Origin of the sequence: Streptomyces sp. NPDC048255 (genome assembly GCF_040652415.1) — a bacterium.
GTDB lineage: Bacteria > Actinomycetota > Actinomycetes > Streptomycetales > Streptomycetaceae > Streptomyces.
Genome location: NZ_JBEZMA010000030.1, coordinates 1 through 54,969, shown reverse-complemented (window position 1 = coordinate 54,969; position 54,969 = coordinate 1). Strand labels below are relative to the sequence as shown.

Here is a 54,969-nt window from a genome sequence, read left to right as displayed (position 1 = left end):
CGGCCGGGCTCCCGGCCCTCGGGCGCGGGGTCCGCGGGGGCCGACGGGCCCTGGGGTGACGGGCCCTGGGCGGGCGCGGTCGGGAACGACGGGGTGGAGGCACCCGGGATGACGGGTGCCCCGGTATGAGCGGGAGGCATACGTCGACGGTAGGCCCGGCTTTTTGATGCGTCCAATGCATGGAATTGCGATAATCGATCCACTCGTGCATCACCACAGCTCAGGGCGGCGTGTGTCAATGAACCGTTACGAAGAAGACATGGCCGTGACATCTCTGCTGGCCCCGCGACTCGCGTACTTCGCCGCGGTCGCCCGGCACGAGCACGTCACTCGCGCCGCGCAGGAATTGGGCGTTCCGCAGTCCACGCTCTCCCGGGCCATGGTCCGCCTCGAACACGACCTCGGCGTCACGCTGTTCGCCCGCAAGGGCCGCACCGTCGCCCTCACCACCGCGGGCCGCACCTTCCTCGCCTCGGCCGAACTGGCCCTGGACGGGATCGCCCGCGCCGCCGAGTCCGTCCAGCAGGACGCCGACCCCGCCTCCGGCAAGGTGGCCTTCGGCTTCCTCCACACCCTGGGCTCCGAGACCGTACCCGGCCTGATCCGCGCCTTCCGCGCCGACCACCCGCGCGTGCGCTTCTCCCTCGTCCAGAACTACGGCGAAGCCATGCTGGAGCGGCTGCGCGCCGGGGAGCTCGACCTCTGCCTCACCTCGCCGCTCCCGGTCGCCCCCGACCTGGTGGCCCGCCGCCTCGACGAACAGCGGCTGCGGCTGGTCGTCCCCGACGACCACCGCCTCGCCGGCCGCAAGCGCATCCGCCTCGCCGAGGCCGCCGAGGAGACCTTCGTGACCCTGGAGCCGGGCTACGGGCTGCGCCGCATCACCGACGACCTGTGCGCGGAGGCCGGTTTCACGCCCCGCGTCGCCTTCGAGGGCGAGGAGGCCGAGACCCTGCGCGGCCTGGTCGCCGCCGGACTCGGCGTGGCCCTGCTCCCGCCCCCGGCCGTGGCCCGCCCGGGCGTGGTCGAGCTGACGGTCACCGCCCCGCGTGCGGTCCGCGAGATCGGCGTGGCCTGGCTCGACGGCCACCCCGACACCCCTCCGGTGGCGGAGTTCAAGCGTTTCCTGCTCTCCAGGCGAGGCCGCCTGATCGATTCCACCCTCGCCGGCGTTTGAGGCGCGGGGTCCGGGGCGGAGCCCCAGGTCCGGGCGCAGCCCGGCTCACGCCTCCGGCGGCGCCGGGCCGGGGGACGGGGCCGAGCCGGGGGACGGGGCCAGCAAGTACCCTGCCTGAAAACGGGACTTCGCCCCCACGGCCCGCATGATCTCGGCGATGTGCCGCTGGCAGGTCCGCTCCGACATGCCCAGCCGCCGAGCGATCACCTTGTCCTCCAGACCCTCCGACAGCAGCCGGACGATCGTCTGCCGCAGCTCGTCGGAGATCGACCGGGCCGCCTCCGGGCTCACCGTCGTCGGAAAGGGCTCCGCCCCCAGCCACGACCGCTCGAAGGCCTCCGTCATGAAGTGCACGATGTTCGGCTCCCGCACCACCAGCGCCGCCCCGCTGCGGTCCGGCACCCCCATCAGCCCGGTGTGCCGGTCGAAGATCAGCATCCGCATCAGCCCGTCGCCCAGCGTCCGCACCCGCGCGCCCAGCGCCGTCACCCGCTCCACGTACGCCGCCGTGGGCCGCGAGTACCGCGCCGTGTGCTGGTAGATCGTCCGCATCCGGACCCCGCGCGCCAGCAGCGTCTCGTCGCGCCCGATCGACTCCTCCAGCGTCTCCAGCGGCCGGCCCCCGCCGGGCTGCGAGGTCAGCAGCTCCTCCCCGCACGACGCGACCAGCTCCGCGATCAGCGCCCGTACCGCCCCCAGGTCGGTGACCAGCTCCAGGCGCCCTGACCCGCTCAGGTCCCGGTGCGCGGTCCCCGCCTCGTACGCGGGCACCAGCGCCTCCAGCCGCCCCCGCAGCCGGTCCATCTCCTCGTGGGTCTCCCGTACGAGCACGGCCAGCGGGGCCAGCGCCCGGGCGGCAGCCGCCCGGGGGGCCACGGCACTCCACTGCTCCGGCCCGCCGCCCGGGGCCCGCTGGAGCAGGTGGGCGGCGGCCAGCTCGGTGACCGCGGCTGCCGCGCGCACGCCCAGGGCCTCCGTGGCCTCCGCGGTGTCGAAGGCGTGCCGCTCGACGGCGTACGCGTAGAGGCGTCGGGCCGCCGGACTCAGTTCCCCGGCTTCATCGGCTGGCATATGCGTATTCGTCCCGGCCTGTGTCTGTTTATAAACCCCTCGTGTTCCCGCAAGGCGGCAAGACGATGCCTGCCCGGACGGTATCCGCATATGCCGAAGAGGCACAGTGGCAGCACGGCGTGGAGGGGGAGCGCGGTATGGGGCAGCGGACAGCCGGACCGGGGCGGGGGCCCGTGGCCGTCCTGCTGAGCCCGCGACCCGCCGTGCTGGCGGCCGCCCGCCGTGCGGGCGCGCGCACCGTGGTGGTCGCGCCGGGTCCACCCGTGCCGTCCGACCGTGAGGGGGCGGAGCGGCGGGTACGGACGGACTGGCGCGACCACCGCCGCCTGGTCGAGGCCCTCGGCCCGCTGGAGGAGGTCCGGGCCGGCCGCGCCGCCGTCTTCGGCTTCACCGCCGCCGCGGCCCTCTCCGCCGCCCGCGCCAACGAGGAACTCGGCCTGCCCGGCACGCCCACCGCCGCCGTCACCGCCCTCATGGACAAGGCGGCCATGCGCGCCCGCTCCAACGCCCTGCACCCCGGCCGGCCCGTCTCCTTCGCCCGCTGCGGACGCGCCGCACTGATCCCCTTCCTCGCCGCCCTCATCGGCTACCCCTGCGTCGTCAAACCCCGCGCGGGCGCCGACGGCGAGGGGGTGTGCCTGGTGCGCGACGCCGCCGAGGCCCGGCGTGCGGCCCGCTGCTACCCCGAGGTCACCGACCTCCTCGTCGAGGAACTGCTCGAAGGGCCCGAACTCACCGTGGAGGCCCTCTCCGAGGCCGGCCGCCACCGCATCCTCGGCTGGGCCCGCCGGCGGACCGGCCCCGGCCTCACCACGACCGGCCACGACCTGCCCGTGGCGCTGGAGACGGGAACCGCCGAGGCCGTACGGGCCCTCGTACGCGGTGTCCTCGACCTCGCCGGACACCGCGACGGCCCCTCCCACACCGAGGTCGTCCTCACGGCGCGCGGCCCCCGCCTCGTGGAGGCCCGCGCCCGTCCCGGCGGCGAGGAGGTCGTGCGGCTGCTCCGGCTCGCCCACGGCACCGACGTGCTCGCCCTCGCCCTGGCCGCCGGGCTCGGCCTGCCCGCTCCGGCGCGCATCCCGCGCGCCGTGCACGCCGGGCTGCGGTACGTGGACTTCCCGCCCGGCCGGCGCCTCGACGGGGTCCGGCCGGGGCTCGCCGCGGCCCGCGCCGTGCCGGGCGTGGTCCGGGTCCAGCTGGAGGTGCCGGCGCACGCCACGGTCCGCCGCGCCCCGACGGGCGGGCTGCATCACGCGTACGTCCTGGCGACGGGCCCGACGGCGGGCTCCCTGGCCCGCACCCTGGACCGGGCCGCCGGCCTGCTCGGGCAGGACCCGGCGGGGCGGCGGAGCCGTCAGCCGGAGACCGGCTTCGCGTAGTTGCCGTAACCGGTCCAGTCCAGTACGACGCACTGTTCGTCGCCCAGCACCCAGGCGTCGTGCCCGGGCTCGATCTGGATGAAGTCGCCGGGGCCGATCTCCAGGCTGTCCCCGTCGTTCATGACGACCTTCAGGCGGCCGCTCACGACGTATCCCGTGTGGGCGGACTCGCAGCTGTCCGTACCGGCCAGCGGCTTGATGTGCTCCGACCACTTCCATCCCGGCTCGAAGACGGCCCGGCCGACGGATCCGCCGTCCGTCTCCACCAGGTCCAGCCTGCCCTTGCCGCCCTCGAACGGACGGGTCTCGTCCGGCTTGTCGAAGTTCTTCGACACCAGGCCAGCCATGCTCATCGCCTCCGTGGGATAAGCCCCGAGTCCTCGCTCTTTCACCATACGCGCGGGCGGCCGGACGCCGCCCGTCACCGCCGCAGCGACTGCCCGAAGCCGGAGGCCAGCGGCATCCGCAGACCCAGCGGCGGCGGCGCCGCGAGCGCGTCGGTCACCGGCCGCGAGTAGTGCCCCGAGAACACCGCCCCGAGGACGAAGTCCACCGCCAGGGCCACCACTTCCGGCTGGTGCTCGCGCAGCCCGTGCCCGTCCGAATGCACCTCGAAGCGGCACGTCGAGCGGTTCGCCTTCTTCGCCCGCGCCGCCAGCCGGAAGGATTCCTCAGGGTCACTCCTGGCGTCGTTCGTGCCGTGCACGATGAGGACCTGCCGCCCCGACAGCTGTTTCACCGGTTCAGGCGACGGGTCGCCGGTCTCCTCGGCTAAGCAAGGGGCCATGGCCACGACCGAGTTGACGGCTTCGTGGCCGGCGGCCCGCAGCGCGGCCAGGCCCCCCGCGCCGTACCCGGCCAGGCACACCGGAACGTCGCCGTACCGCCGGACCGCCTCGGCCACCGCCCAGGCCGCCTGTTCCTCCCGGGGGGCGTCCCCGCCGTGCACGACGGCGTGCGTGACCAGCCCTTGTGCCCCGCCGGCCCGGGCCAGTGCCCGCCCCAGCGGGCGCACCGGACCGGGCGGGAATCTGGACGCCCCGGGGAGCAGGAGGACCACACCACTGACTGTCGAGCCCGAGCCGATCGCGCCGGCCGCCCGCCCCAGGCGGGCCCCGCGCGCCGGCGGCGCATGCTGTGCCATGGCGGAACAGTCTCAGACGCCGAGGTGTACGCCATCCGTCCGCGCGGTCACTGTTACATAACCGGGGTCACCGCAGGCACCCAGCTCTACGCGCGTAGGAGTTAGAGTGCGCAGATGACGAGCGAGACCCCTAACCTGCCGACCCCGGATCAGATCCGCCGCTCCCCGAAGGTGCTGCTGCACGATCACCTCGACGGCGGCCTGCGCCCCGGGACCATCATCGAACTGGCCCGCGAGGCCGGCTACGAGAACCTCCCCGAGACCGACGCCGACAAGCTCGGCATCTGGTTCCGGGAAGCCGCCGACTCCGGCTCCCTCCCGCGCTACCTGGAGACCTTCGCGCACACCTGCGCGGTCATGCAGACGAAGGCGGCCCTGACCCGGGTCGCCGCCGAGTGCGCCGAGGACCTGGCCGAGGACGGCGTCGTGTACGCCGAGATCCGCTACGCCCCCGAGCAGCACCTCGAAGCGGGCCTGACCCTCGAAGAGGTCGTCGAGGCCGTGAACGACGGCTTCCGCGAGGGCGAGCGTCGCGCGAAGGCCAACGGCCACCGCATCCGCGTCGGCGCCCTGCTCACCGCGATGCGCCACGCCGCGCGCGCCCTGGAGATCGCGGAGCTGGCCAACCGCTACCGCGACAACGGCGTCGTCGGCTTCGACATCGCCGGCGCCGAGGCCGGGTTCCCTCCCACCCGCCACCTCGACGCCTTCGAGTACCTCAAGCGCGAGAACAACCACTTCACGATCCACGCGGGCGAGGCCTTCGGCCTGCCGTCGATCTGGCAGGCCCTTCAGTGGTGCGGCGCCGACCGCCTCGGTCACGGCGTGAAGATCATCGACGACATCGAGGTCGCCGCCGACGGTTCCGTGAAGCTGGGCCGCCTGGCCTCGTACGTCCGCGACAAGCGCATCCCCCTGGAGATGTGCCCGACCTCGAACCTGCAGACGGCCGCTGCCGCCTCGTACGCCGAGCACCCGATCGGTCTGCTGCGGAAGCTGCACTTCAGGCTCACCGTCAACACCGACAACCGGCTGATGAGCGGCACCAGCATGAGCCGCGAGTTCGAGCACCTGGTCGACACCTTCGGCTACTCGCTCGACGACATGCAGTGGTTCACCGTCAATGCGATGAAGTCCGCGTTCATTCCTTTCGATGAACGACTGGCCATGATCAACGAGGTGATCAAGCCGGGTTACGCGGAGCTGAAGTCGGAGTGGCTTTTCCAGCAGACGGCTTCCACCAGCGGTTCTGTCTCGGTGTAGGCCAAGGCATGACATACGGAGAGCGCCCGGGAGGAGCAATTCCCGGGCGCTTTCTCGTATTTAAGGATGTTTGCGGGCCGGGGTTTGAAGTGACTAGTTTGCGGAGCCGCCCAATTCCCCGTCGCAAGGACACGTTTTCATGAAGCAGTCAGCTGCCAAGACCCTCGGTGCCGCCGTTCTCGGTGCCGCCTTTGCCGTCGCCGCCGCCGGTACCGCCTCGGCCGCCGTCCCCGCCGTCGGACTGACCGACGCGCTGGGCACCGCCACCGGCGCGGTCCAGGGCCTCACCAGCCAGCAGCAGACGGGCGCCGAGGAGGGCCAGCAGTCGAGCGACCCCACCTCTCAGGTCACCGGCCTGCTGAACCCGATCACCGGTGGTCTGAACGGTCTCGGCGGCTGACGCTGCCGCGACACGAACGCGCGAGCGGCGGGCGCACGTCTCTTCGACGAGGTGTGTGTCCCGCCGCACCGTGTGTCACGATCACCACCAACTGCCCGCCGACGCACTGGGTATGAGGTTTCGGTCATGCGCATGAAGGCACGAGCGACCTGGGTCGCGATGCTCCCCGCCCTGCTGTTCACGGCCGTGGGGTGCGGTGGCACGGACAGCGCCGACAGTGCCCCGCCGGGCAGGTCCCCCGACCCCAAGGGCTCCCTGGCGGCTTCCCCGGGCGCGCCCGGTGCCCCGGCGCCCTCCGCCGGTTCGGCCGGAGCGGCCACGCCGAAGTCCGGCGGCACCAGGCTGGAGCGGTCCGCACTGGAACAGGGCGACCTGGCCGACTACCAGGTCTCCGCCCAGGGCAAGAACCCGAACGCCCCCAGCGGCCAGCCGCAGGCGGACCGCAAGGCCTGCCAGCCCCTGGCCGACATCATGGGCGACAAGCCCGACCCGGCCGCGCGCGAGACCGTCGACCGGGGCATCGGCTCCCGGAAGCAGGTCGGGCTCGCCATCTCCGCCTCCGTCAGCTCCTACGCCGAGAGCGACGCCAAGGCGCTGATCGCCCGGCTCAAGGCGGCCGTCGCGGCCTGCGCCACGGGGTTCTCCGCCACCGTCGAGAAGCAGACCGCCGGCTACCGCGACGTACGCTCCGCCGAGTACACGACGGACGGCGACGAGAGCGTCAGCTGGACCACGACCGCGACCGCGACGGGCGTCTCCGCCCCGGTGCACCTGGTCGTCGTACGCGAGGGCGACACCGTCGTACGGCTGATGGCCGTCAATGTGGCTGCGGCCCAGCAGAAGGCGCAGGTGCCGCAGGAAGTGGCCGACAAGCAGCTGGAAAAGGTCCGGCGGGCCGGCTGAGCGGGCGGCCCGGACCGGTCCGGGCAGCCCGGTCCTACCAGGCGGTGGAGGCGGACTTCTCGTTCGGCAGGAGCAGCCACAGTGCCAGGTAGATCAGGAACTGCGGGCCGGGCAGCAGGCACGACACCACGAAGATGACGCGCATCGTGTTCGCGGACATTCCGAAACGGCGCGCCAGGCCGGCGCAGACTCCGCCGATCCATCGTCCGTCACGGGGGCGGGCAAGGGCGCTCATGGCTTCTCCTTCGTCGGGATCGCTGTTTTGAGGACCAGTACTGCTTGCGATGCCTCAATACTCCCGCTGAACCGCCGACAGGACCTCGGTCCAGGGGCCGAGCCCGACCCTGGAAATTCTCGGGGTGTGCCCCTGATAAACCGGGTGTGAACGCCGTAGCCGGGCCCGCAGGACCGGTACGACGGCCACGTGCGCGAGCACCACCCCCACCGTGTTCAGCAGGACCGAGTCCACATCGACGACCCGGCCCGGGACCGCGCTCTGGAGCATCTCGATGCTCAGCGAGATCAGCACGACCGCGGCGGCGGTCCGCACGAGCGAGGACCAGGCGGTCAGCGGGGACGGCGCCAGCCGGCCACCGACCAGCGGCAGCAGCACCCCCAGCGGGGCGAGCAGCGCCAGCCCCTCCCCGATCCGCCGGGCGGCCCCCAGCGGACCGTAGGCGAGGTCCGCCCTGATGCCCTCCAGCGGGGTCAGATTGGCCGCCGCCGCCCAGGGCACGTCCAGGGGCCGCAGGGTCAGCCACCCCACGACGAGGAGATGGGCGGCCAGCAGGGCCCCGGCCAGGAGCCGGAGCCGCAGGGGGATGGCGTTGGCGGCGCTGCCGCCGGCCTCAAGACGCTGCACACCTGCGAGGACGCGCCTGGCGGTAGCCCTGGTTCCGCCCGGACGGGTGTGTGGCGGGGAGCACGTGGGGGAGCGGGGCAGGTCAGCCCGTCGCGAGGAGCACGGTCAGCAGCAGGACTCCGGCCACGGCGGGCACGATCACCTCGTAGGACCAGCGCACGCTCACGCTGCCCTGGGCGCCGGGCCGCGAGGCGCCGCGCTCGGCCAGTCCCTGGAGCTCGTCCGCGATCCGGTCCGCGGATGCCCGCTGCGGCTCCGCCGGTACGGGGGACTTCGCCTCCGGGGCGGCCTGGTCCCGGCCGCCCGTGCGCCCACCGCCCCTGAGCTGCTGCTTGTTCACCTTCTTGCGCTCCCGAAGGGACACGGGCACCGCCCAGAGCTGGTACTTCGACCCCTCGGCCAGCGCCTCCACGGAGTACCCGGAGCGCACGGCGTCCACGGCCGCCCAGGGCAGCTCGATGATCCGGAAGGGGTTCCGTACGCGCATCCGGTCGTCATTGGCGAAGACGGCCGGGCGGATCGTGAACGCCACGACCAGCGGTACCAGGAACAGGGCCGCCGCCAGCGAGATCCAGGGCGTGTCGCCCGAGCCGCGCAGCACGCCGTCCCCGCACAGCCAGGCGAGCAGCGCGAGCATCAGCACCCCTGAGACCACGCCCATGGAGGAGCGGTAGACGCGGTCGTCGTAGACCGGTTCACCGGTCGGCTGCTGCTGCTGGCTGCTCATGTGGTCGATTCTGCCCCACTGCGCCGCCTGGGCGTATCAGCCGACGAGATCGGCGTACAGGGTGACGTTGTCGGGCCGGTGGCCGTCCGTGATGCGGTCCCCGCAGGTGATGACGCGCAGCTCGGGGCGCGCGGTGTCCCCGTACACCTTGTCGGTGGGGAACGCCTTCTTGTCGACCTGCTCCAGCTCCCGGACCCGGAAGACGGCCGCGCCGCCGTCGGCCCGGGAGACGGTGATCTCGTCGCCGGGGCGGACCTTCGAGACGTCTTTGAGGACGGCCGGGCCCCGCGCGGTGTCGAAGTGGCCGATCAGCACGGCGGGGCCGGTCTCGCCGGGGGTGACGCCCTTGGTGTACCAGCCGATCTTCCCGGCGTCCGCGGTCGCGTCCGGCGCCGCCGGGGTGGTGGCGGAGCCGCAGCCGGGTAACAGGGAGTGGAAGTGTCGATTCCATAGCGGATCCGGGGGAGGGGGTGACAGGTCGCTACGCGCGTAGATATGCTCATCTGGTGACCATGCCCACCACCCTCACCGCATTCGCTGACGTGACGACGTCCGACAGCGCGCTGCGCCGCTTCCTGCACGGGCTGCCCGGCGTAGACGCCGTCGGCCTGGAGGCCCGCGCGGCCGCCCTCGGCACCCGTTCGATCAAGACGACGGCCAAGGCGTACGCCATCGATCTGGCCATCTCCATGATCGACCTGACGACGCTGGAAGGCGCGGACACCCCGGGCAAGGTCCGGGCGCTCTCCGCCAAGGCCGTCAACCCCGATCCGACCGACCGGACCACGCCGATGACGGCCGCCGTCTGCGTGTACCCCGACATGGTGGCCACCGCCAAGGCGGCGCTGAACGGCGCCGACGTCAAGGTGGCCTCCGTCGCCACGGCGTTCCCCGCCGGCCGCGCGGCGCTGCCCGTCAAGCTCGCGGACACGGCCGACGCCGTCGCCGCCGGCGCCGACGAGATCGACATGGTCATCGACCGTGGCGCATTCCTCGCCGGCCGCTACCTGGAGACGTACGAGCTGATCAAGGCCATCAAGGAGGCCTGCGTCCGCCCCGACGGCTCCGCGGCCCGCCTCAAGGTCATCTTCGAGACCGGCGAGCTGTCGACCTACGACAACATCCGCCGCGCCTCCTGGATCGGCATGCTCGCGGGCGCCGACTTCATCAAGACCTCCACCGGCAAGGTGGGCGTCAACGCCACCCCCGCCAACACCCTGCTCATGCTCGAAGCCGTCCGCGACTTCAAGGAGCAGACTGGAATCCAGATCGGCGTGAAGCCGGCCGGCGGCATCCGGACCACCAAGGACGCGATCAAGTTCCTGGTCCTGGTCAACGAGACCGTGGGCGAGGACTGGCTGAGCAACCACTGGTTCCGCTTCGGCGCCTCCAGCCTGCTCAACGACCTGCTGATGCAGCGCCAGAAGCTGAGCACCGGCCGTTACTCCGGTCCCGACTACGTGACGGTGGACTGATCACCATGGCATCTGTATTCGAGTACGCACCGGCTCCCGAGTCCCGCTCGGTCGTCGACATCGCCCCCTCCTACGGGCTCTTCATCGACGGCGAGTTCACCGACGCCGCCGACGGCAGGGTCTTCAAGACCGTCTCGCCGAGCAGCGAAGAGGTCCTGGCCGAGGTCGCCCAGGCGGGCGCCGCCGACGTGGACCGTGCCGTGAAGGCCGCCCGCAAGGCCTTCGAGAAGTGGTCCGCGCTGCCCGGCTCCGAGCGCGCCAAGTACCTCTTCCGCATCGCCCGGATCATCCAGGAGCGCAGCCGCGAGCTCGCCGTCCTGGAGACCCTCGACAACGGCAAGCCGATCAAGGAGACCCGCGACGCGGACCTCCCGCTGGTCGCCGCGCACTTCTTCTACTACGCGGGCTGGGCCGACAAGCTCGACCACGCGGGCTACGGCGCCAACCCCCGCCCGCTGGGTGTGGCGGGCCAGGTCATCCCCTGGAACTTCCCCCTCCTGATGCTGGCGTGGAAGATCGCCCCCGCGCTCGCCACCGGCAACACCGTCGTCCTGAAGCCCGCCGAGACCACGCCCCTGTCGGCGCTGTTCTTCGCGGACATCTGCCGCCAGGCCGGGCTGCCCAAGGGCGTCGTCAACATCCTCACCGGGTACGGGGACGCGGGCGCGGCCCTCGTCGAGCACCCGGACGTGAACAAGGTCGCCTTCACCGGCTCGACGGCCGTGGGCAAGAAGATCGCCCGCCACGTCGCCGGCACCGACAAGAAGGTCACCCTGGAGCTGGGCGGCAAGGGCGCCAACATCGTCTTCGACGACGCCCCGATCGACCAGGCCGTCGAGGGCATCGTCAACGGCATCTTCTTCAACCAGGGCCAGGTCTGCTGCGCGGGCTCGCGCCTGCTGGTCCAGGAGTCGATCCACGACGAGCTGCTGGACAGCCTCAAGCGCCGCCTGTCGACGCTGCGCCTGGGCGACCCGCTCGACAAGAACACCGACATCGGCGCGATCAATTCCGCCGAGCAGCTCGCCCGGATCACCGCGCTCGCGGAGACCGGCGAGGCCGAGGGCGCCGAGCGCTGGTCCCCGGCGTGCGAGCTGCCGTCCGCCGGCTACTGGTTCGCCCCGACGCTCTTCACGAACGTCACCCAGGCGCACACCGTCGCCCGCGACGAGATCTTCGGCCCGGTGCTGTCCGTGCTGACCTTCCGTACGCCCGACGAAGCCGTCGCCAAGGCCAACAACAGCCAGTACGGCCTGTCCGCCGGTATCTGGACGGAGAAGGGATCGCGCATCCTCGCGGTCGCGAACAAGCTCCGTGCGGGTGTCGTCTGGGCCAACACGTTCAACAAGTTCGACCCGACCTCGCCCTTCGGCGGCTACAAGGAGTCGGGCTTCGGGCGCGAAGGCGGCCGTCACGGCCTGGAGGGCTACCTCGATGTCTGAGTCTTCTGCGACGCGTCTGAGCGTCTTCAAGACCTACAAGCTGTACGTCGGGGGCAAGTTCCCCCGCTCCGAGAGCGGCCGGGTGTACGAGGTGAGCGACTCCAAGGGCAAGTGGCTGGCCAACGCCCCGCTGTCCTCCCGCAAGGACGCCCGTGACGCGGTCGTCGCCGCCCGCAAGGCCTTCGGCGGCTGGTCGGGCGCGACCGCGTACAACCGCGGCCAGATCCTCTACCGCATCGCCGAGATGCTGGAGGGCCGCCGGGACCAGTTCGTCCGCGAGGTCGGCGAGGCCGAGGGGCTGTCGAAGTCCAAGGCCGGCGCCGTCGTCGACGCGGCGATCGACCGCTGGGTCTGGTACGCGGGCTGGACCGACAAGATCGGCCAGATCGTGGGCGGGGCCAACCCGGTCGCGGGCCCGTTCTTCAACCTCTCCACCCCCGAGCCGACCGGTGTGGTCACGGTCGTGGCCCCGCAGGACTCGTCCTTCCTCGGCCTGATCTCCGTGGTCGCCCCGGTGATCGCGACCGGCAACACCGTCGTCGTGATCGCCTCGGAGAAGTCCCCGCTGCCGGCCCTGTCCCTGGGCGAGGTGCTCGCCACCTCCGACCTGCCCGGTGGCGTGGTCAACATCCTGTCCGGCAAGGCCGCCGAGATGGGCCCGCACCTGGCGTCCCACCAGGACGTCAACGCGATCGACCTGGCGGGCGCCGGCACGGCGCTGGCCAAGGAGCTGGAGATCGCGGCGGCCGACAACCTCAAGCGCGTCCTGCGTCCACAGCCTGTGGACGACTGGAGCGCCGACCCGGGCACGCACCGCATGACCGCGTTCCTGGAGACCAAGACGGTCTGGCACCCGACGGGTTCGCTGGGCTCGGGCGGGTCCTCGTACTAGTCCTCGTACGGGAAGACCCCCGTGAACCGGCCCCGGCAGCGACCCCCGTGCTGCCGGGGCCTTCCCGTGCCTACTGCTTCGGGAGCACCGGGCCGAGCAGCGAGGACACGGCCGCGGTGGGCAGCTCGCCCACCGAGGAGCCCCGGGTCAGGCTGCCGGTGAGCATGCCCGTCCCGACGGAGGGGAAGTCGGCGACCTGGGTGGCCAACCCGTTGTTCAGCGGGTCCACCCCGGTGTTCGCGAGCGGGTTCACCTTCAGGTTCGCGATCGGGTCCGCCACACCGGCCAGTGCGGCGGGGACGTCGAGTTCACCGGCCTGCGCGCCGCCGGCGGCCATCGCCAGGGCCGCGCCGGCCATCGAGACGCTCAGGCCCGCGGCGCGGAGCCGGTTCGGTCCGGAAGGAGCTGCGTGACGTGCCATGGGGATCCTCGCCTGTGGTCGTAGTCGCGTGCGCACGCAGCGTAGTTGACGTGTGATCCTGGATACCAACCGGCCACCTGGAGGATCCCCTACCCGGGGGAATGGTTCAGACTGGTGTCCCGTGAGCTCCTCCTCTCCTTCACCGACCCGCGTCGTGCTGCTGACCGGTCCGTCGGGCTCCGGCAAGTCCTCCCTGGCCGCCCGCTCAGGGCTGCCCGTGCTGCGCCTCGACGACTTCTACAAGGAGGGCGACGACCCCACCCTCCCGCTGGTCGAGGGCAGTTCCGACATCGACTGGGACTCCCCGCTGTCCTGGGACGCGGACACGGCGGTCGCCGCGATCGCGCGGCTGTGCGCGACGGGGCGGACGGAGGTGCCGGTGTACGACATCGCGACGTCCTCGCGGACCGGCACCGAGACCCTGGACATCGCACGGTCGCCGCGCACCCCGCTGTTCATCGCGGAGGGCATCTTCGCCGCCGACATCGCGGCGCGCTGCCAGGAGCTGGGTCTGCTGGCCGACGCGATCTGCCTGCGGGGGAGGCCCTCGACCACCTTCCGCCGGCGGCTGGCCCGCGACCTGCGCGAAGGGCGCAAGTCCGTTCCGTTCCTGCTGCGCAGGGGCTGGCGGCTGATGCGGGCCGAGCGGGGCATCGTGGCCCGGCACGTCGGGCTGGGCGCGCACGCCTGCGCCCGTGACGAGGCGCTCGGCCGCCTGGCCGCCGCCGCGGCGGGCCGGCGCCGGGCCGGTTCCGCTCGCGCTCGGGCCTAGCCGGGTCGGTCCGGCTGCCGCGCCGCTGCCGGGGCTCTGCCCCGGACCCCGCGCCTCAATCGCCGGCGGGGCTGGGTTTGGCTCCGGCGGGGCCGGCTTTGGCTGGGCTGGATGTGGCTGGGGCGCCGCCCAGCGGGACGCCGGTCGGAGGCTGGCGCAGCGGCGCGAAGCCGGGGAGGCGCCCTGGCGCCGAGCCGTGCGAGCGGCGCGTCAAAAAGGAGAAAAGGCGGGATCACGCGGACCCCCGACCGCTTGATCCCGCCTCTTCACCCCCCGCAGGCCCCCGTCCCACCCCCGTAGGACGGGCCCCCCGGCCCGATGGTCTCGGTGTGTCGCGTTACGCGACGAGCTCCTCGAAGGACTCCGCCTCGTCGTGGCCGAAGCTCAGCGCCTCGTCGTCACGCAGGCGGCGCAGCGAACGCCAGATGCTCGACTTCACCGTGCCGACGCTGATCCCGAGGATCTCGGCGATCTCCGGGTCCGTGCGGCCCTCGTAGTACCGCAGCACCAGCATCGTGCGCTGCGGCTCCGGGATGCGGGCGAGCGCCTGCCACAGCACCGCACGCAGCTCCGTACCGCGCATCGCGTCCGTGTCGGAGGCCTGCTCCGGCAGCTCCTCCGTCGGGTACTCGTTCAGCTTCCGCCGGCGCCACGCGCTGATGTGCAGGTTCGTCATCGTGCGCCGCAGGTAGCCGCCCACGGCCGCCTTGTCGGTGATGCGGTCCCACGCCCGGTACGTGGAGAACAGTGCGCTCTGCAGCAGGTCCTCGGCCTCGTGCCGGTCGCCGGTGAGGTGGAAGGCCGTCGCGTAGAGCGCGGCCCGCCGCTCCTGCACGTACGCCGTGAACTCCGCCTCCGACGTGGAGGACGGGGTGCGCTGTGCGGGAACCGCCTGGTACTGGTTCGCGTCAATGGCTGTGACGTGTGCCGGCCGCGGACGGGCGACCGTCACCGTACGGACACCCGCCCGGCGGTTCACATCGTGCAGCCGCGTGACAACCGCGCTGGTCGTGGTGCTGTGCAGCGTGTTCATCTCGCGCCCCCCGTCGTGGAGTCTGCTTCGGTCCGTTGTGCGTTGGTAGAAGCCTGCCCCCCTGACATAACCGGGGTGTCCGCCGACTGTCACAGGCCTGTCACAGCCACCCGTGACCTGATCTCCGCCGCACGAAGGTCGAAGTCCCAACGGGGGATGGGACAGAATGAGCCCGTGCCTTTCCTGTTGCTGATCGAGGACGACGACGCCATCCGCACGGCCCTCGAACTCTCCCTGTCTCGCCAGGGCCACCGTGTGGCCACTGCGGCGACGGGCGAGGACGGCCTGAAACTGCTGCGCGAGCAGCGGCCGGACCTGATCGTGCTGGACGTCATGCTGCCCGGGATCGACGGCTTCGAGGTGTGCCGGCGGATCCGCCGCACCGACCAGCTGCCGATCATCCTGCTCACCGCGCGCAGCGACGACATCGACGTGGTCGTCGGCCTGGAGTCCGGTGCCGACGACTACGTGGTCAAGCCCGTCCAGGGGCGGGTCCTCGACGCCCGGATCCGGGCCGTGCTGCGCCGCGGCGAGCGCGAGTCCAGCGACTCCGCGAGCTTCGGGTCCCTGGTCATCGACCGCGCCGCGATGACGGTGACGAAGAACGGCGAGGACCTCCAGCTCACCCCGACCGAGCTGCGGCTCCTGCTGGAACTGAGCCGGCGCCCCGGCCAGGCCCTCTCCCGCCAGCAGCTGCTCCGCCTGGTCTGGGAGCACGACTACCTGGGCGACTCCCGGCTCGTCGACGCCTGCGTGCAGCGGCTGCGCGCCAAGGTCGAGGACGTGCCGTCCTCGCCCACCCTGATCCGTACCGTCCGCGGCGTCGGCTACCGCCTGGACTCACCGCAGTGATCCCGGCGCTGCTCGCGGGCCGGCGCTGGACCAGCCTGCGGCTGCGGCTCCTCGTGGTGTTCGCGCTGGTCGCGCTGACGGCCGCGGTCTCGGCTTCCGGGATCGCGTACTGGCTCAACCGGGAGGCGGTCCTCACCCGGGTCCAGGAGGCCGCCCTCGGCGACTTCCGGCAGGAGATGCAGAACCGGGCCGCAGCGCTGCCCGCCGATCCGACGCCGGAGGAGATGCAGCGCACCGCCGAGCTGATGGCGGGCAGCAGCCCCGGCTACAGCGTGCTGCTGGTGCACGAGGACAAGGACGACCGTCAGGTGTTCGGCGCGGCGGGCCCCGACTCCTTCGGGCTGGACGACGTACCCGAGTCCCTCCAGCACGCCGTGAACGACCGGCAGAAGATGACCGCGGCGAACGACTCCGAGTACCACATGTACTGGCAGCGGACGAAGCCGCGGGGCAACCCGTACCTGGTCGGCGGGACGCGGATCGTGGGCGGCGGGCCGACCGGCTACATGTACAAGTCCCTCGCGCAGGAGCGGGACGACCTGAACGCGCTCGGCTGGTCGCTGACCATCGCGACGGGTCTGGCGCTGCTCGGGTCCGCGCTGCTGGCGCAGGCCGCGGCCAGGACCGTACTCAAGCCCGTGCAGCGGCTCGGGGACGCGGCGCGGCGGCTCGGCGAGGGCGAGCTGGACCACCGGCTCGACGTGTCGGGGACCGACGAACTCGCCGACCTGTCGCACACCTTCAACAAGACGGCCGAGGCGCTGGAGAAGAAGGTCGCCGACATGAGCGCGCGGGAGGAGTCCAGCCGGCGCTTCGTCGCGGACATGTCGCACGAACTGCGCACACCGCTGACGGCGTTGACGGCGGTCGCCGAGGTGCTGGAGGAGGAGGTCGACGACCTCGATCCGATGATCGCACCGGCGGTCGCGCTCGTCGTGAGCGAGACGCGCCGGCTCAACGACCTCGTGGAGAACCTGATGGAGGTCACCCGCTTCGACGCGGGCACCGCCCGGCTGGTCCTCGACGACGTGGACGTCGCCGACCAGGTCACGGCCTGCATCGACGCACGGGCCTGGCTGGACGCGGTCGAACTCGACGCCGAGCGGGGCATCGTGGCGCGCCTCGACCCGCGCCGCCTCGACGTCATCCTGGCCAACCTGATCGGCAACGCGCTCAAGCACGGCGGTTCGCCGGTGCGGGTCTCGGTGGTCGTGGAGGGCGAGTGGCTGGTGATCGCGGTCCAGGACAACGGTCCGGGCATCCCGGAGGACGTCCTGCCGCACGTCTTCGACCGGTTCTACAAGGCGAGCGCGTCGCGGCCGAAGTCGGACGGGAGCGGGCTGGGGCTGTCGATCGCCGTCGAGAACGCGCACATCCACGGCGGCGACATCACCGCCGCCAACGGGGCGGGGGGCGGGGCGCTGTTCACGCTGCGGCTGCCGGTGGACGTGGGGAAGGTGATCGCGGGTGACGAGGACGCGTAAGGTCCGGGCGGTGGTGCCGGCCCTGTTCGCGCTGGTCGCCGTGGGCTGCCTGCCGGGCTGCGGGATCAGGGCGACGACGGTCCCCGTGGACGTGGGCGCGGCGCCCTCCCGGGTGTCCTGCGACACCCCGGCGCAGCCGGGCGGCCAGAACACGGTGCAGGGCTTCCGGGCCACGCTGGAGCTGGTCTGCGGATCGCAGCTGGTCGGCGTGGAACGGGTGGTTCCGGTGCCCGAGAAGAGGGTCGCACGGGACCCCGTCGCGCTCGTCGCGCAGGCGCTGCTGGAGGCGCTGGAGCGGACGCCGTCGGCGGAGGAGCGGGACGCGGGGTTCACCACCGGGGTGCCGTCGGGGCTGACGGCGGGCGAGCCGAGGCCGGGCGACCCGGCGGGCACGGTGCGGCTGAGCCGCAAGCCGGAGGACCTGCCGCCGGTCGCGCTCTCGCAGATCGTGTGCACCCTGGCGGGCAGCGAAGCGGTGTCGGCGGGCCCGGGACCGGTGGTCCTGGGCGGGCCGGACGTGGATCCGCCGCGGGCGTGGGAGTGCACCGACGCGGTCCGCTCCCGGCCGGAGTCGGTGCCGACACTGGGCGAGATCGTCAGGCCGACGGCTTCCCCGGGGGTCCCGCCGCCGCGCTGACGGCTCGCCGCCGGGGCGCTGTATCGCGCGGGCGCTGTCTCGCGGGTGGGTGCGCCCGGGCCCGCGATCTCCCCCTCGAGGGGTCGGGGGCCGGTCGGCGGCTGCCCACCCGCCCCATTTGCGGGTCCGGGGGCTGGGGGGCATGTACCAGCGGGGCCTGATCAGGGATGGTTTGGGGGCTTCCCGTCAGTCCCATGGTCTGTCCGTGTCGGGCCGGCCCCTCAAGGGCGCTCCCTGCGGTCGCGTCGCTTCGCGATGGCCTTCCGGCCACCCTTGACCGGCCGTCCCGACACGGAAAGACAGGACTGTCGGGAAGCCCCCAAAAGAACGGTCACCTGGGGACAAGCCCATGAGCGGGCACATCAGCGATGGGCGGCCCGGTGCCCAGGGGGCGGATCCGGCCCGGGCAGGCACCCTCTGTTGGGGTGCTGGGGGGGCGGGGAAGGGCTTACCCGCACTGGGCCGCGGCGGGATGGAGGCCAGGAGCAGGGAGCGCGTCAGATCGCTACGCGCTCCTCGTATTTCAGCGTCCGACGGCCGTCTGGGGCTGCGCAAACGCGTACGGTGTGGCGCTCATGGGTCCCTGTCTCCGTTAGAGGAAGTACGGGGACTCGGCGCGGAGTTCTTGCCTTGTCTTGATGACCCGAAGCCCCTCGGGGTGGCTGGCTTCCCGGGTATTTGCGGTGCCCCCGTACAGGGGGCGCAGGATCGGTGTTCCGCCGCGCCGGTCGGTGTAGATCCACCGGCCGCCGCCGGGGCCGTCCTCGACCAGGTCCCCGATCTGGGCGGCGCTCACCGGGCGTCGCCGGCGCGAGAGATGTTGGAGGCCGCGGTCGTCCACTCGATTCCTCCGCCAGAGGGGCGGATGTGGGCGATCTCCAGCAGACGGGCGCCGTGGCGTTCCTCGGTGACGCAGGTCAGGGTGCCGGTGAGGCCGTTCGCGATGTCATGGACGGTCTCACCGGTCAGCGGATGGTCGATGGTGTGCCACTCGCCGCCGGAGACCTGGCCCGAGACGCGGCCGGTCACCGGGACCACCCCTGGATGAGCGCGGCGGAGATTTCCATGGGGTGTGCCGGTCTCAGGTATTCGGGGGCGGCGACCCACTCGCGGCCGCCTTCGAGCGGACGTACGTATCCGTAGCCGGGGAACGCGTCGGTCGGAGTGCCGTAGCGGGAGAGGACGCCCACGGCCAGGTGTTCGGGGGCTTCCATCGCACGGACGGTGGTGCCGGGCGCCGGCCAGAGGCGGCGGGGCAGCGCGATGGCGCGCGGGAATCGGAGCCGGTGGTCCTGATGCTGCTCCGGAAACGTGTCCATGGGGCCGCTGACCCCGCGGTGTTCCGTGATGTGTTCCATGGGAACGAGCGTCCCCGTCGCCGAACGGCCTCGAAATGACCGGCTGTTGCACTTGCGTTGCACCTCCCGCCCAAGGCCTGCGTTCGGCGTGCTTCGATACGTGGAAGAGGGAGGTAGCCCGTGGTCAGCGTGCAGCAGTGGACCGGCCGAGAAGCGAAGGCGCTGCGCTCGGCGCTTCGGATGAGTTCCCGCGCGTTCGCGGAGCACCTGGGCGTCGCGCTGCGGACGGTGGCCAAGTGGGAGAAGTACGGCGAGGCCACAGAGCCACGCCCGGACACGCAGGCCATCCTCGACACCGCCCTCGTGCGCGCGGACGCCGCTGCCCACAGCCGTTTCGAACAGGTCTTGCACGGCGCGCGGGTGAAGCCGGGCGCCCCGGACCATGAGGCGTGGACCGAGGACATCGACCGCGCCATCGTCTGCCTCAGCCACCAGAGATTCACGTTCGCCTCGGACCTGCTGAACCGCTGGCTCAGCCGCCACGAACCCCGGAGCCTCGACGAGAGGGGTGCCTACCTCTACGGCCGGTCCCTCACCCTGCTCGGCGACCTTCAACGCGACCAAGGCGCTCTCCTCGGCCCGCTCTCAGCCAGCCACTCCTACACCATGGCGCATGGCCTCTTCACCGAGCTGGCCATCCCCCGCCGAGCCGCGCAGGTCGAGCTGTCCCTCACCGTGGTGACCGAGATGGCCGGACAACTCGAAGCATCTGCACGGCAGTACGAACAGCTCGCCGACGACGAACGCCTGAGCCGTCGCGACCGGGCCAGGGCCCGGTTATGGGTGGGTACCGCGCTCAGCAAGAAGGGCGACAACGAGTACGCCACGCTGGTCATGCAGACGGCCATCCGGGACTTCGAGGATCTCGGCGAGCCCGAGGACTGGTCCGTCGCCCATCAGAAGCTGGCTCTCGCGCATCGAGGGGCCGGCGAGCTGACCCAGGCGCTCCACTTCATCGGCATCGCCCGCTCGACCGGGTCGGTCGACTCCCCCATGCAGCACGTCCGACTGGACACCGCGTACTCGCACATCCTTCTGCCGATCCGGCCACCCGCGATGATGGGCTGACCGTCCTCGACGACGCGGCGCGCATGGCCTCGCAGCACGGTCTGAGTCACCAACTGCGCAGCATCGAGGGAATCCGGCGGTCGTACGACGACCGCCGGCCCCCGTGTCGAGGTAAGTGGCCAGAACGATGAACCAGGGAGCCCACGTGCCGGACCGCGCAGAGCGCACGATCACCGATGAGCAGTGGAACGACGCCGTCCTGATCTGGCGCTACCACCAGATGGGCCACGAGGTACGCCCCTGCTCTGCGGCCATCGGCCTCGGCAGCCACGACCTGGGAGTCGCCACCGCCTCGGCGGACCTCTACCGCGCCGGCCTCTTCCCCGTGATCGTGTTCAGCGGCGGCAACAGCCCGACCACCGCAGCCCGCTTCCCGCGCGGCGAAGCAGTCCACTACCGCGAGCACGCACGCGACCTCGGTGTGCCGGACGAGGCGATCCTTCTGGAGACCCGGGCCGGGAACACCGGCCAGAACGTCACCCTCTCCCGCGACGTGCTGCGCGCGGCCGGCGTGGAGGTCGAGTCGCTGCTCCTGATCTCCAAGCCGTACATGGAGCGCCGTTCCTATGCCACGTGCCGTCACCTGTGGCCCGAGGTGGAGGTCGTTTGTGCCTCCGAGCCTCTGGAGTTCGACGATTACACCAAGTCCATTGGCGACGAGAAGCTCGTCGTGGACATGCTGGTCGGCGATCTGCAACGGGTCATCGAGTACCCGAAGCTCGGCTTCGCCATCGAGCAAGACGTACCGGGGGATGTCCATGACGCCTACGAGCGTCTTCTGCGCTCCGGATTCGACAGCCGGCTCATCAACTCCTGACCATCGGCCCCGCTGGGCTCGGTGTCCGGGTACTGCGGGACGCCAACGGCCCCCTGAGCCGGACGGGGCTCAGGGGGCCGGAGGGGTGCCGGAGGATCGCCGGACGGAGTCCGGCGCAGCGGTCCGATGCCGGGGCGGCCCGCCAGGGCCGACCCGTGCGAGGGGCGCGTCGGAAGATCAGATGCCCGCCGCGGCCGCCAGGTCCTTCTTGATCGCGTCCAGGACTTCCTGGCCGCGGGTGCGGGCCGGGGCGAGGTCGCAGGCCTCGGCCACCGGGACCACGACCTCCAGGTAGCACTTCAGCTTCGGCTCCGTGCCGGACGGGCGGACGATCACCCGGGCCTTGTAGTCGCCGTCCAGGTAGTAGCGCAGGCCGTCCGTCGGCGGGAGGGACTCCGTGCCGACCGACAGGTCCTCCGCCGAGGTCACGCGCAGGCCCGCCAGCGAGACCGGCGGCTCCGCGCGCAGCGCCGCCATCGCCGAGGCGATGACCGACAGGTCCGAGACGCGGACCGACAGCTGGTCCGTGGCGTGCAGGCCGTGGGCCATCGCCAGGTCGTCCAGCAGGTCGGTCAGGGTGCGGCCCTGCTCCTTGAGCTCCGAGGCCAGCTCCGCCACCAGCAGGGCGGCGGTGACGCCGTCCTTGTCGCGGACGCCCTCGGGGTCCACGCAGTAGCCGAGCGCCTCCTCGTAGCCGTAGCGCAGGCCCTCCACGCGGGCGATCCACTTGAAGCCCGTCAGGGTCTCCTCGTAGCCCACGCCCGCCGCCTCCGCGATCCGGCCCAGGAGGCTGGAGGAGACGATGGACTCCGCGAAGACGCCCTGGGCGCCCTTGTGGACCAGGTGCGCCGCCAGCAGCGCGCCCACCTCGTCACCGCGCAGCATCCGCCAGCCGTCCAGGGTGGGCACGGCCACCGCGCAGCGGTCCGCGTCCGGGTCGTTGGCGATCACGATGTCCGGGCCGACCTCGGCGGCCTTCGCGAAGGACAGGTCCATCGCGCCCGGCTCCTCCGGGTTGGGGAAGGCCACGGTCGGGAAGGCCGGGTCCGGCTCGGCCTGCTCGGCGACCAGGACCGGCTCCGGGAAGCCGTGCCGGGCGAAGGCCGCCATGACGACCTCCTTGCCGACGCCGTGCATGGCCGTGTAGACGGTCCGCACGCCCCGGGGGGACCCGGGGGTCAGGACGGCGTCCGTACGGGCCAGGTAGGCCTCCAGGACCTCGTCACCGAGGTCCTCCCAGCCGGACTCCGGGCGCGGGACCGAGGCGAGGGACGCCACACGGGCGATCTCCGCCGCGATCTCGGCGTCCGCCGGGGAGACGATCTGCGAGCCGTCGCCGAGGTAGACCTTGTAGCCGTTGTCCCGGGGAGGGTTGTGGCTCGCGGTCACCTCGACGCCGGCGACGGCGCCCAGGTGCCTTATGGCGTACGCGAGGACGGGCGTCGGCAGCGGACGGGGCAGGACGGCCGCACGCAGCCCGGCGCCGGTCATCACGGCCGCGGTGTCGCGGGCGAAGTCGGCCGACTTGTAGCGCGCGTCGTAGCCGACGACGACCAGGCCGCCGGCGTGGCCCTGGGCCTTCAGGTAGGCCGCGAGGCCCGCCGCCGCCCGGATGACCACGGAGCGGTTCATCCGCATCGGACCCGCGCCGATCTCGCCGCGCAGCCCGGCGGTGCCGAACTGGAGCGTGCCCGAGAAGCGGTCCGCCAGCTCGGCTGCGACCTCGGCGTCTGCCGACGCTTCGATGATCCCGGCGAGCTCCGCCGCGGTCTCCGGGTCCGGGTCCTCGGCCAGCCAGGCCTGCGCCCGGGTGATCAGGTCGTCCTGTTCCTGCACTACTTCCGCCTTACCTCTCGTACGGGCCCGGTGCCTCAGATGCGGGCGAGGACCTGGGTCAGCAGCTTGCCCATGCGCGCGGCCGAGTCACGGCCGGCCTGGAGCACCTCTTCGTGGTTCAGCGGCTCGCCGGAGATGCCCGCCGCCAGGTTGGTGACCAGGGAGATGCCGAGCACCTCGGCGCCGGCCTCACGGGCGGCGATGGCCTCCAGCACGGTGGACATGCCGACCAGGTCGGCGCCCATGACGCGGATCATGTTGATCTCGGCCGGGGTCTCGTAGTGCGGGCCGGGGAACTGGACGTAGACGCCCTCTTCGAGGGTCTCGTCGATCTCCTGGCACATCGCGCGCAGGCGCGGCGAGTACAGGTTGGTGAGGTCGACGAAGTTCGCGCCGATGATCGGCGAGGTGGCCGTCATGTTGATGTGGTCGCTGATCAGGACCGGCTGGCCGGGCTGCATGCCCTCGCGCAGACCGCCGCAGCCGTTGGTCAGCACGACGGTCTTGCAGCCGGCGGCGACGGCGGTGCGCACACCGTGGGCGACGGCGGCGACGCCGCGGCCCTCGTAGTAGTGGGTCCGGCCGAGGAAGACCAGGGCGCGCTTGTCGCCGATCTTGTACGAGCGGACCTTGCCGCCGTGTCCGGCGACAGCGGCCGCGGGGAAGCCGGGCAGCTCGGTGATCAGGAATTCGGCGTCGGGGGTGCCGAGCGCCTCGGCGGCGGGGGCCCAGCCGGAGCCCATGACAAGGGCGACGTCGTGGGTCTCGGCGCCGGTGAGCTCACGCAGACGCGCGGCGGCGGCGTCTGCGGCAGCGTGGGGATCGGTAACAGATGCGTTCACGCGGACGAGCGTAACCGCTGGATCCCTACGCGCGTAGATGGCACAGCTCACGGTGTTCGGATCGTTGCCTTGTCGTTTCCGCCGAATCGTCCCCGACGTGCCTTACGGGGCCTGCGCAGCGCCGGGTCAGCAGGGCCGGCCGGGTCAGCAGGGTCGCTTGCGGAGTTCCATCACATAGTCGTGCGGAGCCCCGGCGGATTCCGCGGCATCGGCGATCTCGCCCAGGTAGCGCGCCGAGGGCAGCCCGCCCTCGTAGCCGTTCAGGACGTACACCCAGGCCGCCTCCTCGCCGTCCAGCGTGTGCACGCGCACCCGCATCCGGCGGTAGATGTCGAGCCCGACGCCCTCCCAGCGGTCCATCGAGTCCTCGTCCAGCGGCGCGATGTCGTAGAGGGCCACGAAGACCTGGTGGCGCGGGGCTTCGACGATCGTGGCGAGTGCGCCCTCCCAGCCCATCTGCTCGCCGCCGAAGGTCAGCCGCCAGTCGTTGATCCAGCCCGTGCCGCGCAGCGGCGAATGCGGAGCGCGGCGCGTCATCAGCCGCGGGTCGAGGTTGCCGGCGTACGCGGCGTAGAGCGACATGAGGTCGAGGGTACGGGAGGGGTGGCCGTGGCGGCGTGCCCGGATGGAGGGACCAGGGGGTGTCCGGGGGATCGGGGCCGCCCCGGGCCCGGCCGTGATCCCCCGGAGATCCCCTCGGCGCGAAGCACCTTGAAGCGTGCGGGACAATGGGGCACGGAATGCATCCCCCGGGGAGACCCCCCGGACCCCCGGCCGGGGCGGCAGCCGGCCGGGTAGACGTGAGGCGGACTTTTCGTGACCCGGATCGTGATCATCGGCGGCGGACCCGGCGGGTACGAGGCGGCCCTGGTAGGGGCCCAGCTCGGCGCGGAGGTGACCGTCGTGGACTGCGACGGTCTGGGCGGGGCCTCGGTCCTGACCGACTGCGTACCCTCCAAGACTCTTATCGCGACCGCCGAGGTGATGACCACCTTCGACTCGTCCTACGAAGAGCTCGGCATCGTCGTCGCGGACGACACCCCGCACATCGAGCAGGCCGCGCGCGTCGTCGGCGTGGACCTCGGCAAGGTGAACCGGCGCGTCAAGCGCCTCGCGCTCGCCCAGTCGCACGACATCACCGCCTCCGTCACCCGGGCAGGCGCCCGCGTGGTGCGCGGCCGCGGCAAGCTCGGCGGACCGCAGGGCATCGACGGCACCCGCGACGTGATCGTCACGGCGGCCGACGGCTCCGAGCAGATCCTCACCGCCGACGCGGTGCTGATCGCCACCGGCGGGCACCCCCGCGAGATCCCCGACGCGATGCCCGACGGCGAGCGCATCCTGAACTGGACCCAGGTCTACGACCTGGACGAGCTCCCGGAGGAGCTCATCGTGGTCGGCTCCGGTGTGACCGGCGCCGAGTTCGCCGGCGCCTACCAGGCCCTCGGCTCCCGGGTGACCCTGGTGTCCTCCCGCGACCGGGTGCTGCCGGGCGAGGACCCCGACGCGGCCGCCGTCCTGGAGGACGTCTTCCGCCGCCGCGGCATGAACGTGATCTCGCGGGCCCGCGCCGAGTCCGCGAAGCGGGTCGGCGACCGGGTGGAGGTCACCCTCGCCGACGGCCGGGTCATCTCCGGCACGCACTGCCTGATGGCGGTCGGTGCCATCCCGAACACGGCGAACATGAACCTGGAGGAGTCCGGGGTCCGCCTCAAGGACTCCGGCCACATCTGGACCGACAAGGTCTCCCGCACCTCCTCGCCCGGTGTGTACGCGGCCGGTGACGTCACGGGCGTCTTCGCCCTCGCGTCGGTCGCGGCGATGCAGGGCCGCATCGCGATGTACCACTTCCTCGGCGACGCGGTGGCCCCGCTGAACCTCAAGACGGTGTCCTCGAACGTCTTCACCGACCCCGAGATCGCCACCGTCGGCTACACCCAGGCCGATGTGGACGCCGGCCGGATCGACGCCCGCGTGGTGAAGCTCCCGCTGCTGCGCAACGCGCGCGCCAAGATGCAGGGCATCCGGGACGGCTTCGTGAAGCTGTTCTGCCGCCCCGGCACCGGCATCGTCGTCGGCGGCGTGGTCGTGTCGCCCCGCGCGAGCGAGCTCATTCACCCCATCTCGATCGCGGTCGACAACAATCTGACGGTCGAGCAGATCGCAAACGCGTTCACCGTGTACCCCTCGCTGTCGGGATCGATCGCCGAGGTGGCACGGCAGCTGCACGCGCGGAAGGCCGACGGGGAGGCGTAACCGCCACGAACCCCCGCACACCGTAAGGGCTTTGGGGCGGGGCGCCGTGGTATCGCGAGACGTTCACACAGTGGACCGACCGCGTATACCACTAGTCGCCCCGTCTTATGGACAACTTCGGTATTCCGGCGCAAAGAGCTGAAAGAAGACGGTCGTTGGGGTTACTGTCAGTTTCGTGTTCGCTGCAGAACGTCGCCAATTGATCCTCGAAATGGTGCGGGCCAACGGAGCGGTGTCGCTCCGGGAGCTCGCCCGCGTCGTCCAGACCTCCGAAGTGACCGTACGGCGGGACGTGCGGGCACTGGAGGCAGAAGGACTCCTCGACCGCCGGCACGGCGGTGCGGTCTTGCCGGGCGGTTTCACGCGGGAGTCCGGCTTTCCGCAAAAGTCCCATCTCGCGACGGCGGAGAAGACCGCCATTGCCGATGTCGCGGCCGGCCTCGTCGAAGAGGGCGAAGCCGTCGTCGTCGGCGCGGGCACCACGACCCAGGAGCTGGCCCGCCGGCTCGCCCGGGTGCCCGGACTGACCGTCGTCACCAACTCGCTGCTCGTCGCCCAGGCCCTGGCGCACGCCAACCGGGTGGAGGTGGTGATGACCGGCGGGACCCTGCGCGGCTCCAACTACGCCCTCGTGGGCAGCGGGGCCGAGCAGTCCCTCCAGGGCCTGCGGGTCTCCCGGGCCTTCCTGTCGGGCAGCGGTCTGACCGCCGAGCGCGGGCTGTCCACGTCCAACATGCTCTCCGCGAGCGTGGACCGGGCGCTGGTGCAGGCGGCCGCCGAGGTGGTGGTGCTGGCCGATCACACGAAGCTCGGCACCGACACCATGTTCCAGACCGTGCCGACGGATGTGATGACCCGGCTGGTGACGGACGAACCGCCACCGCACGACGACCGCGCGGCCACCGAGCTGCAGGCGCTGGCGGACCAGGGCGTGCAGATCACCGTGGCCGGTGGGGCGGCCGGTTCTGGTGCCGGGGCCTCCGGCGGCGTGGACGGGATGCAGGGGCGGCGCCCGCGCCGGGATTCGCCGCTGCCGGTGCAGCGGCGTGGCGGGCCCACGGCCCAGCTGCGCAGTGCGCCTGCGGGGCTGCTGGAGCAGCAGGCGGAGCGGGCGCGGGTGGCGGACATGCGGCGTCGTTAGGCCGTGCGGCGCCGTGTCCTGGGGCTCCGCCCCGGACCCCGCGCCTCAAGCGCCGGCGGGGCTGGATGGGTGCGCCTCAAGCGCCGGCGGGGCCGGGTGGGGCGCTTCAGCGACCGCGGGGCTGGGTGCTGTACATCGAAACGCCGGCGGGGCTGGATCTCCAGCCCCGCCGGCGTTTTGAGGTGGTGCAGGACGTCAGTCCTTGATCTCGCAGATGGTGGCGCCGGAGGTGAGCGAGGCGCCGACCTCGGCCGTCAGGCCCACGATGGTGCCGGAGCGGTGCGCGTTGAGCGGCTGCTCCATCTTCATCGCCTCGAGTACGACGACCAGCTCGCCCTCGGTGACCTGCTGGCCCTCCTCGACCGCGACCTTGACGATCGTGCCCTGCATCGGGGACGCGAGGGTGTCGCCGGAGGCGGCCGGACCGGACTTCTTGGCCGCGCGGCGCTTCGGCTTCGCGCCACCGGCCGCAGCCGTGCGGGCGAGCGTCATGCCCAGCGAGGACGGCAGCGAGACCTCCAGGCGCTTGCCGCCGACCTCGACGACCACCGTCTCGCGGCCCGGCTCGTCCTCGGTGTCCTCCGCGGCCGGAGCCGTGAAGGCCGGGATCTCGTTGACGAACTCGGTCTCGATCCAGCGGGTGTGGACCGTGAAGGGTCCCTCCGCCGGGGCGAAGGCCGGGTCGGCGACGACGGCGCGGTGGAAGGGGATGGCCGTGGCCATGCCCTCGATCTCGAACTCGGCGAGCGCGCGGGCGGCCCGCTGGAGGGCCTGCTCGCGGGTGGCGCCGGTGACGATCAGCTTGGCCAGCAGGGAGTCCCAGGCCGGGCCGATGACCGAGCCGGACTCCACGCCCGCGTCGAGGCGGACGCCCGGGCCGGACGGGGCGGCGAACTTGGTGACCGTGCCGGGGGCGGGCAGGAAGCCGCGGCCCGGGTCCTCGCCGTTGATGCGGAACTCGAAGGAGTGGCCGCGCAGCTGCGGGTCCCCGTAACCGAGTTCCTCGCCGTCGGCGATGCGGAACATCTCGCGGACCAGGTCGATGCCGGTGACCTCTTCGGTGACCGGGTGCTCGACCTGCAGACGGGTGTTGACCTCCAGGAAGGAGATCGTGCCGTCGGTGCCGACCAGGAACTCGACCGTGCCGGCGCCGACGTAGCCGGCCTCCTTCAGGATCGCCTTCGAGGCGGCGTACAGCTCGGCGTTCTGGGCCTCGGAGAGGTACGGCGCCGGGGCCTCCTCCACGAGCTTCTGGTGACGGCGCTGGAGCGAGCAGTCACGGGTGGAGACGACGACCACGTTGCCGTGGCTGTCGGCCAGGCACTGGGTCTCGACGTGCCGCGGCTTGTCGAGGTAGCGCTCGACGAAGCACTCGCCGCGGCCGAAGGCGGCCACGGCCTCGCGGACGGCGGAGTCGTACAGCTCCGGCACCTCTTCGAGGGTGCGGGCGACCTTCAGGCCGCGACCGCCACCGCCGAAGGCGGCCTTGATCGCGATCGGCAGGCCGTGTTCCTTGGCGAACGCGACGACCTCGTCGGCCCCGGAGACCGGGTCCGGCGTACCGGCGACGAGCGGCGCCCCGGCCCGCTGGGCGATGTGCCGGGCGGCGACCTTGTCACCGAGATCGCGGATGGCCTGCGGCGGCGGGCCGATCCAGGTCAGGCCCGCGTCGATGACGGCCTGAGCGAACTCCGCGTTCTCGGACAGGAACCCGTATCCGGGGTGGATGGCGTCCGCACCGGAATCGGCTGCGGCTTGCAGGACCTTGGAGATGTCCAGGTAGCTGGCGGCCGGGGTGTCACCGCCCAACGCGAAAGCTTCGTCGGCCGCGCGGACGTGCAGAGCGTCCCGGTCCGGATCGGCGTAGACGGCTACGCTCGCGATTCCGGCATCCCGGCAGGCCCGAGCAACGCGGACAGCGATTTCGCCACGGTTGGCGATGAGCACCTTGCGCACGATGGCTCCCTCCTTGAAACAAGCTGAGTTTAGGGACAGCCCACACGGCCTTACGACCCTTATCCAGTGGTGAGCTTGCCCACACGGAGTGTGATTCGAGTCCGTCTCTAGGCTGGAAAGCCCTTGTGGCGCCCCTCGTAAGGGGGATCCCCGACTGCACAGTAGCCCCGTCGCATCGTCGGGGTCTCTGTGCTCCAGGTCAGCGGGCCCGGGCGATTCTTTGTCGAGTCCCTACGAACGGCCCATGATTTCTTTGCTTGATCGCTGTCGGGGACCCCTGGCGCAACGAAGCCGTCCGCACCCCTTGTCCGTACGTTTACCCGTTAGTAGCCTCCAGGGCGTCGAACAGGCTTGTGACGTGAGGGGGGTGGGGTCGTCGTGCTGCGAAGACTCGTGGCCGCGCTGGCCGCGATCGTGCTCGTCGCGGAAGCGGCGGTGCTCGTGCTCGTCCATGTCGTGCTCGGCAGGACCACGGCAAGCCAGTCGATGTCCATCGCGGGCAGCGATCCGGATGTCATGTCCAAGGCGACTTATGCGCTCGGGGCGGGCATGGGGGCCTTCCTCCTGCTGTGCGCCGCGCTCCTCGCCGTCGCCGCCCTGCGGGACCGGGCCCCCGGCCGGTTCGCCCGGATCGTGCTCGTCACCGCCGCCGTCACCCACGGCCTGCTCGGCGCGGTCGCCGTCGCCGTCGTGGGGTGGCCCGCCTTCGCGGCGGTGATGGTGATCCTCTGCCTCCTGGTCCTGGCCCTGATGCTCTACGCGGCCAAGCCCGCCCCGACCGGGATCCAGGACGCGCCGCCGCCCGCGCTCGGGGAGCTCAGGCCCACAAATCCGTGATGGATACACCCAGTTCGCCCAGCAGGGAGCGCAGCAGCGGCAGCGACAGCCCGATCACGTTCCCGTGGTCCCCGTCGATGCCCTCGATGAACGGGGCCGACAGCCCGTCCAGGGTGAACGCCCCCGCCACGTGCAGCGGCTCGCCGCTCGCCACGTACGCCGCCACCTCGGCGTCCGTCGGCTCCCCGAACCGGACCGTCGTGGACGCCGTCGCGGAGACCTGACGCCCGCTCGCCGTGTCGATCACGCAGTGCCCGGTGCGCAGGACGCCCGCCCGGCCGCGCATCGACTTCCAGCGGGCGGTGGCCTCCTCGGCGTCCGCCGGCTTGCCCAGCGCCTCGCCGTCCAGCTCCAGCACCGAGTCGCAGCCGATCACCAGGGCGCCCGCGGCCTCGTCCAGGGCCGCCACGACGGCCGCCTTCGCCTCGGCCAGCGCGAGCGCCAGCTCGGCCGGCTCGTCGTGGTCCAGCGCGTCCTCGTCGAAGCCGCTGACGATGACGTGCGGGGCGAGCCCGGCCTGGCGCAGCAGGTTCAGCCGGGCGGGGGACGCGGAGGCGAGGACGAGCTTGCGCCCGTTCGCGGGCAGCGGGTTGTCAGCAGTCATGGGGCCATCGTAGGGGCGCGGCGGGCCCCTGACGGGGGCGGTCCCGGCGGTCCGGGTCCTGTCGCCCGGGCAGGGCAGGACACCGCCTAGTGCTGTGGCCGGTGGGCGTACCGGCGCAGTCCGACAGCGCGGCGAAGTGCCGTGCCGGGCGGCGCGACCCGGTGAACCTTTCCGGTCACAGCACTAGAAGCCCATGCCCACGCCCAGGACGTACACCACCACGAGCATGGCGACGGCGAGCACCACCGTCAGCCGCCGGATCATCGCCTGCGCGTCGCGCATGTCCTTGGGCGGCTCGTTCTTAGGGTCGGACCAGAGCATGCCCCGATCCTGGCCTCCGAGGCTGGTGTGGCGCCTGAGTACGGGTACTCAGGGCACCACCGTCCGTTCCGCCATCTTCGGCGGACGGGACCTACGGCTTGGCGCCGGGCGGCTGCTTCCAGAGGGTGAGCTTGCCGGCGTAGCCGGGCGGGTCGTACGGCCGGCCCGTCGGCTTGACCTCGGTGATCTGGAGCATCGCGAGGTTGCCCTTCGAGGTCACCGAGCACAGGACGTCGCCCGCGGCGATGGCGTCGTCCTCGATGAGCGCCGTATTGGAGAGCTCCGCGGGCAGCGGCCCGGTGTCCACCGCCTGGCGGCAGACCTCCGGCGTGGTGCCCGGGGACTTGGCCATGGCCTTGCGGAAGCTCATGTTCTGCAGGATGTAGTAGAACTCCACGTCCTTGTCGCTGTTGTCACCGCTGGGCAGGACCCTGGGCGCGTCCAGGTCGACGGTGATGATCGAACCGGCCGGCGGCTCGATGAGCAGGGGCTTGTCCTGGAAGAGCACCTCGTACGAGCCGCCCTGCGCGGGCTTGGACGCGGAGGGTTGTGCGGACGGCTGCCCGGAGGGCTGCGCGGGCTGCTGAGGCGATTCCGGCTTCGACTGGTCCTGCTTCGGCTGCTCCTGCGGCTGCTCGGCCCGGGTCCTGCCCTTGCCGTCGTCACCGGATCCCAGGCCGCCCGAGACCGCCCACGCGGCGCCCCCGATCGCGGCGACCAGGGCCACGGCCGCCGCGACGAGCACCCGCCCCCGGTTCCCGCGGGCACCGGAGGTGCCGGACGCCGGGGCGGGCGGTGCGGGCGGGAACAGCGGAGGCTGCGCGGGCGCCTGCGTCGGCGCGCTGTGCACCGGGGGCACCCCGGACCCGGGTATGGCCCCCGGTGCCTGCGTGGGGACGTACGTGGCGGCGTACGCGGGGGCATGGGCGGGTGGGGGACCCGCCGCCGCGCTGCCCGCCGCCCCCGCCGCCGGAAGCCGTTCCAGCTCCGCCTCCCGCGCCGCCACGGCGGAGGCCCAGGGCTCCGGCAGCCAGCCGGCGAGATCGGCCGCTCCGCGGCCGGCGGACCGCTCGCACAGGCGCGCCAGTTCGCCCGGCTCCGGCCGCGCGGCCGGGTCCGCGGCGAGCGCGCCCTCCAGCAGCGGCCGCAGCCAGTCGGGGTAGCCGGACAGGTCCGGCGGCCGCTGGGCGGTGTTGGCGATCTGCGTCGCCACGGTCAGCGCGCTGCCCTCGCCGTACGGGTGGCGGCCGGTCGCGGCGACGGCGGCGATCAGCCCGAGCGAGAACACGTCGCTCGCCGCGGTGAGGTCCCCTCCCACGCCCTGCTCGGGCGACATGAACTGGGGGGTGCCGATGAAGCTCCCGCTGCGCGTCAGGCGCGTGTTCTCGGCGGCGCGCGCGATCCCGAAGTCGATCACCCAGGGGCCGTCCGCGGCCAGCATGATGTTCCCCGGCTTGAGGTCCCGGTGGACGATCCCCACCGCGTGCACGGACTCCAGCGCCCGCGCCACGCACGCCACCAGTTGCAGGGCCGCGGGCAGCGGCAGCGGTCCGAAGGCGTCCAGAGCCTGGTCAAGCGGGAGGCCCGGTACGTACGCGGTGGCGAGCCACGGCTGCTCGGCCTGCGTGTCGTAGTCCAGCACGGGTACGAGGTGGTAGCCGCGCACCTGCTGCGCCGCCTTCACCTCCTGCTCGAAACGGAGCCGGAACTCCGGGTCACCGGCGTACTCGCGGCGGATCATCTTCAGTGCCACGGGCCGGCTGCCGCGCGTACGGGAGAGGTAGACGGAGCCCATGCCCCCCTCGCCGATGCGCGCGAGCAGCCCGTATCCGGAGATCTCGCGCGGATCACCCGCCGCCAGCGGGCGCAGCGCAGTGTGCCCGGCCCCGTGGTCCGACGCGTTGTTCGTCCCGTTCATGACATCCGCCCCCTCGATCCTGCGCAAGATCAAGATCGTAGCGAACGCATCCGGGTCACCCCCCGGGGCAGGCCGTGGCCGCGGGCAGTCGCCCGCGGCCACCGCCGCTGCCCGTGTCTAACCGGGCCAGTACGTACGGCCCCACGCGCGCGGCCCCGGCTGCGGCAGCCGGTGGCGTGCCACCCGGGACGGAGCCGACCACTCGTCCGCCACCGGATGCGCGCCCGACGGCTGGGAGGCCAGCGCCGCGGCGCGCGCTTGGACCACCGCCAGTGCGGCGGCCAGCTCCTCCGGCGTCGGGTTGCCCTTGACGACCTTGATCACCACAGAGACCTCCTGGAGGGCTAGAGGGGGATGTTGCCGTGCTTCTTCGGCGGCAGGGACTCCCGCTTGGTGCGCAGCTGCCGCAGCCCCTTCACCACGTGCGCCCGGGTCTCGGACGGCATGGCCACCGCGTCGATGTAACCGCGCTCGGCGGCCGTGTACGGGTTCAGCAGCGCGTCCTCGTACTCGGCGATCAGACGCGCCCGGGTCTCCTCCACCTCCTCGGGAGCGGCCTCGGCGATGGTCCTGCGGTGCAGGATGTTCACCGCGCCCTGCGCGCCCATGACGGCGATCTGGGCGGTCGGCCAGGCCAGGTTGAGGTCCGCGCCGAGGTGCTTGGAGCCCATGACGTCGTACGCGCCGCCGAAGGCCTTGCGGGTGATGACGGTGATCAGGGGGACGGTGGCCTCGGCGTAGGCGTAGATCAGCTTCGCGCCGCGCCGGATGATTCCGTTGTACTCCTGGTCCGTGCCCGGCAGGAAGCCGGGAACGTCCACGAAGGTCAGCACCGGGATGTTGAAGGCGTCGCAGGTCCGCACGAACCGGGCCGCCTTCTCGGAGGCGTTGATGTCCAGGCAGCCGGCGAACTGCATCGGCTGGTTGGCGACGATGCCCACCGGGTGGCCCTCGACCCGGCCGAACCCGGTGAGGATGTTCGGCGCGAACAGGGACTGGGTCTCCAGGAACTCCGCGTCGTCGAGCACGTGCTCGATCACGGTGTGCATGTCGTACGGCTGGTTGGCGCTGTCCGGGATCAGCACGTCCAGCTCGCGGTCGGCGTCGGTGACCTCGGTGTCCGCCTCCTCCGGGAACGCCGGCGGCTCGGAGAGGTTGTTCGACGGCAGGTACGCCAGCAGGGACTTGACGTACTCGATGGCGTCCTTCTCGTCCCCGGCCATGTGGTGGGCGACTCCGGACGTGCTGTTGTGCGTCCGCGCCCCGCCCAGCTCCTCGAAGCCGACGTCCTCGCCGGTGACCGTCTTGATGACGTCCGGGCCGGTGATGAACATGTGCGAGGTCTGGTCGACCATGACCGTGAAGTCGGTGATGGCGGGGGAGTAGACGGCGCCGCCCGCGCAGGGCCCCACGACGAGGCTGATCTGCGGGATCACGCCGGACGCGTGCACGTTGCGGCGGAAGATCTCCCCGTACATGCCGAGCGCGCTGACGCCCTCCTGGATGCGGGCGCCGCCGGAGTCGTTGATGCCGACGAGCGGGCATCCGGTCTTCAGGGCGAAGTCCATGACCTTCATGATCTTCTGGCCGTAGACCTCGCCGAGGGCGCCGCCGAAGACGGTGAAGTCCTGGGAGAACACGGCGACCGGGCGGCCGTCCACCGTGCCGTACCCGGTGACGACGCCGTCGCCGTACGGGCGGGTCTTCTCCAGCCCGAAGTTGGTGGAGCGGTGCCGGGCGAACTCGTCCAGCTCCACGAAGGAACCCTCGTCGAGGAGGAGCGCCACCCGCTCACGCGCCGTCAGCTTGCCCTTGGCGTGCTGCTTCTCCACGGCCCGCGCCGACCCGGCGTGGGTGGCTTCGTCGATGCGGCGCTGCAGGTCCGCGATCTTCCCCGCGGTGGTGTGCATGTCGATCGGCTCTGAGGGTTGTGACATCGGGGTCGCGGCTCCCTGCGTGGTGTCAACGGCCTGGTCAATTGATTGACTACTGCTGGCTACTGGTGCGTAGCGTAACGGCGGGCATGGCGCTCGGCAGTGCGGCGTTTGACACACCTACTGTGGGTTGCTTGGCCTCGCCACCTTCCCTAAAGGGAGGGGATCCCACCCTCGCGGGTGGGGCTTCCTGCTTCGTCGCGCGCCGCCTCGTCCGGGAGGACTCCCTCCGAGGACTTACGCCCGCTCCACAGGCGGACACCGCCAGCCCGGCGGTCAGAAGGTCGATCGCCGCGGCTCGGCGCTGTCCGGGAGTGGGCGCGACCAGATGACGCGCAGTGGATCCGCCATCTTGGCGAGCGTGAGCTCACCGTTCCGGAAGCGGAAGGCGGAGCGGGTGTACTCGGCGCTTGCCCGGGACTTCCGCTTCGACTTGAAGCGCGGGTAGCGCGACCGTTTCCCCCAGAAAGCGACGAAAGCGCTCTGCAGGTGCCGCAGCGCCTGCTGGAGGGGCACGCAGGAGACCTCGCCCAGATAGGCCAGTCCCTCAGTCTGCTTCCACGCGGTGAGCATTGCCGAGGTCTGCGCGTAGTTCACCCGTTCCCGACGGGACCAGGCCTCGGCGCGGGCGGAGAGTGCCAGGTTGTAGACCTTCCGCACACACCCGAATGTCCGGGACAGCTCCGTTGTCTGCGCGTCGTCGGGGTAGAAACGGAACCTGAATGCCCTCTTTACCGCAGAATTCCCTACAGGCCGGAAGCTAGGGTCAGTCAAGATCCGAACGCAATCCCGGGTCAGAGGATGACACACGGCGACATAAGGAATCCGATCATGCCATCAGATGCCTCAGCAGGTGCTTCCGCCGGTCGTTGGTCGAGCCTGGAGCGGCCGCCCCTGAATGCCGCCGCTCTTCAGCGGGCCGTCGTCACCGAGGGCGGGCTGTGGACCTCCCTCGACGTGGTCGAGGCCACCGGGTCCACCAACAGCGACCTCGCCGCCCGGGCCGCGGGGCTGCCCGAGGGGGCCGTACTCGTCGCCGAGGAGCAGACCGCCGGGCGCGGGCGGCTCGACCGGAGCTGGGTCGCGCCGCCCCGGTCGGGGCTGTTCTTCTCCGTCCTGCTCAAGCCGGGCGACGCGGTCCCGCAGGAGCGGTGGGGCTGGCTGACCCTGCTGGCCGGGGTGGCCACCGCGACCGGGCTGTCCCGCGCGGCAGGCGTGGACACGGCCCTCAAATGGCCCAACGACCTGCTGGTCAGCGTGGACGGCGAGGAGCGCAAGACCGGCGGGATCCTCGCCGAGCGGGTCGCCGACGGCGTGGTCATCGGGATCGGGCTCAACGTCACCCTGACCGAGGACGAGCTGCCGGTGCCGGCCGCGGGCTCGCTCGCGCTGGCCAAGGCCTCCGTGACCGACCGGGACCCGCTCCTGAGGGCCGTACTGCGCTCCCTGGAGCAGTGGTACGGGAACTGGCGCGCCTCCGGCGGCGACCCGGCGGCCAGCGGCCTCCAGGAGACCTACGCGGCGGGCTGCGCCACCCTGGGCCGGCACGTCCGCGCGGAGCTGCCGGGCGGCCGCACGCTCACCGGAACGGCCGAAGCGGTCGACACCGAGGGCCGCCTGGTGATCCGTACGGCGGAGGGACAGCACGAGGCGGTCGGCGCGGGCGACGTGATCCACCTCCGTTCCGTGCACTGACCGCCCCCGTCCGGCCGGGGCCCGCACGGGCCGCACAGGGCCGGGCGGGCCGAAGGGATGCGACAGGGAGTGAGGGCGCCCGCGCGCAGGAGCGCACGAACCGGCGTGACGAGCGCGTACGCCCTCACGAGCCGGCGAAAGCCGCCCGGAGGCGGAGCGGCCCCCCGGGAGAGGGAGTGAGGTACGGCACACCTGCCGTATGGTTTAGGCGATCCCGGTCCTCTCGGTGATCAACCGGTTCGGCAGGGCAGTGCGCACGGAATGGACAGGAGGCGGCCCTTGACCGTCGACGACCCTTCGTCCAGCGCGTCCGCCGGAGCCGGTACGTCCGGATCCGGTGCGTCCGGATCCGGCCCGGTCACCCCCATCGGGCGTGACCAGCACACGCCCCACCACGAGGTCGACCACACGGCCCAGCCGACGGCCGACCCCCTCGCCATCCGTCTGGAACAGCTGATCCTGGGCGCCGAGCGCCGCTACACGCCCTTCCAGGCCGCCCGCAGCGCCGGTGTCTCCATGGAGCTGGCCTCGCGCTTCTGGCGGGCCATGGGCTTCGCCGACATCGGCCAGGCCAAGGCGCTGACGGAGGCCGACGTGCTGGCGCTGCGCCGGCTGGCCGGTCTGGTGGAGGCCGGGCTGCTGTCCGAGCCGATGGCGGTGCAGGTGGCGCGGTCCACCGGGCAGACCACGGCGCGGCTGGCGGAGTGGCAGATCGACTCCTTCCTGGAGGGGCTGACGGAGCCGCCGGAGCCGGGGATGACCCGTACGGAGGTCACGTACCCGCTGGTCGAGCTGCTGCTGCCGGAGCTGGAGGAGTTCCTCGTCTACGTGTGGCGGCGCCAGCTTGCGGCGGCCACCGGGCGCGTGGTGCAGGTGGCGGACGACGACGAGATGGTCGACCGGCGGCTCGCGGTGGGCTTCGCGGACCTGGTGGGCTTCACGCGCCTGACGCGGCGGCTGGAGGAGGAGGAGCTCGGCGAACTGGTCGAGTCCTTCGAGACGACGTCGGCGGACCTGGTGGCCGCGCACGGCGGCCGGCTGATCAAGACGCTCGGCGACGAGGTGCTGTACTGCGCCGACGACGCCGCGACGGCGGCGGAGATCGCGCTGCGGCTCATCGAGACCATGGAGGCGGACCCGCAGATGCCGGAGCTGCGGGTCGGGATCGCCTTCGGCACGGTGACGACGCGGATGGGCGACGTCTTCGGGACCACGGTGAACCTGGCGAGCCGTCTGACGTCGATAGCGCCGAAGGACGCGGTGCTGGTGGACGGGGCGATGGCCGAGGAGCTGGCCCGGACCGGGGCCGCGCCGGTGTCGGAGAAGGAGGCCGAGGCGGCGCCCGAGGAGGGCACGGCCTACCGCTTCGCGCTCCAGCCCATGTGGCAGCGGCCGGTCCGCGGGCTCGGGGTCGTGGAGCCCTGGTCGCTCACGCGGCGGAAGCGAGGGGGGCCCGGGTAGGCCGGGCCGGATCAGGGAGCGGCGTACGGCGCCGTGCATCGCGAGCCGAGGAGGGAGCCGATGCGGAGCATCGGCGACCGACGAGAACGCGGCGAGGCGGGTGCCGTAGGCCGTGAGCCCGGCGCGGCCTGCCCGGGACCCCCTAAGCTGCCCGGGTAACGCTCGTTAACCGGGAGGGTCGCAGGATGTCTGAGCAGCGCTTCGGAGAGTTCGTCGCGGTACGTCGGGAAGGTGACGGGCACGTCGCCGAGCTGGTCATGGACCGGCCCAAGGCGATGAACGCCGTGTCGACGGAGATGGCCCGCTCGATCGGGGCGGCCTGCGCGGCGCTGGCCGCCGATCCTTCCGTACGGGTGGTGGTGCTCTCCTCCAGCGCCGAGCGGGCGTTCTGCGTCGGCGCCGACCTGAAGGAGCGCAACTCGCTGTCGGACGCCGAGCTGGTGCGGCAGCGGCCGACCACGCGCGGGGCGTACGGGGGCGTGCTGGAGCTGCCGGTGCCCACCGTCGCGGCGGTGCACGGCTTCGCCCTCGGCGGCGGCTTCGAGCTGGCGCTGGCCTGCGACGTGATCGTGGCGGACGAGACGGCGGTGGTCGGCCTGCCGGAGGTGTCGGTGGGGGTGATCCCGGGCGGCGGGGGCACGCAGCTGCTGCCGCGCCGGGTGGGGGCCGCGCGGGCCGCCGAGCTGATCTTCACGGCGCGCCGGGTGGAGGCGGCCGAGGCGCTGGCCCTGGGCCTGGTGGACTCGGTGGTCGCGGCCGGGCAGGACACGGCCGAGGCGATGGCCCTGGCGTCCCGGATGGCGGCGAACTCCCCGGTGGGCCTGCGGGCGGCGAAGCGCGCGCTGCGGCTCGGGCACGGGATGGACCTGGCGGCCGGGCTGGAGATCGAGGACGCGGCCTGGCGGACGGTGGCCTTCTCGGGCGACCGGGCGGAGGGCGTGGCGGCGTTCAACGAGAAGCGCAAGCCGAACTGGCCCGGGCAGTAGTCCGGGCGGTGGTCCGGGCAGCAGCCCGTACCGCGGCGCCGGTCCGGTCGGTGGTCCCGGCATGAGCCCGCACCGCGGCGCCGGTCCGCACCCGGCCGCCGGTCACCGTCGGTGATCTTGGCGTACCGAATGCCGCGCCCGTTGTCACCAAATCGGACAAAACTCCCTAACCTGGGGTGATGGGAGTTGACGGGCGGCTACGAGCCGTCGTGGGCCTCGCGCAGGCGATGGCCGCGGCCTGCGCGCCGCGGGACAGTGTGCGAGCGGCCGCGCGGGGGGCACGGACGGCGCTGGACGGCTCGTTCGCCGCGATCTCCGCCTGGGAGCGGGAGCGGGGGCGCCTGCGGGTGCTGGTGAACGAGGGCGAGCGGAGGCCCGGGGAGGAGGAGTTCCCCGAGGACGAGTCCTATCCCGTGCACGACTTCCCCGAGATCACCGAGTTCCTGCACGAACGGTGGGCCGGCGGCGGCGGCCCCCACGCCTGGGTCGAGAACGCCGGCGGCGACCGGCCCGGACGCCGTGGCGAGGCCCTGCGCCGCCGCGGGCGCGGGACCTGCGTGGTGGCGCCCGTCGTGCTCAGCGGGCGCGCCTGGGGGGAGCTGTACGTCGCCCGGGACGAGGGGCTGCCCGACTTCGACGAGGACGACGCCGAGTTCGCGACCGTACTGGCCGCCGTGGTCGCCGCCGGGCTCGCGCAGAACGAGCGGCTGGAGGAGGCCCGGCGGCTCGCCTTCACCGACCCGCTGACCGGCCTCGCCAACCGGCGGGCGGTCGACATGCGGCTCGACGAGGCACTGGAGGAGCACCGGCGGACCGGGGTCGTGGTCAGCCTGGTGGTCTGCGACCTGAACGGGCTCAAGAAGGTCAACGACACCCTCGGCCACGCCATGGGCGACCGCCTGCTGGAACGCTTCGGCTCGGTGCTCAGCCTGTGCGGGGCCATACTGCCCGGCGCGCTGGTGGCCCGGCTCGGCGGCGACGAGTTCTGCCTGGTGGGGGTCGGACCGAGCGCCGACGAGGTGGTACGGGTCACCGAGGAGCTGTGCACCCGGGCTGCTGAGCTGGAGCTGGGCGAGGGCGTGGCCTGCGGGGTGGCGTCGACCGGGGACCCGATCGGGCTGGTGAAGTCCTCCCGGCGGCTGTTCCGGCTGGCCGACGCGGCCCAGTACAAGGCCAAGGCCGCGCGCTCGCCGAAGCCCGTCGTGGCGGGGCGGGACACCGCCGTGGTGCGGCTCGCCGACGCCGCGCAGGAGGGCACGGCCGACCGCCGCCGCTTCCGCGGGCGGGGTTAGTCACGGGGTCGGCGAGCCGGCGGTCCGGGTAAGGGGTCCTGCCGCGGCTGACTCGTGACGGAACAGGCTAGTGACATGTAGCGATTCAATCCGTAGGGTGCTGAATATGGATATGCACACTGTCGTGGTGGGGACGTCCGGGACCACTGCCGAGGACGTCATCGCCGTCGCCCGCGGCAACGCACGGGTCGAGCTGTCCGGCGAGGCGCTCGACGCCCTCGCCCGCGCCCGCGAGATCGTCGACGCCCTCGCGGCCAAGCCCGAGCCCGTCTACGGGGTGTCCACCGGGTTCGGTGCGCTCGCCTCCCGGCACATCAGCCCCGAGCTGCGCGCCCAGCTCCAGCGCAACATCGTCCGCTCGCACGCCGCCGGCATGGGCCCGCGCGTCGAGCGGGAGGTCGTACGCGCCCTGATGTTCCTCCGGCTCAAGACCGTCGCCTCCGGCCACACCGGCGTCCGGCCCTCCGTGGCCCAGACCATGGCCGACGTCCTGAACGCCGGGATCACCCCGGTCGTCCACGAGTACGGCTCCCTCGGCTGCTCCGGCGACCTCGCGCCGCTGTCCCACTGCGCGCTCGCGCTCATGGGCGAGGGCGACGCCGAGGGCCCGGACGGGACCGTCCGCCCCGCCGGCGAACTGCTCGCCGAAGCCGGCATCGAGCCCGTGGAGCTCCGCGAGAAGGAGGGCCTCGCCCTCCTCAACGGCACCGACGGCATGCTCGGCATGCTGGTCATGGCCCTCGCCGACCTCGGCAAGCTCTACACCTCCGCCGACATCACCGCCGCGCTGACGCTGGAGGCGCTGCTCGGCACCGAGAAGGTGCTCGCCCCCGAGCTGCACGCCATCCGCCCGCACCCGGGCCAGGGCGCCTCCGCCGCCAACATGGCCGCCGTGCTGAAGGGCTCCGGGCTCACCGGGCACTTCCAGGAGGAGTCCGCCCCGCGCGTGCAGGACGCGTACTCCGTGCGCTGCGCCCCGCAGGTCGCCGGCGCGGGTCGCGACACCATGGCGCACGCCGCCCTGGTGGCCTCCCGCGAGCTGGCCGCCGCCGTGGACAACCCGGTGGTCCTGCCCGACGGCCGCGTCGAGTCCAACGGCAACTTCCACGGCGCCCCGGTCGCCTACGTCCTGGACTTCCTCGCCATCGCGGCCGCCGACCTCGGCTCCATCGCCGAGCGGCGCACCGACCGGCTGCTCGACAAGAACCGCTCGCACGGACTGCCGCCCTTCCTCGCGGACGACGCGGGCGTGGACTCGGGCCTGATGATCGCCCAGTACACGCAGGCCGCACTGGTCAGCGAGATGAAGCGGCTCGCGGTGCCCGCGTCCGCCGACTCCATCCCCTCCTCCGCCATGCAGGAGGACCACGTCTCCATGGGGTGGTCGGCCGCGCGCAAGCTCCGTACGGCGATCGACAACCTGACCCGGATCGTCGCGATCGAGCTGTACGCGGCCACCCGCGCCATCGAGCTGCGCCACGGGCTCACCGCGGCCCCGGCCAGCCTGGCCGCGATCGGGGCCGCCCGTGCGGCGGGTGTCGAGGGTCCCGGGCCGGATCGTTTCCTCGCCCCCGACCTGGCCGCGGCCGACGCGTTCGTACGCAGCGGCGCGCTCGTCGCCGCCGTGGAGACGGTGACGGGTCCGCTCGCCTGACCGGCGCCGTACGCAGAGTCACCAGGGCCGTCCTCCGGGGCGGCCCTTTCCCGTACCCGGGCCTGGCGGGGCGTACGGGACGAGGGGGTCTACAGGGCGCGGGAGCGGCGTACCGAGAAGACCACGGAGCCCGCGCCCAGGCCCAGGCAGAGCGTGCCGCCGAGCAGGTAGGGAGTGGTGTCGAGGGAGCCGGTGTCGGCGAGGGAGAGCGGGGCCTGCGCGGCCGTACGCGGCGCCGTGCCGGCGCCGGGGCCCTGGCCGGAACCCGAGCCGGCGCCGGAGTCGGAACCGGAAGCCGAACCGGAAGCGGCCGGGTCGGCGGCGGCGCTGTCGGCCGCCCCGGGCGCGCCGGAAGAGCCCGCCGTGTGCCCGGGTGCGGCCGCGCCCGCGGAGGGCACGAACCAGAGGGCGGCGAGGAGGGTGGTCGCTCCGAGAGCGGTGAGCAGCGGACGACGTGCGGACACGGTGCGATCCCCCTTGTGGCAGCAGCGAATTGGCCGTGTGCGGTGATGCTACGGAAAGGGGCGGGTCGTGGGAAAGCCGGGGGTTCCGCGGGCTTACGCTCCGTCGTATGAACCCTTCTGAGACATCACGATTCGTACGGCTTCGGGTGGATTTGGTGCTGGAGGTGCCTGATCCGCAGGCACTCACCGGAGCCGCACTCGACCACATCAAGGCCGACGAGTTCATGCCGGACGACGAGCGCGGCCACGCCGAATCCGCCGTCCGGGAGGACGAGTCGGAGGCCCTGGCCTACCTGGTGGACCCCACCGACCTGGTCGCCGACATCCCCGGGGTGGAGCTGGCCCAGGCCTCCTGGAGCAGCGAGCCCGTCGAATACGACCCCGAGTCCATGGAGTGGGACCTCGACGGGGAAGATGGGGAGTTCGACGAAGAGAACGACAACGCCTGACCGTGGGGTTGCCCACATTCGAACGGAATGTGGAACCGATCCGCGACGTTAACGCGTTGTCAGGGCGAGGCAGGGGGTGCGTCCCCCTGCCCGGCCAGCCCCGGGACGGCAGCCTCGGGGTTTCCGGCAACGATGGAGTGGCGTGTGAGGACGGACAGCAAGCGACGGAGAAGGTCCCTGGTGGCCGTATCCGCCGTGCTCGGCGGCGTACTGATGCTTTCGGCGTGCAACGACGGGGGCGGTGAGCCGAAGGGGAACGGCGAGGCCAGCAAGTCCCAGGCGGAGGTGGACGCGGCGGCGGCGAAGGATGCCTCCAAGGCCCGAATAGCCATCGCGCCCAAGGACGGCTCCACCAACGTCCCCCTGAACGACGGGGCCGGGGTCACCGTCAGCGACGGCACGCTCACCAAGGTCGAGCTGAAGACCAGCGAGGGCGCGGCCGTGGCCGGCAAGATAGCCGCCGACGGCAAGAGCTGGAAGCCCGACGCCGCGCTGAAGCGCTCCACGAAGTACGCCCTCGCGGCGACCGCGAAGGACGAGGCCGGGCGCGAGGCGCACGAGAACTCCTCCTTCACCACCCTCTCCCCGGAGAACAGCTTCATCGGCTCGTTCGTCCCGGAGGAGGGCCAGACCGTCGGCGTGGGCATGCCGGTCTCCCTCACCTTCAACAAGCCGATCAAGGACCAGAAGGCCGTCCAGGCGGCCATCTCCGTCTCCTCCAGCAGCGGCCAGGAGGTCGTCGGTCACTGGTTCGGCAACCAGCGCCTCGACTTCCGCCCCGAGCAGTACTGGCAGGCGAACTCCACCATCACCCTGAAGCTGGAGCTCCAGGGCGTGCAGGGTGCACCCGGTATCACGGGCGCCCAGAACAAGACCGTCACCTTCAAGGTCGGCCGGAGCCAGGTCTCCACCGTCGACGTGAAGGCGAAGACGATGACGGTCACCCGGGACGGCGCGGTCCTCAAGACCATCCCGATCTCGGCCGGTGCCCCGGCGAACCCCACGTACAACGGCCAGATGGTGATCTCCGAGAAGTTCAAGGAGACCCGGATGGACGGCGCCACCGTCGGCTTCAAGAACGAAGAGGGCAAGGGCGAGTACGACATCAAGGACGTCCCGCACGCGATGCGGCTGTCCACCTCCGGCACCTTCATCCACGGCAACTACTGGGGATCCGACTCGATCTTCGGCAAGGTGAACACCAGCCACGGCTGTGTCGGTCTGAACGACGCCAAGGGCGCCAACGACCCCGACCAGCCCGGCGCGTGGTTCTTCGACAACTCGCTCATCGGCGACGTGGTCACCGTGGTCAACTCCCCGGACAAGACCATCAAGCCGGACAACGGCCTCAACGGCTGGAACATGAGCTGGGCGGAGTGGAAGGCCGGCGCGGCCTCCTGACGGCACGGCACATCCGACGGCGGACGGCCGGGAACCCCAAGGGGTCCCGGCCGTCCGCCGTTGCGGTATCCCAGGTATCCCAGGTATCCCAGGTATCCCAGAGATCCCGGGTGACCGTGCCCGGGCGGGGCCGTGACGGAGGAAATCCCGGGGCACTGCGACCAGGCCCGCTTTAGGGTCGGGGACATGACGATCCGTTCCCTGACCCTGCCCCCTTCCGACGCGGAGGTGGACGGCTGGCAGGCGGTGCTGGCCGCCGCCGCGGCCGCCGACCTGCCCGGCCCGCCGCCGCCCGCACGGGTGGAGACCGCCGGGCGGCTGGGCGTGGCGCCGGTCCGCGGCCGCCCCGTGCTGCTGGCGGCGGACGAAGGGGCGGGCGTGGCGGGCCTGCTGCTGTTCTCGGAGGAGGCCAACCGCCACACCGCGTTCCTGGACGTGCTGGCCGTACGCCCGGACGCGCGGCGGCGGGGCGTGGGCACGGCCCTGTGGGAGCGGGTCCGCGAGGAGCTGCTCGCGGACGGCCGGACCTCGGTCGCCACCATGCTCGACCTCGGGGGACCCGGGCAGGCCTTCGCGGAGTCCCTCGGCTTCGAGAACGTCCTGCCGATGGCCTCGTACGTACAGGACGTGCCGGAGCCGCGGGCGGTGGAGGTCCCGGCCACGCCGGGCTACACCCTGCTGGCCTGGCCCGGCCTGACCCCGGACGACTGGGTGCGGGCCCAGGCCGTGGCCCACGCGGCGATGGAGGACGCGCCCACCGGGGACATGGACCAGCACATCCACGACGGGGGCGCGGAACGGCTGCGCGCCGTGCAGCGGCTGGCCCTCGACCGGGGCGGTGAGCTCACCACCGTCGCGGCGGTGACCGACGCGGGCGAGGTGGCCGCGTACACGGTCCTCGTCCTGCCCGACCCGTCCGGCCCGCGGGCCGTCCAGTACGACACGGTCGTCGTCCCCGGCCACCGCGGCCACGGCCTCGGCCGCGCGGTGAAGCAGCACATGCTGCGCGATGCGGCCGGGCGGTTCCCCGCACTGCGCACGATCGCCACGACGGTGGCGGACGAGAACACCCCGATGCGGACGGTGAACGAGGCCCTGGGCTACCGGCGCGAACGCGGCACGGCCGTGTTCCAGTGCAAGATCTAGGACCGCCGGAGCCAGATGCCGCTCACGGCCGGGGCGCGGTGAGGGCGGTGTGGGCCGCGTCGAGGATTCTGCCGATCTCGGCGGCCGCCCGTCGGACCTGTGCCACGTCACCGGTGGCCGCCGTGTCCTCCCAGCGGCGCAGCTCCGCGGCGAGATGCGGCTGGCGCTGGATGTGCACGTAGGCAGCCCACTGCGTGATGAACCGTTGCAGGGGTGCCAGGTCGGAGCCCTGCCGGGACTGGTCGGCGGCCTCGTCCAGTTCGCGGGTGAACGAGGGCAGCGCGGCCGGGGCGATCTGCGCGACGGCCTGCCGCAGCGCGGTCACGGTGGCGGGCGGCTGCGGGATGAGCGCCTGCCCGGCGGTGGAGGTCGACACGGTTGCTCCCATGGGCGAGATTCTGGGCCCCGGCGTCAGCGTACCCAGCGGAACGTCCGGGGCCCCACTCGAAAGGATGAGCCAGGTGGCTACTCCGCCGCTGCCACGCCGATCGGGCAGGAGACGCCCGTGCCGCCGATGCCGCAGTAGCCCGACGGGTTCTTGTCGAGGTACTGCTGGTGGGCGGCCTCCGCGGGCCAGAAGGGGCGCTCCGACGCGGGCAGGACGGCCGTGGTGATCTCGCCGTAGCCCGAAGCCGTCAGGACCTGCTGGTAGGCCGTGCGGGAGGCCTCGGCCGTCGCCTGGTGGGCGGGGGAGTGGGTGTAGACCGCCGAGCGGTACTGGGTGCCCACGTCGTTGCCCTGGCGGAAGCCCTGCGTGGGGTCGTGGGACTCCCAGAACAGCTTCAGCAGAGCCGCGTAGGAGACGGTCTCGGGGTCGAAGACCACGCGGACGACCTCGGTGTGGCCGGTCAGGCCCGAGCAGACTTCCTCGTAGGTCGGGTTCTCCGTGAAGCCGCCCTGGTAGCCGGCCAGGGTGGTCCACACCCCCGGGGTCTGCCAGAACTTGCGCTCGGCGCCCCAGAAGCAGCCCAGCCCGAAGTCGGCGACCTCCAGGCCGGCGGGGTACGGGCCCGACAGCGGGTTGCCGAGGACCGTGTGGCGGTCGGGGACGGGGAACAGCGGCTCGGGGCGGCCCTTCAGGGCCTCCTCGCGGGTGGGGAGCTCGGGCGTGCGGCGGTACGAGAACATGGATTCCCTCCTTGTGGGAGTGTCAACGGAAGCGGGCGGGCGGGGATTCCCCGGCCCGCCCTCCCGCCCCCGTCACGTCACCTGCCGTGCGCGCGGCGCGCGCTCACGACGTCGGCGCTCACGCGTCCCGCGCCACCAGGGAAACCGCGAAGTTGCGCGCGTACAGGTAGCGGCGCTTCGGCGTCCCCGAGTACGACCACGGCATGGCGCCGATGTGGCCGTCGATGTGGCGGAACTGCTCGACCGCCTCCGCGTCCCGGTCCTGCCAGAACAGCAGGAACGCCAGCATGTGCCGCATCAGCGGCGCCTGCGGGTGGTCGGCGCCGGCCGCCGCCAGGTCCGCGAGCGCCGCGTCCACGGCGGCGAGGATCTCCGGCTCCTTGTAGTAGGTGTCGACCGAGAGGTCGTCCTCGTCCGTCTGCTTCTCGAAGTGCGCGATCAGCGGCAGCAGCGACAGCAGGTCACCGGGCTCGCCCGCGGCCGCCGACTTCTGGGCGAAGGCGAGGGCCAGCTCGTGCGACCCGCGCCACTTCCGGCACCAGAACTGCAGGGCGGTGTAGTGCGCCCACAGCACCTTCGGGTCGCGCCGGGTGATCTGCTCCCACAGCTGCTGGTAGCGCTCGTGCGAGTAGCCCAGGCCGAACGCGATGGGCTGTTCCACGATGTACGGGGTCGGGTCCACGGGATCGGCCAGCCGCTGGGCCTCGTGCGCGTCCTCCTGCGCCTTGGCCAGCAACTGGTGGAAGAGCCGGAACTGCTCCTGGGTGGTGTGGTCGGCGCGCAGGGAGCCGCGTACGTTCCAGGCGACCTGCACCGAGGTGTCGGCGTTGACCACCGCGGCCGTGGGGTCCGAGGGCCGCGCCGCGCGCCAGGCCAGCAGCCACGCGTCGTCCTCGGCGGCCGCCTCGGCCAGCGGGCGCACCCGCTCCATCCGCTCCTGCCAGTCCTGCCCGGCCGCCTCGACGTAGGCGGCCGCCGCCTCCCAGTCGCCCGACGCGGCGGCCGCCAGCACGGCGGTCCGCTCCGGCGGCACGGGCGCCGGGTTGTCGGTGTCGAGGTCGGCCTCCGGTACGAAGCCCTGCGCGACGGCCGTGGCCGCCCGCTCGGCCTCCTCCGCGTCCTCCTGCTCGGTCTCGATGGTCTGCGTCCGGGCGTTCAGGACGCCGATCTCGGCTTCGAGGGCCTTGGCCTTGCGGATGTAGTAGACGCCGCGCAGGATCTTGAAGGCTCCGGCGAGGAGGATGACGCCGAATACGGCGAGGGCGATGATCACGGGGCAAGAACCAGCTTTCTCAGGGGTTCGGTGTCGACCTGGTCGGCGGTCACGGCGTCCAGGGCCGGGCCGAGCTCGTCCTCGAAGCCGGGGACGGGGTAGGTGAGGGTGGCCGAGTCGGCCCAGGACATCTGCCAGCGGGCCGCGCCGCGCGCGGTCAGCTCGACGGTGACCAGCTGGTTCAGGGCGCCGCGCAGGACGGGGCGGGCGAACTCGCGGGCCGTGCGGCCGGTGGCCGCCTGCGCCTTCTCGGATTTCGGGAACCGGTCGGTGATCCGCCAGCGCACGGCCTGGTCGGCGTCGATGGCGTCCAGCAGCGTGCCCAGGTCCGGGCCCGCCGCCTCGGCGGTGAGGACCTCGCGGACGTCCTGCGCGCCCTGGCCGACGTACAGGGTCATCGACGCGTGGACGAGCTCGTCCCAGCCGACCCGCTCGAGCGCGAGGGCCTCCGGGGCGAGGACGGCCTGCTCCAGCGCGACCAGCGCCGCGTCGGCGTCCGACAGCAGGTCCAGGGCCGGGCGGGCGCCCTGGCCGGTGCGGCCGTCGTCGGGCAGCGCCTCGATGCGGGCCACGCGGTCGGCGAGCGCGGGGTGGGAGTCGTAGGGGGAGGCGGGCTCGGTGGGCAGCTCCTCGCGCAGGTCGTCCAGCTCCTGCGAGCGGGCGTCCAGCAGATTGCGCAGGCCGCCGAAGACCTGGCCGGGCAGGGGCAGCAGGCCGGCGCCGACGCCGAGGGTGGCGTACGAGCCCATGTAGAACTCGTGCGCCGAGCCCAGGGCGCCCAGCTCGCGCAGCGCGGAGGCGGCGGAGTCGCGCCCGGCGACGCGGACCGAGGCGAGGTCGGCGGCGAGCTCCTGGCGGCGGGCGGAGGAGAGGGTGGCCCGCATGTAGAACTTGGCGTACGCCGTGTAGAGCTTGGCCATGGCGCGGTACATCGCGCCGTCGCCCGTGGTGTCGACCTCCTTGGCCTTCTTGCCCTTGGCGATCCGCTTCTCGGCCTTCTTCTCCTGCTTCGCGCGCTCCTTGGCGACCTTGTTCTCGGCGCGGGCGTTGAAGTGCTCGATGGTGCGGATCAGCTGGGCGCGGCCGCGGGCGATGAGCGGGGTCAGACGGGTGTCGAGGTTGGCGTAGTGGCCCATCTCGTGGGCGAGCACTGCCCGCAGCTGCATCTCGTCCAGGCCCGTCATCAGCGGCAGGCCGATGTACAGGTGCCGGGTGCCGGAGCGCAGGCCCAGCAGCTCGGCGTCCTCGCTGACTGCCGCGTTGACCTCGTCGATCAGCACGATCTCGTCGGGGGCGCGGGTGCCGACCTGCTCCGCGACCTCGCGCACGGCCTGCCACAGGGCGGGCTCCTGCGCCTCGGTGACGGGGACGCCGGCCGGCGGTTCGCCCTTGGGGGTGCGCAGCATGAACATGCCGCGCACGATCGGCACCGCGAGGACGGCGGAGACGATGAGGACCTTGACGGCGGCCGGGCCGTGCAGCCAGGTGACGGCGGCCAGGTCGGCGCCGGCGAGGACGGCCAGCAGGACGAGGCCGAGCAGGTAGAAGCCTGCGAGCAGGACGAGGGCGCGCGAGGCGCGCAGTGAAGCGCCCATATGGACAGATCCCCCCACGGGACGAAGACGAAGACGAAGACGGAGACGGAAAAGGGAGTAAGGAGGTGAAGGAGGTGCTCGCGCCGTTGGGCGGTCGCGGCCCTCAGCCGCGGGCGCCGTGGGCGGCGAGGCCCCTGGCGAGGTCGAAGGCCGCCACCGGGCCCGCCGGGTCGGCGTTCCACGGCGCGGCCCCGCAGTACGGGCCGATCCTGCGGAACTGCTCCAGCGCGGCGCCGGGCAGCCCCGAGCGCAGCAGTTGGTCCGCGAGCAGGTGGCGCAGCCGCGGCAGGTCCTCGTGGTCCTCCCGTACGGTGTCCAGCCGTTCGGCCACGGCCGTCAGCAGCGCCGGGTCCGCGGCGGGCCGCTTCGTACGCAGTTCGGTGAGGGCGTGCAGGTAGATCCCGGGCAGGGTGCTTCCGGCCGGGGCGCTCAGGGCGGCACGCCGGGCGAAGTCCAGCATCGCCTCGTCGGAGCCGCCCCATTTGGCACACCAGTACTGGAGGGCCTGCCAGTGGGCGGCGGTGTGGTGCGGGGCCCGCTTGGTCAGGTTGCGCCACAGGTCGCCGAACTGGCCGCGCGAGTAGCTCATCGCCCGTGCCGCCGTGATCATGACGACCCAGGGGCCCGGGTCGGCGGGGGCCAGCTCGGAGGCCCGCTGTGCGGCGGCCATCACGGCCGGCAGCGTCGCCATGAACTGCCGCATGTCCCCTTCGGGCACGTCCCTGGCGTACGCCGAGCCGCGTACGGCCCAGGCGCGGCGGAGGAGTTGCTGCGCGTGCACGGTCGCGGCGTCCGCGTCGGAGGGCTCGGCCGTGCGCCAGTCGGTGAGCCAGCGGTCGTCGGACTCGGCGAGCCGGAGCAGCAGTTCCAGCCGGGACCAGCGGTCGTCCCAGTCGGCCGGCGGCGCGGCCCGGACGTGGGCGGCGGCCGGGCGCCAGTCGCCCTCGTACGCGGCGTCGGCGACGCGGCGGCGCTCGGCGCGCAGGCCGGGGCCGGTCTCGGGGCCGCCGCGCCGCGGGTCGAGCTGTTCGCGGGGGACGAGGCCGAAATCGGCGGGTACGAACCGGGTGCGCGCCCACCGATTGGCGAGGATGCCGGGGCGCCGGTTCCGCAGGGAGATCACGGCCGGAATCATGCGGCCTGAAGGTCACTTACAGCAACTTTATTGGCCAACGATTTCCGCTGGTGGGGCGCGGCCGCCGGCGGGCGGCCCCGCCCAGCAGACCGGCGGCTCGCCTGCGGCGGCTCTGGAGGGGCGAGCCCGGCGCGCGAGTTGCCGTACGGGGGCCTCGGTACGGCGCCAGTCGGCCGGTGGCCCGGGTGGCATTGCCCTCCGGGGGCGGCGGCCCCGGAGCCCGCCCCGGCGCGGCGGAACCCGTACGGAGGCCCGCCCCGGCGGCAGCCGCACGCCGTCAGTGCGGAAGCGTCGCCGGGGAGCCGCCGTTCGCCTCGTACCCCGCCACCGCCAGCGCCCGGAACACCGCGTACTGCGCCGCCGGGTCCCCCGAGGCCGACCACGGCAGCGCGCCGACGCAGCCGTCCACGTGCCGCACCTGCTCCATGGCCTCCGCCCAGCGCTCCATGTGGACCAGGAACATCAGCAGCATGTGCCGTACGTGAGCCAGCATCGGATCGTCCTGCCGTGCCGTGTGCACCGCGTACAGCGCGCCCTCCACCGCCCGCGTCACGACCGCGCTCTGGTAGAAGCTCCCGCTCAGCACCAGGTCCGGGGTGTTCTCGTACACGGCGAACAGCGGCAGCGCCGCCAGCAGCGAGCCCTGCGGGGCGCGGGCCGCGGCCGCGTGCGAGAAGGCGTCGGCCTTCTCCCGCGAGCCGTGCCACTTCTCGCCCCAGTAGTGCAGCGCGGCCAGGTGCGCGCCCATGTGCGCCGGCGCCACGTCGATCACCTTCGCCCACAGGGCGTCGAACTCCGCCTCCGAGTATCCGAGGCCGCGCGCGATCGCCAGCTCCGCGATGTGCGGGACCGGGTCGCCCGGCGCCAGCAGCGCGGCCTTGCGGCACGCGTCCCGCGCCTCCTCCAGGATGATCCGGTGGTCGGCGGAGCCCACCCCGCCCGACTGCCGCCAGGCCTGCTGCACCAGCAGCTCGGCGTGCACCTGCGCGCCGCCCGCGTCCTTCTCCGCCTCCAGCCGCCACGCCTTGAGCCACTGCGCGCCCGCACCGGGCTGCTGCGCGAGCTCCAGCGCCGCCGCCCCGCCGAAGGCCTGCACGCGCTGCCAGCGCTGCTCGCCCTCCTTCGGGGTCCCGGCGAGCAGCTGCGAGGCCGCCTGCCACGTGCCGCTGCGCTGGACGTTGCCCAGGGCGTCCATCAGGTCCTCGTCGGGCCCGGGCACCCGGATGTCGAGCTGCTCCTGCCGGACGAATCCGTAGTTCTCGGGGTCGGCGGCGTCGGGGCTGCCGGGCGCGACCTGACGGATACCGCCGCGGCTACGCCGTACGTAGGGAGCGGCGATCGCCACGAGAAGGCCGATCGCGAACAGGAACAACAGAATCTCCATGCCTCCAAGCGAACCAGACGCAGGGCACCCGAGGCCAACAGGGGGTGGCCGCCAGGTGGGGCAGGCGCTCCGGACGGGGCATAGCATCTGCCCATGAGCGACGACAGCCACGAGCACCAGAGCTTCGAGACCCGCGCGATCCACGCGGGCAATACGGCCGACCCCCTGACCGGCGCGGTCGTACCGCCGATCTACCAGGTCTCCACGTACAAGCAGGACGGCGTCGGAGGACTGCGCGGCGGCTACGAGTACAGCCGCAGCGGCAACCCGACCCGCACCGCGCTGGAGGAGAACCTCGCGGCGCTGGAGGGCGGCCGGCGCGGCCTCGCCTTCGCGTCGGGGCTCGCCGCAGAGGACTGCCTGCTGCGTACGCTGCTCTCCCCGGGCGACCACGTGGTCATCCCGAACGACGCCTACGGCGGCACCTTCCGCCTCTTCGCGAAGGTCGTCTCCCGCTGGGGCGTCGAGTGGTCGGTGGCCGACACCTCCGACCCGGCGTCCGTACGCGCCGCCCTCACCCCCAAGACCAAGGTCATCTGGGTCGAGACCCCCTCCAACCCGCTGCTCGGCATCACCGACATCGCCGTCGTCGCCGACATCGCGCGGACGGCCGGCGCCAAGCTGGTCGTGGACAACACCTTCGCCTCCCCCTACCTCCAGCAGCCGCTCGCGCTCGGCGCGGACGTGGTCGTGCACTCGCTGACCAAGTACATGGGCGGCCACTCCGACGTGGTCGGCGGCGCGCTGGTCACCGCCGACGCGGCGCTGGGCGAGGAACTGGCCTACCACCAGAACGCGATGGGCGCCGTGGCCGGGCCCTTCGACTCCTGGATCGTGCTGCGCGGCATCAAGACCCTGGCCGTGCGCATGGACCGGCACGCGGAGAACGCGGCGAAGGTCGCCGAGATGCTGACCCGCCACCCCAAGGTCACTCACGTCCTCTACCCGGGCCTGCCCGAGCACCCGGGCCACGAGATCGCCGCGAAGCAGATGCGCAACTTCGGCGGGATGATCTCCTTCCGGGTCGCGGGCGGCGAGGAGGCGGCGGTCGAGGTCTGCAACCGCGCCAAGCTCTTCACCCTGGGCGAGTCCCTGGGCGGCGTCGAGTCCCTCATCGAGCACCCGGGCCGGATGACCCACGCCTCGGTGGCCGGCTCGGCCCTGGAGGTCCCGGCGGACCTGGTCCGCCTCTCGGTGGGCATCGAGAACGCGGACGACCTGCTCGCCGACCTCACCCAGGCCCTGGGCTGACACCTTCCGGCCCGCTGAAACCTTCCCGCCGGACACCCGGCGGGAAGGGACCGGCGCTCGCCGGCCTCCAGTGACCGGCGCTCACCGGCTCGCCACGGCCGGGGCTCACCAGTCGTCAGGGCCGGCGCTCACCAGCCCTCCAGGGGCGGGGAGATGCCGCTCGACGGCGTGACCCACGGCTGGGTCAGCGAAGCCCACACCGCGAAGGCCACCGCCGCCGCGAAGAGCACCGCCCACCCCAGCCGCCGCAGCGCCCGGCGGCGGCGCAGCAGCCGGTCGCCCCGCGCGGCAGCCCCGGCCGCCAGATCGGCCGGCACCACCGGCTGCGGGCCTTCCATCAGCCGCCTGACCTGCGCCTCCTTGCGGTCCGAGGGGCTCATGCGGCGCCCGCCGCACCCGTGCCGGAGGCGGGAGGCGCCACCCCGCCGGGGCCGGACCGCAGCGCGTGCACGGCCCGGTTGCACAGCACCCGGACCCGCTCGGCCGGCAGCCCCAGCTGCGCCGCCGTGACCTCCTCCGCGACCCCTTCGTAGATCCGCAGGACGAGCACGAGCCGCTCCGCCGGGCTCAGCCGCGCCAGCACGCCGACGCCCCCGTGGTGGCGCCAGCCGGTACGGGCGAAGGCGGTGCACAACTCCTGGCGCGTGTAGTCGTACGGGTCGTCCCCGCGCAGGCGCCGCCAGTTGGCGTACGTACGGGCCAGCGCGCCGCCCAGCAGCCGGCGCGCGGCGGTGGCCTCGGTCTCCGCCTCGGCGGTCAGCAGGACCGCGACACGCAGGAGCCGCCCCGCCGCACCCGCGACGAAGGCCTCGAACTCCCCGTAGGGACCCGGCTGTTGCTCCACAGCCCACATAGTGCGGCCTGCGGGTCCACCCGGGTCAAGAGGTCGGACGCAGCTGCCTCACGGCAGGTCCCACGCGCTCAGGACGCCGGGCCGGCCTCGGCCACGGCCGCCATCAGCTCCGACAGCGACAGGTTGAAGCGGGTCAGCAGCCCGGTGAAGGACTCGCGCTCCTCCTGGCTCCAGCCCTCCGTCACCCGGGCCATCAGCTCGCGCCGCGAGGAACGGACCTCCTCCAGCCGCGCGAGACCGCGCGGGGACAGCGCGAGGACCACGGCCCGGCCGTCCTCGGGGTGCGAGGTCCGCTTGACCAGACCGCTGTCGACGAGCGGCGCGACCTGCCGGGTGACGGTGGAGGAGTCGATGCCCATGCCGCCGGCGAGCGCCTTGACGCCCATCGGGCCTTCCAGGTCGAGCCGGTTCAGCAGGAGGTAGGCGGCGCGGTCCATCGAGTTGCGGGCCTGGCCGACACCGCCGAGGCGGGTCTGCTCGGCGCGGCGGGCGAAGACCGCCACCTGGTGCTGGAGCGCGTCGAGGAGACCGGCTTCGGCGGGTGCTCCGGCCGCCGTGGGCAGGTCGGAATTGGCCGGGATGGAAGGCATGGCCGTGGGCTCTCTTCGCGTGGGTCCGACAAGGATGGGGGACAGAGTACGCGGCCGTGCGGCGGCTCGTACGCCCCGTTTGAGAACTGATACGGCGGGTGAGGAGCGAGGCCGGGGGCCCGCCCGGGATGGCCGGATTTCGCCTGCCGTGTCGCCTGGCGGCGAGCGCGTGCCCGTCGAGGCTCAGCCCCATCCAGCTTCGGCCCCCCTCCAGCCCCGTAGGCGTTTGAGGCTCAGCCTCCTCCGGCCCCGCAGGCGTTTGAGGCGCGGGGTCTGGGGCGGCGCCCCAGGAAACCCGGCTCCGCCGGGCACCGGGCTCTGCCCGGACCCGCGCCTCAAACGCCGGCGGGGCTGAACATGCCTGGCGGAGCCGGGGCTGCGGAGGGA

At 72.5% G+C, this 54,969-nt stretch carries 56 protein-coding genes and 2 pseudogenes (1 of these 58 only partly in view); 26 read left to right on the top strand and 32 right to left on the bottom strand.

All coding sequences use genetic code 11. The features are described from left to right. On the bottom strand, positions 1–140 hold the 5' end (the start) of the coding sequence (locus AB0D94_RS23015) for an MFS transporter (RefSeq protein WP_362054990.1). It extends 1,198 nt beyond the left edge of the window; 140 of the gene's 1,338 nt are visible here — the first part of the coding sequence; the start codon lies at positions 138–140; its stop codon lies beyond the left edge, outside the window. Between the two features lie 98 nt (positions 141–238). Here AB0D94_RS23015 and AB0D94_RS23010 point away from each other — a divergent pair, with 98 nt between their 5' ends. Next, complete coding sequence (locus AB0D94_RS23010) at positions 239–1,177, top strand: LysR family transcriptional regulator (protein ID WP_362054988.1); 939 nt, start codon at positions 239–241, stop codon at positions 1,175–1,177. 45 nt (positions 1,178–1,222) lie between these two features. On the opposite strand, the gene AB0D94_RS23005 is transcribed toward AB0D94_RS23010, so the two are convergent. Then, entirely contained in the window at positions 1,223–2,248 is a 1,026-nt protein-coding gene (locus AB0D94_RS23005) for a helix-turn-helix transcriptional regulator (RefSeq protein WP_362054986.1), read from the bottom strand. 137 nt (positions 2,249–2,385) lie between these two features. On the opposite strand from AB0D94_RS23005, the gene AB0D94_RS23000 reads away from it, so the two are divergent. Beyond that, positions 2,386–3,630 (top strand): ATP-grasp domain-containing protein, encoded by a 1,245-nt coding sequence (locus AB0D94_RS23000; RefSeq protein WP_362054984.1) that lies wholly within the window; start codon positions 2,386–2,388, stop codon positions 3,628–3,630. Here AB0D94_RS23000 and AB0D94_RS22995 read toward each other — a convergent pair. After that, positions 3,606–3,977 carry a cupin domain-containing protein gene (locus AB0D94_RS22995; RefSeq protein ID WP_362054982.1) on the bottom strand — a complete coding sequence of 124 codons (372 nt, stop codon included), beginning with the start codon at positions 3,975–3,977 and terminating at the stop codon, positions 3,606–3,608. The genes AB0D94_RS23000 and AB0D94_RS22995 overlap by 25 nt on opposite strands. A 74-nt stretch (positions 3,978–4,051) precedes the next feature. After that, positions 4,052–4,774: an alpha/beta hydrolase gene (locus tag AB0D94_RS22990; RefSeq protein WP_362054980.1), complete on the bottom strand. Its 723-nt coding sequence runs from the start codon at positions 4,772–4,774 to the stop codon at positions 4,052–4,054. A gap of 114 nt (positions 4,775–4,888) precedes the next feature. Between AB0D94_RS22990 and AB0D94_RS22985 the strand changes: the two genes are divergently transcribed. The 3 genes from AB0D94_RS22985 to AB0D94_RS22975 all read left to right on the top strand — a co-directional run bounded on the left by AB0D94_RS22985 (position 4,889) and on the right by AB0D94_RS22975 (position 7,340). After that, positions 4,889–6,037: an adenosine deaminase gene (locus tag AB0D94_RS22985; protein ID WP_362054978.1), complete on the top strand. Its 1,149-nt coding sequence runs from the start codon at positions 4,889–4,891 to the stop codon at positions 6,035–6,037. Between the two features lie 139 nt (positions 6,038–6,176). Then, a complete protein-coding gene (locus AB0D94_RS22980) occupies positions 6,177–6,437 on the top strand; it encodes a hypothetical protein (RefSeq protein WP_362054976.1) in 261 nt (86 codons plus the stop codon). A 132-nt stretch (positions 6,438–6,569) separates the two neighbouring features. Continuing rightward, a complete protein-coding gene (locus AB0D94_RS22975) occupies positions 6,570–7,340 on the top strand; it encodes a hypothetical protein (RefSeq protein ID WP_362054974.1) in 771 nt (256 codons plus the stop codon). A gap of 34 nt (positions 7,341–7,374) precedes the next feature. Here AB0D94_RS22975 and AB0D94_RS22970 read toward each other — a convergent pair whose 3' ends face one another. From AB0D94_RS22970 to AB0D94_RS22955, 4 genes are all read right to left on the bottom strand, one after another. Beyond that, positions 7,375–7,575 carry a PspC domain-containing protein gene (locus AB0D94_RS22970; protein WP_266934634.1) on the bottom strand — a complete coding sequence of 67 codons (201 nt, stop codon included), beginning with the start codon at positions 7,573–7,575 and terminating at the stop codon, positions 7,375–7,377. Between the two features lie 54 nt (positions 7,576–7,629). Next, positions 7,630–8,202, bottom strand: coding sequence for a VanZ family protein (locus AB0D94_RS22965; RefSeq protein WP_362054971.1), 573 nt, complete (start codon positions 8,200–8,202; stop codon positions 7,630–7,632). A gap of 82 nt (positions 8,203–8,284) precedes the next feature. Beyond that, positions 8,285–8,929, bottom strand: coding sequence for a PH domain-containing protein (locus AB0D94_RS22960; protein ID WP_362054969.1), 645 nt, complete (start codon positions 8,927–8,929; stop codon positions 8,285–8,287). A 36-nt stretch (positions 8,930–8,965) separates the two neighbouring features. Then, positions 8,966–9,244: a sortase gene (locus AB0D94_RS22955; RefSeq protein WP_362054967.1), complete on the bottom strand. Its 279-nt coding sequence runs from the start codon at positions 9,242–9,244 to the stop codon at positions 8,966–8,968. A gap of 197 nt (positions 9,245–9,441) precedes the next feature. Between AB0D94_RS22955 and deoC the strand changes: the two genes are divergently transcribed. From deoC to AB0D94_RS22940, 3 genes are read left to right on the top strand one after another with little or no spacing between them, the layout of a single operon-like run. Then, positions 9,442–10,404, top strand: a complete 963-nt coding sequence (gene deoC / locus AB0D94_RS22950) for a deoxyribose-phosphate aldolase (RefSeq protein ID WP_362055041.1) — start codon at positions 9,442–9,444, stop codon at positions 10,402–10,404. Between the two features lie 5 nt (positions 10,405–10,409). After that, positions 10,410–11,846, top strand: coding sequence for an aldehyde dehydrogenase family protein (locus AB0D94_RS22945; RefSeq protein ID WP_351583692.1), 1,437 nt, complete (start codon positions 10,410–10,412; stop codon positions 11,844–11,846). Further along, entirely contained in the window at positions 11,839–12,738 is a 900-nt protein-coding gene (locus tag AB0D94_RS22940) for an aldehyde dehydrogenase family protein (protein ID WP_362054964.1), read from the top strand. Before AB0D94_RS22945 ends, AB0D94_RS22940 begins: the two co-directional genes overlap by 8 nt. Positions 12,739–12,808: 70 nt before the next feature. On the opposite strand, the gene AB0D94_RS22935 is transcribed toward AB0D94_RS22940, so the two are convergent. Continuing rightward, on the bottom strand, positions 12,809–13,159 hold the full coding sequence (locus AB0D94_RS22935; RefSeq protein WP_362054962.1) for a hypothetical protein: 351 nt from the start codon (positions 13,157–13,159) through the stop codon (positions 12,809–12,811). A 55-nt stretch (positions 13,160–13,214) separates the two neighbouring features. Here AB0D94_RS22935 and AB0D94_RS22930 point away from each other — a divergent pair, with 55 nt between their 5' ends. Next, on the top strand, positions 13,215–13,931 hold the full coding sequence (locus AB0D94_RS22930; protein ID WP_362055039.1) for a uridine kinase: 717 nt from the start codon (positions 13,215–13,217) through the stop codon (positions 13,929–13,931). A gap of 337 nt (positions 13,932–14,268) precedes the next feature. Here the strand turns inward: AB0D94_RS22930 and AB0D94_RS22925 are convergent, their stop codons facing one another. Then, positions 14,269–14,964, bottom strand: a complete 696-nt coding sequence (locus AB0D94_RS22925) for a SigE family RNA polymerase sigma factor (RefSeq protein WP_266934620.1) — start codon at positions 14,962–14,964, stop codon at positions 14,269–14,271. A 174-nt stretch (positions 14,965–15,138) separates the two neighbouring features. Between AB0D94_RS22925 and afsQ1 the strand changes: the two genes are divergently transcribed. Genes afsQ1 through AB0D94_RS22910 form a run of 3 tightly spaced genes read left to right on the top strand, consistent with a single transcriptional unit; the run spans position 15,139 to position 17,937 of the window. Further along, the gene (gene afsQ1, locus AB0D94_RS22920; protein WP_063754818.1) at positions 15,139–15,816 is read left to right on the top strand and encodes a two-component system response regulator AfsQ1; all 678 of its coding nucleotides are present in this window, start codon (positions 15,139–15,141) and stop codon (positions 15,814–15,816) included. Continuing rightward, positions 15,813–17,300, top strand: a complete 1,488-nt coding sequence (locus tag AB0D94_RS22915; RefSeq protein WP_362054959.1) for a HAMP domain-containing sensor histidine kinase — start codon at positions 15,813–15,815, stop codon at positions 17,298–17,300. Before afsQ1 ends, AB0D94_RS22915 begins: the two co-directional genes overlap by 4 nt. Beyond that, positions 17,284–17,937: a hypothetical protein gene (locus AB0D94_RS22910; RefSeq protein WP_362054957.1), complete on the top strand. Its 654-nt coding sequence runs from the start codon at positions 17,284–17,286 to the stop codon at positions 17,935–17,937. Before AB0D94_RS22915 ends, AB0D94_RS22910 begins: the two co-directional genes overlap by 17 nt. Positions 17,938–18,729: 792 nt before the next feature. Here AB0D94_RS22910 and AB0D94_RS22905 read toward each other — a convergent pair. Continuing rightward, the gene (locus AB0D94_RS22905) at positions 18,730–18,966 is read right to left on the bottom strand and encodes a hypothetical protein (RefSeq protein ID WP_362054955.1); all 237 of its coding nucleotides are present in this window, start codon (positions 18,964–18,966) and stop codon (positions 18,730–18,732) included. Continuing rightward, complete coding sequence (locus AB0D94_RS22900; protein WP_362054954.1) at positions 18,963–19,295, bottom strand: hypothetical protein; 333 nt, start codon at positions 19,293–19,295, stop codon at positions 18,963–18,965. Before AB0D94_RS22900 ends, AB0D94_RS22905 begins: the two co-directional genes overlap by 4 nt. A gap of 120 nt (positions 19,296–19,415) precedes the next feature. Between AB0D94_RS22900 and AB0D94_RS22895 the strand changes: the two are divergent. Together AB0D94_RS22895 and AB0D94_RS22890 are read left to right on the top strand one after the other, a co-directional pair. Next, positions 19,416–20,494 (top strand): annotated as a pseudogene (locus AB0D94_RS22895) (hypothetical protein). Then, positions 20,491–21,180: a YdcF family protein gene (locus tag AB0D94_RS22890; protein WP_362054953.1), complete on the top strand. Its 690-nt coding sequence runs from the start codon at positions 20,491–20,493 to the stop codon at positions 21,178–21,180. The pseudogene AB0D94_RS22895 and the gene AB0D94_RS22890 overlap by 4 nt, the downstream one beginning before the upstream one ends. A 177-nt stretch (positions 21,181–21,357) precedes the next feature. On the opposite strand, the gene AB0D94_RS22885 is transcribed toward AB0D94_RS22890, so the two are convergent. The 3 genes from AB0D94_RS22885 to AB0D94_RS22875 all read right to left on the bottom strand — a co-directional run bounded on the left by AB0D94_RS22885 (position 21,358) and on the right by AB0D94_RS22875 (position 24,440). Continuing rightward, positions 21,358–23,016 (bottom strand): phospho-sugar mutase, encoded by a 1,659-nt coding sequence (locus AB0D94_RS22885; RefSeq protein WP_362054951.1) that lies wholly within the window; start codon positions 23,014–23,016, stop codon positions 21,358–21,360. 35 nt (positions 23,017–23,051) lie between these two features. Continuing rightward, positions 23,052–23,858 (bottom strand): purine-nucleoside phosphorylase, encoded by an 807-nt coding sequence (locus tag AB0D94_RS22880; RefSeq protein ID WP_362054949.1) that lies wholly within the window; start codon positions 23,856–23,858, stop codon positions 23,052–23,054. Positions 23,859–24,002: 144 nt separating this feature from the next. Continuing rightward, positions 24,003–24,440: a gamma-glutamylcyclotransferase gene (locus AB0D94_RS22875; protein WP_069921661.1), complete on the bottom strand. Its 438-nt coding sequence runs from the start codon at positions 24,438–24,440 to the stop codon at positions 24,003–24,005. 234 nt (positions 24,441–24,674) lie between these two features. Here AB0D94_RS22875 and AB0D94_RS22870 point away from each other — a divergent pair, with 234 nt between their 5' ends. Next, positions 24,675–26,114 (top strand): NAD(P)H-quinone dehydrogenase, encoded by a 1,440-nt coding sequence (locus AB0D94_RS22870; protein ID WP_362054946.1) that lies wholly within the window; start codon positions 24,675–24,677, stop codon positions 26,112–26,114. Between the two features lie 175 nt (positions 26,115–26,289). Next, positions 26,290–27,255 carry a DeoR/GlpR family DNA-binding transcription regulator gene (locus AB0D94_RS22865; protein ID WP_362054944.1) on the top strand — a complete coding sequence of 322 codons (966 nt, stop codon included), beginning with the start codon at positions 26,290–26,292 and terminating at the stop codon, positions 27,253–27,255. 195 nt (positions 27,256–27,450) lie between these two features. Here AB0D94_RS22865 and AB0D94_RS22860 read toward each other — a convergent pair whose 3' ends face one another. Then, positions 27,451–29,211, bottom strand: a complete 1,761-nt coding sequence (locus AB0D94_RS22860; protein ID WP_362054942.1) for a biotin carboxylase N-terminal domain-containing protein — start codon at positions 29,209–29,211, stop codon at positions 27,451–27,453. A 378-nt stretch (positions 29,212–29,589) separates the two neighbouring features. Between AB0D94_RS22860 and AB0D94_RS22855 the strand changes: the two genes are divergently transcribed. After that, entirely contained in the window at positions 29,590–30,048 is a 459-nt protein-coding gene (locus AB0D94_RS22855) for a hypothetical protein (RefSeq protein WP_362054940.1), read from the top strand. Here AB0D94_RS22855 and AB0D94_RS22850 read toward each other — a convergent pair. From AB0D94_RS22850 to AB0D94_RS22825, 6 genes and pseudogenes are all read right to left on the bottom strand, one after another. Then, a complete protein-coding gene (locus AB0D94_RS22850) occupies positions 30,029–30,652 on the bottom strand; it encodes a nucleoside triphosphate pyrophosphatase (RefSeq protein WP_362054937.1) in 624 nt (207 codons plus the stop codon). The genes AB0D94_RS22855 and AB0D94_RS22850 overlap by 20 nt on opposite strands. Before the next feature lie 183 nt (positions 30,653–30,835). Next, positions 30,836–30,973: a hypothetical protein gene (locus AB0D94_RS22845; RefSeq protein ID WP_362054935.1), complete on the bottom strand. Its 138-nt coding sequence runs from the start codon at positions 30,971–30,973 to the stop codon at positions 30,836–30,838. Between the two features lie 91 nt (positions 30,974–31,064). Further along, on the bottom strand, positions 31,065–32,918 hold the full coding sequence (locus AB0D94_RS22840) for a serine/threonine-protein kinase (protein WP_362054933.1): 1,854 nt from the start codon (positions 32,916–32,918) through the stop codon (positions 31,065–31,067). A gap of 90 nt (positions 32,919–33,008) precedes the next feature. Next, on the bottom strand, positions 33,009–33,218 hold the full coding sequence (locus AB0D94_RS22835) for an acyl-CoA carboxylase epsilon subunit (protein ID WP_362054931.1): 210 nt from the start codon (positions 33,216–33,218) through the stop codon (positions 33,009–33,011). A 17-nt stretch (positions 33,219–33,235) separates the two neighbouring features. Then, a complete protein-coding gene (locus tag AB0D94_RS22830) occupies positions 33,236–34,828 on the bottom strand; it encodes an acyl-CoA carboxylase subunit beta (RefSeq protein ID WP_362054929.1) in 1,593 nt (530 codons plus the stop codon). Between the two features lie 291 nt (positions 34,829–35,119). Then, positions 35,120–35,599: pseudogene (locus AB0D94_RS22825) on the bottom strand (transposase); the annotation flags it as partial. 57 nt (positions 35,600–35,656) lie between these two features. On the opposite strand from AB0D94_RS22825, the gene AB0D94_RS22820 reads away from it, so the two are divergent. The 5 genes from AB0D94_RS22820 to hutH all read left to right on the top strand — a co-directional run bounded on the left by AB0D94_RS22820 (position 35,657) and on the right by hutH (position 41,913). After that, a complete protein-coding gene (locus AB0D94_RS22820; protein WP_362054927.1) occupies positions 35,657–36,520 on the top strand; it encodes a biotin--[acetyl-CoA-carboxylase] ligase in 864 nt (287 codons plus the stop codon). Positions 36,521–36,886: 366 nt separating this feature from the next. After that, positions 36,887–37,981, top strand: coding sequence for an adenylate/guanylate cyclase domain-containing protein (locus AB0D94_RS22815; RefSeq protein WP_362055037.1), 1,095 nt, complete (start codon positions 36,887–36,889; stop codon positions 37,979–37,981). A 185-nt stretch (positions 37,982–38,166) separates the two neighbouring features. Next, the gene (locus tag AB0D94_RS22810) at positions 38,167–38,967 is read left to right on the top strand and encodes an enoyl-CoA hydratase-related protein (protein WP_362054925.1); all 801 of its coding nucleotides are present in this window, start codon (positions 38,167–38,169) and stop codon (positions 38,965–38,967) included. Between the two features lie 179 nt (positions 38,968–39,146). Beyond that, positions 39,147–40,259, top strand: a complete 1,113-nt coding sequence (locus AB0D94_RS22805; RefSeq protein WP_362054923.1) for a GGDEF domain-containing protein — start codon at positions 39,147–39,149, stop codon at positions 40,257–40,259. 112 nt (positions 40,260–40,371) lie between these two features. Then, a complete protein-coding gene (hutH, locus tag AB0D94_RS22800) occupies positions 40,372–41,913 on the top strand; it encodes a histidine ammonia-lyase (RefSeq protein WP_362055035.1) in 1,542 nt (513 codons plus the stop codon). 89 nt (positions 41,914–42,002) lie between these two features. Here the strand turns inward: hutH and AB0D94_RS22795 are convergent, their stop codons facing one another. After that, entirely contained in the window at positions 42,003–42,377 is a 375-nt protein-coding gene (locus AB0D94_RS22795) for a hypothetical protein (protein ID WP_362054921.1), read from the bottom strand. A 107-nt stretch (positions 42,378–42,484) separates the two neighbouring features. Between AB0D94_RS22795 and AB0D94_RS22790 the strand changes: the two genes are divergently transcribed. From AB0D94_RS22790 to AB0D94_RS22780, 3 genes are all read left to right on the top strand, one after another. Further along, on the top strand, positions 42,485–42,826 hold the full coding sequence (locus tag AB0D94_RS22790) for a hypothetical protein (protein WP_362054919.1): 342 nt from the start codon (positions 42,485–42,487) through the stop codon (positions 42,824–42,826). A gap of 132 nt (positions 42,827–42,958) precedes the next feature. Continuing rightward, positions 42,959–44,227: an Ig-like domain-containing protein gene (locus tag AB0D94_RS22785; protein ID WP_362054917.1), complete on the top strand. Its 1,269-nt coding sequence runs from the start codon at positions 42,959–42,961 to the stop codon at positions 44,225–44,227. Positions 44,228–44,413: 186 nt separating this feature from the next. Next, positions 44,414–45,373 carry a GNAT family N-acetyltransferase gene (locus AB0D94_RS22780; RefSeq protein WP_362054915.1) on the top strand — a complete coding sequence of 320 codons (960 nt, stop codon included), beginning with the start codon at positions 44,414–44,416 and terminating at the stop codon, positions 45,371–45,373. Between the two features lie 22 nt (positions 45,374–45,395). Here AB0D94_RS22780 and AB0D94_RS22775 read toward each other — a convergent pair whose 3' ends face one another. The 6 genes from AB0D94_RS22775 to AB0D94_RS22750 all read right to left on the bottom strand — a co-directional run bounded on the left by AB0D94_RS22775 (position 45,396) and on the right by AB0D94_RS22750 (position 51,888). After that, positions 45,396–45,749 carry a DUF6247 family protein gene (locus AB0D94_RS22775; protein WP_362055033.1) on the bottom strand — a complete coding sequence of 118 codons (354 nt, stop codon included), beginning with the start codon at positions 45,747–45,749 and terminating at the stop codon, positions 45,396–45,398. A gap of 89 nt (positions 45,750–45,838) precedes the next feature. After that, positions 45,839–46,501 (bottom strand): peptide-methionine (S)-S-oxide reductase MsrA, encoded by a 663-nt coding sequence (msrA, locus tag AB0D94_RS22770; RefSeq protein WP_362054913.1) that lies wholly within the window; start codon positions 46,499–46,501, stop codon positions 45,839–45,841. A gap of 118 nt (positions 46,502–46,619) precedes the next feature. Then, positions 46,620–47,774, bottom strand: a complete 1,155-nt coding sequence (locus tag AB0D94_RS22765) for a hypothetical protein (RefSeq protein ID WP_362054911.1) — start codon at positions 47,772–47,774, stop codon at positions 46,620–46,622. Further along, positions 47,771–49,369 (bottom strand): M48 family metallopeptidase, encoded by a 1,599-nt coding sequence (locus tag AB0D94_RS22760; RefSeq protein WP_362054909.1) that lies wholly within the window; start codon positions 49,367–49,369, stop codon positions 47,771–47,773. Before AB0D94_RS22760 ends, AB0D94_RS22765 begins: the two co-directional genes overlap by 4 nt. Before the next feature lie 103 nt (positions 49,370–49,472). Then, positions 49,473–50,492, bottom strand: a complete 1,020-nt coding sequence (locus AB0D94_RS22755) for a hypothetical protein (RefSeq protein ID WP_362054907.1) — start codon at positions 50,490–50,492, stop codon at positions 49,473–49,475. 289 nt (positions 50,493–50,781) lie between these two features. Then, a complete protein-coding gene (locus tag AB0D94_RS22750; protein WP_362054905.1) occupies positions 50,782–51,888 on the bottom strand; it encodes a hypothetical protein in 1,107 nt (368 codons plus the stop codon). A 93-nt stretch (positions 51,889–51,981) separates the two neighbouring features. On the opposite strand from AB0D94_RS22750, the gene AB0D94_RS22745 reads away from it, so the two are divergent. Further along, positions 51,982–53,139 (top strand): cystathionine gamma-synthase, encoded by a 1,158-nt coding sequence (locus AB0D94_RS22745; protein WP_362054903.1) that lies wholly within the window; start codon positions 51,982–51,984, stop codon positions 53,137–53,139. Between the two features lie 128 nt (positions 53,140–53,267). On the opposite strand, the gene AB0D94_RS22740 is transcribed toward AB0D94_RS22745, so the two are convergent. The 3 genes from AB0D94_RS22740 to AB0D94_RS22730 form a co-directional block, all read right to left on the bottom strand. Further along, positions 53,268–53,519: a hypothetical protein gene (locus AB0D94_RS22740; RefSeq protein WP_362054901.1), complete on the bottom strand. Its 252-nt coding sequence runs from the start codon at positions 53,517–53,519 to the stop codon at positions 53,268–53,270. Further along, positions 53,516–53,983: a sigma factor-like helix-turn-helix DNA-binding protein gene (locus tag AB0D94_RS22735; protein ID WP_362054899.1), complete on the bottom strand. Its 468-nt coding sequence runs from the start codon at positions 53,981–53,983 to the stop codon at positions 53,516–53,518. Before AB0D94_RS22735 ends, AB0D94_RS22740 begins: the two co-directional genes overlap by 4 nt. 77 nt (positions 53,984–54,060) lie before the next feature. Next, positions 54,061–54,582 carry a MarR family transcriptional regulator gene (locus tag AB0D94_RS22730; protein WP_362054897.1) on the bottom strand — a complete coding sequence of 174 codons (522 nt, stop codon included), beginning with the start codon at positions 54,580–54,582 and terminating at the stop codon, positions 54,061–54,063. Positions 54,583–54,969 lie beyond the last annotated feature (387 nt).

Excerpts from the sequence above, each read along its gene's own strand:
- AB0D94_RS23010 (WP_362054988.1), top strand. The coding sequence starts at position 239 with ATGAACCGTTACGAAGAAGACATGGCCGTGACATCTCTGCTGGCCCCG.
- AB0D94_RS23005 (WP_362054986.1), bottom strand. The coding sequence starts at position 2,248 with ATGCCAGCCGATGAAGCCGGGGAACTGAGTCCGGCGGCCCGACGCCTC.
- AB0D94_RS23000 (WP_362054984.1), top strand. The coding sequence starts at position 2,386 with ATGGGGCAGCGGACAGCCGGACCGGGGCGGGGGCCCGTGGCCGTCCTG.
- AB0D94_RS22995 (WP_362054982.1), bottom strand. The coding sequence starts at position 3,977 with ATGGCTGGCCTGGTGTCGAAGAACTTCGACAAGCCGGACGAGACCCGT.
- AB0D94_RS22990 (WP_362054980.1), bottom strand. The coding sequence starts at position 4,774 with ATGGCACAGCATGCGCCGCCGGCGCGCGGGGCCCGCCTGGGGCGGGCG.
- AB0D94_RS22985 (WP_362054978.1), top strand. The coding sequence starts at position 4,889 with ATGACGAGCGAGACCCCTAACCTGCCGACCCCGGATCAGATCCGCCGC.
- AB0D94_RS22980 (WP_362054976.1), top strand. The coding sequence starts at position 6,177 with ATGAAGCAGTCAGCTGCCAAGACCCTCGGTGCCGCCGTTCTCGGTGCC.
- AB0D94_RS22975 (WP_362054974.1), top strand. The coding sequence starts at position 6,570 with ATGAAGGCACGAGCGACCTGGGTCGCGATGCTCCCCGCCCTGCTGTTC.
- AB0D94_RS22970 (WP_266934634.1), bottom strand. The coding sequence starts at position 7,575 with ATGAGCGCCCTTGCCCGCCCCCGTGACGGACGATGGATCGGCGGAGTC.
- AB0D94_RS22960 (WP_362054969.1), bottom strand. The coding sequence starts at position 8,929 with ATGAGCAGCCAGCAGCAGCAGCCGACCGGTGAACCGGTCTACGACGAC.
- deoC (WP_362055041.1), top strand. The coding sequence starts at position 9,442 with ATGCCCACCACCCTCACCGCATTCGCTGACGTGACGACGTCCGACAGC.
- AB0D94_RS22945 (WP_351583692.1), top strand. The coding sequence starts at position 10,410 with ATGGCATCTGTATTCGAGTACGCACCGGCTCCCGAGTCCCGCTCGGTC.
- AB0D94_RS22940 (WP_362054964.1), top strand. The coding sequence starts at position 11,839 with ATGTCTGAGTCTTCTGCGACGCGTCTGAGCGTCTTCAAGACCTACAAG.
- AB0D94_RS22935 (WP_362054962.1), bottom strand. The coding sequence starts at position 13,159 with ATGGCACGTCACGCAGCTCCTTCCGGACCGAACCGGCTCCGCGCCGCG.
- AB0D94_RS22925 (WP_266934620.1), bottom strand. The coding sequence starts at position 14,964 with ATGAACACGCTGCACAGCACCACGACCAGCGCGGTTGTCACGCGGCTG.
- AB0D94_RS22900 (WP_362054954.1), bottom strand. The coding sequence starts at position 19,295 with ATGGAACACATCACGGAACACCGCGGGGTCAGCGGCCCCATGGACACG.
- AB0D94_RS22890 (WP_362054953.1), top strand. The coding sequence starts at position 20,491 with ATGAACCAGGGAGCCCACGTGCCGGACCGCGCAGAGCGCACGATCACC.
- AB0D94_RS22875 (WP_069921661.1), bottom strand. The coding sequence starts at position 24,440 with ATGTCGCTCTACGCCGCGTACGCCGGCAACCTCGACCCGCGGCTGATG.
- AB0D94_RS22850 (WP_362054937.1), bottom strand. The coding sequence starts at position 30,652 with ATGACTGCTGACAACCCGCTGCCCGCGAACGGGCGCAAGCTCGTCCTC.
- AB0D94_RS22845 (WP_362054935.1), bottom strand. The coding sequence starts at position 30,973 with ATGCTCTGGTCCGACCCTAAGAACGAGCCGCCCAAGGACATGCGCGAC.
- AB0D94_RS22830 (WP_362054929.1), bottom strand. The coding sequence starts at position 34,828 with ATGTCACAACCCTCAGAGCCGATCGACATGCACACCACCGCGGGGAAG.
- AB0D94_RS22820 (WP_362054927.1), top strand. The coding sequence starts at position 35,657 with ATGCCATCAGATGCCTCAGCAGGTGCTTCCGCCGGTCGTTGGTCGAGC.
- AB0D94_RS22810 (WP_362054925.1), top strand. The coding sequence starts at position 38,167 with ATGTCTGAGCAGCGCTTCGGAGAGTTCGTCGCGGTACGTCGGGAAGGT.
- AB0D94_RS22805 (WP_362054923.1), top strand. The coding sequence starts at position 39,147 with ATGGGAGTTGACGGGCGGCTACGAGCCGTCGTGGGCCTCGCGCAGGCG.
- hutH (WP_362055035.1), top strand. The coding sequence starts at position 40,372 with ATGCACACTGTCGTGGTGGGGACGTCCGGGACCACTGCCGAGGACGTC.
- AB0D94_RS22790 (WP_362054919.1), top strand. The coding sequence starts at position 42,485 with ATGAACCCTTCTGAGACATCACGATTCGTACGGCTTCGGGTGGATTTG.
- AB0D94_RS22785 (WP_362054917.1), top strand. The coding sequence starts at position 42,959 with ATGGAGTGGCGTGTGAGGACGGACAGCAAGCGACGGAGAAGGTCCCTG.
- AB0D94_RS22780 (WP_362054915.1), top strand. The coding sequence starts at position 44,414 with ATGACGATCCGTTCCCTGACCCTGCCCCCTTCCGACGCGGAGGTGGAC.
- msrA (WP_362054913.1), bottom strand. The coding sequence starts at position 46,501 with ATGTTCTCGTACCGCCGCACGCCCGAGCTCCCCACCCGCGAGGAGGCC.
- AB0D94_RS22760 (WP_362054909.1), bottom strand. The coding sequence starts at position 49,369 with ATGGGCGCTTCACTGCGCGCCTCGCGCGCCCTCGTCCTGCTCGCAGGC.
- AB0D94_RS22750 (WP_362054905.1), bottom strand. The coding sequence starts at position 51,888 with ATGGAGATTCTGTTGTTCCTGTTCGCGATCGGCCTTCTCGTGGCGATC.
- AB0D94_RS22745 (WP_362054903.1), top strand. The coding sequence starts at position 51,982 with ATGAGCGACGACAGCCACGAGCACCAGAGCTTCGAGACCCGCGCGATC.
- AB0D94_RS22740 (WP_362054901.1), bottom strand. The coding sequence starts at position 53,519 with ATGAGCCCCTCGGACCGCAAGGAGGCGCAGGTCAGGCGGCTGATGGAA.
- AB0D94_RS22730 (WP_362054897.1), bottom strand. The coding sequence starts at position 54,582 with ATGCCTTCCATCCCGGCCAATTCCGACCTGCCCACGGCGGCCGGAGCA.